Consider the following 56,020-nt stretch of genomic DNA (forward strand, 5'->3'; position numbering starts at 1 on the left):
CCGACCCCGGTCGACCCGGTGGCGATCCAGGCGCTCGCCCCGTCGAGCGCCACCGCGATCAAGGGCGAGGTCGCCGAGATCTACGGCAACAAGTTCGTGGTCCAGGATCCCACCGGCCGGGCCCTGGTCGAGACCGGGCCCGCCGGCGAGGGCGGCACCCTGGTCGCCAAGGGCGAGGCCGTGACCGTGCAGGGCCGGTTCGAGACCGGGTTCCTGCATGCCAGCGTCCTGACCCACGGCGATGGCCGCAAGGTGGTGATCGGGCCGGCGGGCGGGCCTCCGACCGGCAGCCTCGACTGGGCCAAAGACCGGCTGGGCCTCGGGCCGAATCCGGACGTGCCGGCGCTCACCGCCGCCGTCCAGGCCGCCGGCTACGGCGACGTGCGGGTGACCGGACGCGGCCCGCGCCACCTCGAAGTCGCCGCCAAGGACCGGGACGGGCGCGAGCACGCGCTCCATGTCGGTTTCGACGGCCAGGTCCGCGAGCGGCCGGTGCCGGGCGCCCGGCCCTGAGACCGGGCCGCGCCGCATTCGCCTGCCGCCGGACCGCATCGCTGTCCGGCGGCAGGCGCGTCATGCAACCGTTTCCGCCCTGCCGCGTCCTCTCGTCACCGATCCGGACAGGAGGCGCGCCGTGGAACCGATGAAGCCGATGGAACCCATGAAGCCCATGGAACCGATGAAGCCGATGAAGGGCATGGAGCCCTTCTGGCCGAAGGACCTCGGCGAGCCGGCGACCAGCGGCTCCCAGAACGGCATGAAATACGCGTTCTTCCCGGACAAGCATCGGCTCCTGATCGAGCGCGACGGCCAGGTCACGACCTACGATAGCGGCGACCACCGGATCGGCGGCGTCTCGCAATCGGACGGCAGCACCACGTCGCTGACCTTCTCCAGCCAGAACGGCGACGTCGATCTCGGCTCGCTGAAGAAGCTCGACTGAAATCCTTTTAGGCTTCCGCTTCTCCCACCCCCGCCCTCATCCTGAGGCGACGGAGCGAGGCGGAGGCCTCTTTCGAGGCTCGCTGCGCTCGCACCTCAGGATGAGGGGGGGCGGGAAGCCCGTGTTCTCGGGGCACCGGTGAGGATCCGCACCGCCCCTTCCCGCCCCGACCATCTTCCCCTTCGGCACCGAGCCCTCTAAGCCCGGCCCGGCCATGCGAGCCCTTCCGCCGATCCGTCCCGAACCATGCGCGCGTTGATCGACCTCGTTCGGATCATGCGCGCGCGCGATCGGCGGCGCCTCGCCCTGATCGCGCTGGGCCTGGCGATCGCGGCTCTGCTGGAGGTGGTTGGCGTCGCTTCGGTGATCCCGTTCCTGACCCTGGTCGGCGACCCCTCGGCGGCGACCCGGGTGCCCTACCTCGCCCAGGCCCGTGAGACCCTCGGCCTTAGCGACGAGCGCAGCTTCCTGCTGGTCACCGGCGGGGCAGCGCTGCTGGCGATCCTGACCACCGCCGTGGTCAATGCCGGGCTCACCTACGCGCAGCTCCTGTTCACGCATCTGGCCGGCTACGGGTTCAGCCGCCGGCTGCTGTTCCGCTACCTCGACCGGGAGCGGCTGTTCTTCGCCCGGGCCAACAGCGCCGAGCTCGCCAAGAACGTCCTGTCCGAGACCGACCGGCTGGTGGTCGGCGTGCTGACCCCGGCCACCGTGCTGGCCTCCCGGGCGACCTCGGCGCTCGCCGTGATCGTCTTCCTGTTGGCCTACGCGCCCCAGCTCGCTTTGATCCTCGGGGGCGGCTTCGGCGGCCTTTATGTCGGGATCTACCTCATCATGCGGGCCCGGCTCGCCCGGCTCGGCGGCCGCTCGGTGGCCGACAACGAGGCCCGGTTCCGGATCGTGCAGGAGACTTTCGGGGCGCTCACGGAATTGAAGCTCTACGGCCGGGCCGAGGCCTTCGCGGGCCGGTTCGACGCCCCGGCCCGCGCCTACGCGGTCGCCACGGCGGCGAGCCTGCTCACCGGCCAGATGCCGCGCTTCGTCATCGAGGCCCTGGCCTTCGGCGGGGTGATCGTGGTGGTGCTGTTCGCGCTCGCCCAGGGGCTCGACGTCGCCGGGATCCTGCCGCTGCTCGGCCTGTTCGCCTTCGCGGGCTACCGGATGCTGCCGGCCTTCCAGAATATTTTTACCTCGATCGCGCTGATGCGGTTCTACAGCCCGGTGGTGCAGGTGATCGTCGACGAGCTCGCCGATGAACGTCATCCCGCGCCTCGCACCGGTGAGCGCCTCCCCTTTGCGAGAGAAATCCGGCTGGACGGCATCGGGTTCGATTACGGCACCGGCCGGCCGGCGCTCAGCGGGATCGACCTCACCATCCCGGTCAACACCACGATCGGGCTCGCCGGCCGCACCGGCTCGGGCAAATCGACCCTGGCGGGCCTGCTGCTGGGGGTGCTCACCCCGGGAACCGGCCGGATCACCGTGGATGGGCGTGTGCTCGACGCGAGCGCCCTCCCCGCCTGGCAGAACCGCATCGGCTACGTCCCGCAGGACGTGTTTCTCGTGGACGGCACGGTGGCCGAGAACATCGCGCTGGGCCTCGACGTGCCGGACCTCGCCGCGGTCGAGCGCGCGGCCCGGCTCGCGGGCGCCCACGACTTCGTGGCCGCCCTGCCCCGCGGCTACGGCGAGCGCGTCGGCGAGCGCGGGGCGCGGCTGTCGGGCGGCCAGCGCCAGCGGATCGGCATCGCCCGGGCGCTCTATCACGACCCGGACGTGATCGTGTTCGACGAGGCGACCTCGGCACTGGACGACGAGACGCAAGGGGCGGTGATGCGCGCCATGCGGGCGCTCGCGGGCCGGCGCACCCTGATCCTGATCGCCCACCGGCTCTCCACCCTGGAGGGGGCCGACGCGGTCCATGTGCTGGAGGCCGGCCGGCTCGTCGCCTCCGGGCCGCCGGAGACGATCCTGCCGGGGTTGGGAGCCGTGGCGTGAACGAAGGCGGTCAGGCCACCAGAGCCTGCCCGTCCCTGTCGGGTTCCGGGCCGTGCGTGTGCGCGGTGAACGTCGCGATCGCGGCGGGCCGACCCATCAGGTAGCCCTGCGCGGCGTCGCAATTCTCAGTGACCAGGAAACCGAGTTCCGCTTCCGTCTCGACGCCCTCGGCCAGGACCGGAAGGCCCAGGCCACGGCCGAGGCCGAGCATGGACCGGACGATCGCGGCGGCCTGCTCGTTGCCGTCCACCGCCCGGATGAACGAGCCGTCGATCTTGATCCGGTCGAACGGATAGGTCCGCAGGTTCGACAGGGAGGAATAACCGGTCCCGAAATCGTCCATGGCGATGCGCACCCCCAGGGCCTTGAGCTGGCGCAGGGTGGACTGGGCCCGGGCGGGATCGCGGATCAGGGCCGTTTCGGTGATCTCGATCTCCAGGCGCTCGGGCTTCAGCCCGGTCTGGAACAGGACCTCGTGGACCAGCTGCGCGAAGTGCGGCGCGTGGAGCTGCAGGCCCGAGACGTTGACGGCGATGGTGAGCGGGTTCGGCCAGCCGGCGGCCTCGCGGCAGGCTTCCCGCAGCACCCATTCGCCGATCTGCAGGATCGCGCCGCTCTCCTCCGCGATCGGGATGAACAGGCTCGGTGGCACCGCGCCGCGCTGCGGATGCTGCCAGCGCAGCAGCACCTCGAAGCCGAGCACGGACCCGTCCCGCACGTCGGTCTGCGGCTGATAGACGAGGTGCATCTCGCCGCGGGCCACGGCATGCCGCATGTCGTGCTCGAGGAGGCCCCGCTCGCGGACCTGTGCGCCCATGCGCGCCTCGAAGAACCGGTAGGTGCCGCGGCCCTCGGACTTGGCGCGGTAGAGCGCCGTGTCGGCGTAGCTCAGGAGCGAGGCCCGCTCATCCGTGTCGTCGGGGAAGAGCGCGATGCCGACGCTGGTGGCGATCGTGGGGCCGGCCCCGTCGGCACTGTCGCGCAGGGCGTCCAGGATCTGCTCGGCCAGGCGCCCGGCCGCGATCGCTTGATCGCAGGGCATGAGGATCGCGAATTCATCGCCTCCCAGCCGGGCCATCAGCTGGGTCTTGTCGAGAAGCGCGCTCACCGACTTCGCGACGGTGATCAGCATGGCGTCGCCGGCCGCGTGGCCGAACAGGTCGTTAACCTCCTTGAACCGGTCCAGGTCGAGGCAGAGCACCGCCAGCCGCCGGCCCGTCACCTTGGCGACCTTCAGTTCCTGATCCAGGCGCTGGTTGAAGCGCGCCCGGTTGGCGAGGCTGGTGAGGGCATCGTGGTGCGCCAGGAACTCGATCTGTCCCTCGGCCCGGCGCCGGGCGCGCAGATCGCGGACCGCGATGGCGTAATGCGGCTGGTTGCCGTAGGTGACCGGCCGCACGATCAGCTCGACCGGGATCTTGGAGGCGTCTTCGGCGCGCTGCAGCTCCGTCTCCACCGGCTGATCCGCCGGGGTGGCCAGCGCCAGGCGCGTCGCGGCTTCCGGCAGGAACCGCGACAGCGGGATTCCCGACAGGTCGGCGGCGGCGACGCCGACGAGGGCGCCGAAGCTGTCGTTGGCACTGACGATGCGATCGCCGCGGCACACGACCAGTCCTTCGACCGCGGCGTTGGCGAGGCTGTGCAGGCGCTCCCGTTCCAGGACCGCCTGGCGGCGATCGCGGATGTCGAGGGTCAGCGCCGCGCCGGCGAGGAACAGGATGGCCAGGCTCGCCAGGGCGACGCCGACGGCGAGCCAGCGCGCCGGGATGGCGCTCTCCGATATCAGGACGCCCGGATCGGGCACGATCGTGACCGCGCCCATCGCGACGAAATGGTGGCTGCAGATCGCGAGCAGCAGCAGCAGCGCGCCCGTCAGGCGCTCCTTCAGCCGTTCGCCCGAAAGCGCCACCGGCAGGGCGGCGCCGGCCAAGAACGCGCCGAGGACCAGGGACGCCGCCACGAGGGCGCGATCCCAGCGGATGTGCCCGGCGATCTCGAACGCGGCCATGCCGGTATAGTGCATGGCCGCGATGCCGAGCCCGAGGACGGCGCCGCCGAGCGCGGCCGCGAACGGCAGGGCGGGGGTGATCGCGATGGCGAGGCCGAGCCCGGTGATGGTGACGGCGTAGATGAGCGAGAGGCCCGTGAGGCCGACGGCGTAGGCGCTCGGCAGGTTCGGCTCGAAGGCCAGCATGGCGATGAAGTGAGTCGCCCAGATGCCGGATCCCCCGGCCACCGCCGCGACGCAGAGCCAGACCGCCCGGATCCCTGAGGTCGCTTTGCGGGCATGCCGCAGAAGCTCGATGCACGTGGTCGCCGCCAGGGCGCACGTCAGAGCCGCCAGACCGACGAGCCAGACATCATGGGAATCGACGAAGCAGCCAACGACCTTGAGCATCACGTAAAACCGGGGACGGAGATAGCAGTCACTGGCTATAGGGGTCCGCTTTTTAGACCGTTAATCTGGCGTATTGCGCGATCCAAAACGACTGCTTCTAATATAGGTTATAAAATCTCGGGTTGTGGCAGTTATAGACGCGTGGTTGCAGCCGCTGTCGGCTCGCGCTTCTTCGACCGTCGATCCGACGGGTCGACGGCCGCTGTTTCGTCTCGGAACTTTGGCCGCAGGGCGAAGGCGATCCAGCTCGTCACACGTGGACAGACGGTTCCGCTTCTGCGGGCTCCGTACGGAAGCAGACGAACGGCGTTTACGCTCATGCGTGTCTCGGGAGCCGTGCAGGCCTCCGAGCACGATCCCGCGGGTCGGCGGCGAACGGGGGAGGCGGGGTGAACCTCCAAGCCGCCGCGCCTGTCGAGGGCCCGCGCCCCTTGCGTCCCGGCCCGCGTCCGTTACCTCGGCTGTCCGAGGATCGCCCGGGAGGCCCGCTTGAGCACGCGCATCGACCTGACCGCGCCGGATGGAACCACGGCCACGCTCGCCACCCACGGCGCCGAGCCGGTCTCCTGGCGGGTCGGTGGGGCCGAGTATCTGTGGAGCGGCGACCCGGCGCATTGGAATCGGCACGCGCCCTGGCTCTTCCCGGTGGTCGGTGCTTCGACCGGTGGGCAGGTGACGGTCGGGTCCGAGACCTACCCGATGGCGCAGCACGGCTTCGCCCGGGACCTGCCCTTCTCGGTGGTGGAGCGCAGCGCCGACGCGGTGATTCTGCGGCTAGCCGACGGGCCGGAGACCCGGCGGCACTACCCGTTCGCGTTCCGGCTCGATGTCGCCGCCCGGGTGCGTCCCGCCGGCCTCGATCTCGAGGTCACCGTGGCCAACCCCGGCGACGCCCCCCTGCCCTACGCGCTCGGCTTCCACCCGGCCTTCCCGTGGCCCTTCGCGGGCGGCGCGCGGGCCAGGGATGGCGGCTACGCGGTCGAGTTCGAGCAGGCCGAACGCCCATTCGCGCCGCAGGTCGGCCCCGGCGGCCTTCTGCTGCGCGCGGAGCAGCCGATCCCGTTGGTCGGCAGCACGCTGCCGCTGGATCCGGCGATCTTCACCGAAGCCTTCGTGTTCCGGAACGCCAAGAGCCGCCGGATGCGCTTCACCGGGCCCGACAAGGCGATCCGGATGGAGATGGAGGAGTTCCCGCATCTCGCCGTCTGGACAAAGCCGACCGCGCCGTTCCTGTCGCTGGAGTGCTGGACCGGCTACGCCGACTGGGCGGATTTCTCGGGCCCGCTGCAGGAGCGCGATTCGCAGCGCCTGCTCCCGCCGGGCGGGCAGGCGCGCCACGGCGTCCGCCTGACCCTGGAAGGCTAGCGGTTGCGCGTCTGGGTCGCCCGGCCCGAGCCGGGGGCATCCCGGACCGGCGCGGCGCTGGCGGCGCGGGGGCATGCGCCCCTCGTCGCCCCCGTGCTGGCGGTGCGGCCGACCGGCGCGGTGCCGCCCGAGGGACCCTTCGACGGCCTGCTGCTCACCAGCGCCAACGCCGTGCCGGCGCTCCGGGACGCCGCCGCCTTGCGGGGCCTGCCGGTCTTCGCGGTGGGGGCTCGCACCGCCGCCCTGGCGCGCGCGGCCGGGCTCGGGCCGGTGCGGGAGGGTCCGGGCGACGCGGCCGGGCTCGCCGCCCTGGTCGCCGAGAGCCTGCCGCCGGGCGCCCGGCTGCTCCATGCCACCGGGGCGGAGCGCAAGGCCGAGCCCGGTTCGAGCCTGGCGGCGGCCGGATTCGCAGTCGACATCGTCGTCGCCTACGCGGCGGAGCCCGTGCCCGCCCTGCCGGATGCCGTGAACGCCGCGCTGACCGCCGGGGCGCTCGATGCCGCGCTGCATTATTCCCGCCGCAGCGCGGCCGTCGCGCTGGCGCTCGCAGACCAATCGGGACACGGCGGAGCTTTCCGCCGCCTGAGGCATTACTGCCTGTCGGCTGATGTCGCGTTTCCCCTGGAAGCAGCCGGCGTCGCGGTCCATTTCGTCGCGGGACGGCCGCGGGAAACGGACCTGCTCGATGCCCTTGCGCCTCGCCTCGGTGACGGCGCGCGGTGACAGAGCGACAGAGCCGCCGTATCTCGCCCTCGCGCCCGGTGCCGCGGCGGTGCTACGGGGGCGCGGCGACGCCGAAGAGTTGGAGGACTTGCTCGTGACGCCACCACCCAGCGACGCCGACAAGCCCGGAACCGGCGGTCCGAAGCCGGACGAGGTCAAGTCTGGCGATGCCAAGCCTGGCGAAGTGACGCCCGGGGCGAAGTCGCCGACGCCCGCAGTCGGCGGCGCTAAGGCCGCGCAGGCCGCCGCGAATCAGGCACCGAGTGCCACGCCGCCCAAGCCGGCGACCGATCCGGTCACGACCGCCAAGCCGGGCGGCCCCGGTGCGGCCGAGGGCAAACCCGAAGCTGGCAAACCAACCACGCCGGCGGGCGCCGCGGATCTCGCGAAGTCCGGACCGGGGCCGTCCGGCCGTCCGGGGGACGGCAAGGCCCAGGCGTCGCAGCCCGGCGCCACCGGCGCAACCGGTCCCGCGACGGCGGGGGCGAGGGTCGAGCCCGGCAAAGCGGATCCCGGCAAGCCCGGTCAGCCCGGTGCGGGTGCGCAGACGGGCGGCACACCCCGCCCCGGCGCCACCGCGACCGGTGCCGCGTCCGCCGCGGTGACGGCTGGCCCGATCCTCGATCTCAAGGCCAAGCGCATCCCCGATCCGCCGCAGCCCGGCAAGGAGATGCCGAAGGATGGAGCGAAGGACACGCCGAAGGATGCGGGCAAGGAGCCCCCGAAGGGACCGGTCCCGGGCGGGAAGGCCGTGACTGTCCCGAACCCGCAGCCGGGGCGCGCTCGGGCCGGGTTCGGCTCGCTGGCGGCGGCCGGCCTGCTCGGCGGCCTGATCGGCGCGGGCGCGCTGTTCGGCGCCGAACGCGCCGGAATCGGCGGCATGCTGCGCCCGAACGCCGCCGATCCGTCCCTGTCCGGTCAGGTCGCCTCGCTGGACAAGCGCGTGGACGGACTCGCCCCCCGCGACGCCCTCACCGAGCTCGACAAGCGCGTCGCCGCCGCCGAGACCGCGGCCCGGCAGGCGCTGGAGAAGACCCCGGCGCCCGGCGGCACCCCGACGGAGGGGCAGGCCGCCGGGGCAGCGCCGGCCGTGCCGGCCGATCTCGCGGCGCGGCTCGACAGCCTCGATCAGCGGGTCGCCGCGCTTCAGGAGGAGCCCGGCCGGGAGCCCGGTCGCGACCAGCAGGCCGATTCGAAGCTCGGCGCGGCCCAGGCCATCGATCCGAAGCAGGTGGCCGATCTCGATGCGCGGGTAAAGGCGCTCGAATCGGACCAGTCCGCCAAGGGCGAGGTCGCCGAGGCGTCGAAGAAGATCGCCGCCCTGCAGAGCGAGGTCGAGACGCGGACCAAGGCCAGTGCCGAGGCCGACGCCGCCCTCGGGCAGCGCCTCGACGCGCTGCAGCAGGCCCTCGATTCCCGCGTGAAGGCCGCCACCGAGGCGGTCCAGGCGGCGACGCAGGCGAGCCGCACCGCCGTCGAGGCCGGCCAAGCTCAGGCGGCCGAGGCCGCGAAGGCGGTCGATCGCCGGCTGCAGGAGCAGGCCGACAAGATCGCGGCCCTCGACAAGGGCCTGGCCCAGCGCGCCGAGGTCGCCACCGTCCAGGCGGCCCTGCGGGTCGTGGTGGCCGACCGGGTGGCGTCGGCGCTGGCGGCCGGCATGCCCTACGCGGAGCCGCTCGCGACCCTGCGCAAGCTCGATCCCGGTGCCGAATCCCAGGCGGCGGCGCTCGCGCCCTTCGCCGAATCCGGCGCGCCCACGACGGCTCAGCTCGCCAACGACTTCCGGCCCATCGCCGAGCAGATCGCGGCCAAGCGTCGGGCGCAGCGGGCCAAGAGCGCCGCCGAGGCCGGCGATTTCCGCACCAAGCTCCTGAGCATGGCCGACGGCCTCGTGCAGGTCCGCAAGGTCGATGCGGCCTCCGCCACGCCGGAGGCGTCCGACGAGCCCGAGACCAAGGTCCAGGCGGCGCTCGACCGCGGCGACCTTCCGGCGGCCTCTGCGGCCTTCGCGGCCCTGCCGGCCGAGGCGCGGGACCAGGCGGGGGATTTCGCCGCCAAGCTCAAGGCCCGCGCCGCCGCCGAGGAGGCCGTGCGGACGCTGCTCGCCGGCGCCTTCAAGGCCCTGCCGACGGATCCGGCCCCCGGTACCGCTCCGGCGGCGCCATCCGGCCGCTAGGCGTGACGGCGCCGACCCGCGCGCTGCGCGGCTGCATCAAATCCGGGCGGGCCCGCAGCGGCCCCGCCCCTTCCGGACCCAGCGGCGGCCGCCCGGCGGCCATCGACAGGAGACACTGACCCCATGTGGCGCGCCCTCGCCTTCCTGGCCCTGCTCGCACTTGCCGCCTTCGGGGCGGTCTGGATCGCCGACCGGCCCGGCACCGTCACCATCGTCTGGAACGGCTACCAGATCGGCACCAGCCTCGCGGTCGCCCTGGTGGGCGTCATCGCGGCCGCGATCGTCCTCGGCCTGCTCTGGGCGATCGTGCGCGGCGTGATCGGCCTGCCGGAGGCGCTGGTCCGCGGCTCGGCCGAGCGTCGCCGCGCCAAGGGCTTGTCCGCCCTCTCGCGCGGGATGGTGGCGGTGGGCTCGGGCGATCCGCTCGCCGCCCGCCGTTATGCCGGGGATGCCGAGCGGCTGCTCGGGCCCGAGCCGCTGACCCTGCTGCTCAAGGCACAGGCGGCCCAGATCTCGGGCGACCGCGACGCCGCCGAGAGCGCCTTCCAGCGCATGGTCGACGACCCCGAGACCCGGGTTCTCGGCCTGCGCGGCCTGTTCGTGGAGGCCCGCCGCCGCGAGGACGAGACCGCCGCCCGCGCCTACGCGGTGGAGGCCGCCCGCCTCGCCCCGAGCGTCACCTGGGCTAACGAGGCGATGCTCGAGGCGCAATCCGCTGACGGCGACTGGGCCTCGGCCCTGGAGACCATCGAGCGTCGCTCGTCGCTGGGCCTGATCGACAAGCCGACCGCCCGACGCCAGCGCGCCGTGCTGCTGACGGCGATCGCCGGCGAGCGCGAGGCCGGCGAGCCCGAACTCGCCGCGGAGCGGGCGCTGCAGGCGGTCAAGCTCGCCCCCGACCTGGTCCCGGCGGCCTGCATCGCCGGCCGGCTCCTGTCCCGCCGGGGCGACCTGCGCAAGGCCGCCAAGGTCGTCGAGGCGGCCTGGAAGGCCAATCCCCATCCCGACCTCGCCAAGACCTATCTCGGCCTGCGGCCCGGCGATTCGGTCCGGGACCGGCTGGCCCGGGCCGAGGTGCTGGCCAAGCTCTCCGTCTGGCATCCGGAATCCCGGCTCGCTTTGGGGCAGGCCGCCCTCGACGCACGGGATTACAAGCGGGCCCGGGAGGCCGTGAAGCCGCTGCTGGCCGAACGGCCGACAGCGCGCGCCTGCCTGATGATGGCGGCGATCGAGGAGGCCGAGCACGGTGCCGCGTCCGGACAGGCCCGCGAATGGCTGGCCCGGGCAGCCCGGGCGCCGCGCGATCCGGTCTGGATCGCCGACGGGATCGCCTCCGACACCTGGGCGCCGGTCTCGCCGGTCACCGGTCGGCTCGACGCCTTCGTGTGGCGCGAGCCTCCGAACACGCTGGCGGCCGCCGCCCCCGCGATGGAGCCGGAGGAACCCGAGGAGACGCAGCCCGCTCTCGTCCCGGCACATTCGGCTCCGGCGCCGACGGCCCCGCTTCCGACCATCATGCCCGCGAGCAAGACGGCCCCTGCCCCGGCGGCGGATCCGGTCTCGGCCGGCATGGCGGCCGCTGCGGTCCCGGCCGCCGGCGAACATCCGGTCCGGCGGGCCGGATAGTGCGGCGACGGGCCTGACGTTAGTCGGATAACAAAAGAGCTGCGGAGGAATTATCAGTTTTGTGCTGAACTTCTCCTTGGCTCGCGCGGTTACGTTGACGGGGGTTGCTGATACAGCGTATTTTCTTGCTGATTCAGGCAGCCGCCGATGAGGGCCCGACCATCCGTTCGCCGCTTCACCTTCCAGTCCCGCTTCCGACCCGGCGGGGCTCCATGCGGGCTTCGTCCCGCCCGGTACGGCCGTGACCGCCGCCATCGAGGACGTGGCCGAGCCGCGCCGCCAAGTCGGCGTCCTGCCGTTCCAGGTGGGTAGCGACGGTGAGAACCGGATTCTGCTGGTGACCTCGCGGGAGAGCCGGCGCTGGGTGATCCCGAAGGGCTGGCCGATGAAAGGCCGCAAGCCGTTCGAGGCGGCGGCCCGCGAAGCCTACGAGGAGGCCGGCCTGCGCGGTGACGTCGGCAAGCGGCCGCTCGGCTATTATTTCTACCAGAAGCGCCTGAAGAACCTGGATGCCGTCCTGTGCCAGGTGAAGGTCTTCCCGCTCGAGGTGCGCAAGCAGCTCAAGAACTTCCCTGAGGTCCACCAGCGCGAGCTGCGCTGGTTCACCCCGGCGGAGGCGGCCGAGGCCGTGTCCGAGCCGGGTCTCGCGGCGATCATTCGTGCCGCCTGCCGCCAAGTTAAACCAACGGACGCGTAATCCACCGTTGCCAACGCCCCGTCGATCCTTTATGGCCCCTCTCAGCCGGACGGACACGCCCCCAGCGGGGTCGCCACGGCGCTTGCTGCGGTAGCTCAGTGGTAGAGCACTTCATTGGTAATGAAGAGGTCGACAGTTCAATCCTGTCTCGCAGCACCAGACATCTCTCAAACATCCCCAAGTCAGCGTAGTTGGATCACGGTTCTGGCGAACCCGTGCGCTGCGCGTTGAACCCGCGCTGCGGATCGTACGATAACCGGCCGTGATCCGGTGAGGCTTTCGTGCCGCGCAGGACGGCGGACCGATGCATCCGCGTGAGGGATGATGCGGACGTGAACACGACGGCCCTTTTCACCATGGTGGGCATCGTCCTCGGCTGGACCGTTCTGGCGGGGGCCGCGCTATTGTCCGGCCGGTTCGTCACCTTCGCGTTCCTGGTCCTGACGGTGGTGGCGCTCTTCCTCTACGTTCCCTGGGTCAGGCTGCGCGCCAGCGGGATCGAGGGCTCCAGCCGGCCGGTCCGGTTCTGGACGAATGTCGCGATGCTCGGGGTCAGTCTCGCGGCCTGCCTGGCCCTGGTCGTGATGCTGGCCCGGCGGATCGGCTTTCTGTAGCCGGTTCCACCGGGCCTCCGCGGGGCGGGGCCTTCGCCGGGCCTGGACGCTGGAGGCGCCCTCAGTGCTTCATCAGGCTGTCGACGGTCTCGTTCTGCCCGACCGTGTCGGAGAACCGGGCGAGGCGGCTGAGGCTCGGCTCGTTGAGGCCGCCGGAGCTGGCGAAGGTCGCCAGCGCGATGCCGACCAGGAAGCTGGCTTCCTCCGCGGTGACGGCGCGGCCGCTCAGCGTGCTGGCCGCACCGCGCACCGCGAGCACGGCTTGCTGGAATGCGGGGTCGCTCTGCAGCTCCGCCAATCGGGTCATGTGGGCCTTCTCCTCGATCAAGGGTGAATGCGGAAGCCGCACCGGAGTTTCGGGCGTGTCCGGGCGGGGACTTGCCGGGCGCCGCCGCAGGTCCGCCCCGTGTCCGGGCGGATGTCTGCGGCGACCCCTTGGGTCGAAGCCGGGGTATCGACTTTCATAAGCGCGAGGCTAGGCAGCTTTCACATCCTGGATCAAGTTTCCCCCGCGCACGTCCGATACGCCGTGCCGGCCCGGGTCGAGCCCGGTGCGCAGGGAAGCGCGGCTCGCAATCCTCGGCGTCGCGGCCGCGCGGCGTCCCGTATCACCGCGGGCATCGCGTCGCATCGGCTCGCTCGCAGGGTCACGAGCGGTAAACCCTTCGGCGTGAGGATAGCCGGGCTACCAATCAGCCACAGGGTCGTTGTTCCAGCATGTCGTCACGTCTGCTGACTCACGGAACCGTCGTGCTCGGTCTCCTGCTGGTGCCCTGGCTGGCGGAGGCGCGGACGGGCGTCTCCCCCGCGGTGCGCAATTGGCTGTCGGCCCTCGTCACGCGGATCGACGCGGTCGATCGGGCCGACCGGCGCGGGAACACCCGCGGGGCGGCCGGCACGGTGGTGGTGCGCGTTGAGATCGCCGCCGACGGCGCGGTGCGCCAGGCCGAGATCGAGCGCAGCTCGGGCTCGCGCGGCCTCGACCAGCGGGCGCTCCGGGCGGTGCAGGGGGCGAGCCCGTTCAAGGCGCCCCCCGCCGAGCTGCTGGCCGAGACCGGGGTGGCCGACCTCAGCGTTCCGGTGCAGTTCGGGCCCTGAGCCCCCGAGCGACCCGAAGGCGCCCGTCCCGGCGCTCGCGGGCCGCGCGCCGATGCAGCAGCAGCCTGAAACTTTCCCCGGATCCCTTCCGTTCGCGTCTGCAGCGCAGGTCGCGCACGGGAGGCTGATGGTGAAAGACGCATTCGCGAGACTGCGCCGCGAGGCGGGCGAGAAGCCGCCGCTACCAGTCGTCGTGACGTGGCTGACCGTGTCGATCGGGATCTGGGTGGTGATCTATCTCTATACGGGCCGGGTCGTCTGGACCTGGTGAGCGGGTTCACCGATCCCGGTGGAGGCCGGCACCGACATAGGCCCCCACGAGGTAGCCGGATTGATGCGCGGCCAGGTAGGCGAGCAGCACCAGGAGCTTCTCGGCGTCGATCGTGGCGGTGAGCGCCCAGAGCGGCAGGCAGACCAGGGCGATGAGCATCGAGCTCGCCACCACCATCTGGGCCCGGTAGCGCCAGCCTTCCAGCACACCGACCACGAATAGGAGGGCCGCGATAAGCAACAACTGGACCCTGATTGAGGAATAGTAAAATTTACACCACAATCCTATACAATTTGCTATATCGGCGAGCTAAAATTTAGCGTTACCGGTGCAATAATCCTACTTGCGCGCCGGCCGGTCACGGCAGCACGAAGCCCGCGACGCCGTAGACCAGGGCCGCCACCAGAGCCGCAGCCGGCATCGTGACCACCCAGGCGACCACGATGCCCTGGGCGATGTTCCAGCGCACCGCCGAGACGCGCTTGGCCGCGCCGACGCCGATGATCGCCCCGGTGATCGTGTGGGTGGTCGAGACCGGGATCCCGAACGCGGTGGCGGCGAACAGGGTCACGGCCCCGCCGGTCTCGGCGCAGAAGCCCTGCATCGGCGACAGCCGGGTGATCTTCGAGCCCATCGTGTGGACGATGCGCCAGCCGCCCAGCAGCGTGCCGAGCGCCATGGCGGTCTGGCAGGACAGTACCACCCAGAGCGGGACGTGGAACGCGCCGCCCGCCTCCCCGTGGGCGTAGAGCAGCACCGCGATGATCCCCATGGTCTTCTGCGCGTCGTTGCCGCCATGGCCGAGCGAGTAGAGCGAGGCCGAGACGAACTGCATCCCCCGGAACAGCCGGTCCACCGCGTGGGGAGTCGCGCGCACGAAGATCCACGACACTGCCAGCATCAGCAGCAGCCCGAGGCCGAAGCCCAGAGCCGGCGAGAGTACGATCGCGGCGCTGGTGGCGATCACTCCGGGCCAGACGATCGCGCTCAGGCCCGCCTTGGCGATGCCGGCCCCGAGCAGGCCGCCGATCAGGGCGTGCGAGCTCGAGGACGGGATGCCGGCATACCAGGTGATCAGGTTCCAGCTGATCGCACCGCCGAGCGCGCCCAGGATCACCCGGTCAGTCACCATGGTGACGTCGACGATGCCCGATCCCACCGTGCTGGCCACATGCAGGCCGAAGATCAGGAACGCCACGAAGTTGAAGAACGCCGCCCAGATGACGGCGTAGCGGGGTGCGAGCACCCGGGTCGACACGATGGTGGCGATCGAATTGGCCGCGTCGTGCAGCCCATTCAGGAAATCGAAGACCAGGGCGACGGCGATGAGGAGGATCAGGAGGGTCACGCGGTCGGCTCAGACATGCTCGACCACGATGCTGCTGATCTGGTTCGCGACATCCTCGAACCGATCCATCACCTTCTCCAGATGGTCGTAGAGCTCGGACCCGACCACGAAGGCCATGGGATCCTGCCGGGAGGCCTTGAACAGCGCCTTCAGGCCGGCATTGTGCAGGTCGTCCGCCCGGCCTTCGAGCTGGATGACCCGCTCGGTCAGGGTGTTCAGGATCGTGGCGTTCTCGCCCAGCGCCCGCAGCTTCGGCAGCGCCTCGGCGGTGGCGGCGGCGGCCTCCTGGATCACCGCGCCCATCTCGCGCATCGACGGCTCGAAGGCGGTGACCTCGAACAGCTGAACCGTTTTGGCGGTCTTGAGCATCTGGTCGATGGCGTCGTCCAGGGAGCCGACCAGGGCCTGGATGTCGCTCCGGTCGAACGGGGTGATGAAGGTCCGGCGCACCGCCAGCAGGGCCTCGCGGGTGATCACGTCGGCCGCATCCTCATGATCGGCGATCGCCTGGCAGGCCACCGGCACGTCCTGGGTGCCGTCGAGCAGGGCCCGGAGGGCGTCCGCGCCGGCGACCAGGGTGGCCGCATGGCGCTCGAATAGGTCGAAGAACCGGTCTTCCCTCGGCATCAGCGCACGAAACCAGCCCAGCATGTGACGTCCCGGTTCGAGGATCAGTATCCGTGCAAATTCGGCTGACCCGAGAGGCGTAGCATGGCGATTGGCGGGCCGCACCCGTCGGTCGCGATCGAAGGTCTCGGCCGATGCTCCGCCCGATCACGATGCTGGCTCATCATTGACCGGATCGATTTTTAGTATCGATCCGATCTGTTTGGGTCATGACGCAGTGCAACGTAGATACCGCCTCGACACCGGGCCCCTGACCCGGACAGCGAGAGGTATTCCCACCATGACCCTGCGTTCCTTCATCGCCGCCGCCATGGCCACCCTGCCGATGATCGGCTCCGCCCGCGCGGACGAGGCCATCGCCCTGACGCCGCCGCTCTACCGCGAGCAGGCCCGCGCGATCTCGACCGCGCGTCCCGCCGCCGAGCTGGCGACCACGCCGCGTCTCGTCCCGGCCGCCCCGGTCGCGACCCGGGTCGTCACCGCGACCGCGCTGCCGACCCGTTGATGCGGGCCGGCCTGCCTCCGCGAGGCCGCATCCCGGAACCCGCCGGGATGCGGCCGACCGGCCGACACCGACCGCGCCGCGCGCCTACGGCGGTCACTGAATCAGATAGGCTGGGTCGAACTGCGCCAGATGCTTCAGGCGCGTGCGATCGATGATTGTCAGCCGGCCGCCCTTCAGCTGGATGAGCCGTTCGGCGCGCAGGTTCATCAGCACGCGGTTGACGTGCACCGAGGTCAGGCCGAGCGCATCGGCGAGGTCGTGCTGGGTGGTGCGCAAGTCATAGCTGTCGTCCGTCGCCTGTCCGACCTCGGCGAGCCGCCAGCGCAATTCGCACAGCAGATGCGCCGTCCGCTCGATCCCGTCCCGGCGGCCGAGGCTGACGATCCACTCGCGGGCAATGGCCTCGTCGCGGCGCAGGCGCCGTTGCAGCGCCGCCGCCAGGACCGGATCGTGGGTCGCCGCGACGCGCGAGAGCGGGATCTCGCCGAGCGTGCAGCGGGTCAGCGTGCTCACGGCATAGCTGGAGCGCCCGGCCAGGAGCGCCTCCAGGTCGCAGATGTCCCCCGGCACCAGGATGGCGGTGATCTGGCGTCGGCCATCCTGCAGCATGCGGTAGCGGCAGGTATGGCCAGCCAGCAGCAGATGGGCCACATCCGGCGTGGCGCCGGGGACGAGAACCTCGTTCTGCTTCGGAACGAGGCGTTCCCGCACCGGAAAGTCGAAATCGGTCGTGAGGCTCTTGGGCGGGGTCGCGTAGGCCGCCATATCGGCCGGGCGAGCAGTCAGCATCCGTGCGTTCCAGTCCATCTGTCGTGGGTCAGCCGGGTATCCGTTCGATAAAATTCGGCAAATCTCTATATACAAATCGGGTCGATGGATTTGGACCAGATTTCGATCCCAGGATATGGGATCGGTCCGAAAGCGTACATTCGATCTCGCCCTGTCTATTTGTGTGAAATGGTACTATAATATCGTCATTGTTCGCCGAAGTTTTCGGGCGCGGGCGACTGAGAGACCGCGTGCTCTTGCCCTGCTTGGGAGACGCACCGTGACTCAGCTTCGGCAATCCGACATTCGCAACCGCCTGCTCGGCGCCCTCGCCCCGGAGGACTTCGCGGGTCTGGCCTGGGCCCTGGAGCGCGTTCCGCTCCACCTCCAGGATACGCTGATCGGCGTCGATCAACCGCTGTCGCATGCCTATTTCGTCGAGACCGGCCTGGTCTCGCTCGTGGCGACCACCGAGGGCGGCCGGATCGAGATCGGCCTCGTCGGCGCCGAGGGTCTGGCCGGCGTGCCCCTCGTCCTCGGGACTGATCGCGGCCCCTTCCTGGGCATCGTGCAGTGCGGCGGCGAGGCGTTGCGCATCCGGGCGGCCGACCTGCGGGAGGCGTTGCAGGCGAGCCCGGGCCTGCGGGGCGTTCTGGGCCGCTACGTCCTGAGCCTGATGATCCAGACGGGCTACACGGTCTACGCAAGCGCCACGTTGAACGTCGAGGCGCGGCTCGCCCGCTGGATCCTGATGACCCATGATCGGCTCCACATTGAAGAGATGCCGCTCACGCAGGATTTCATGGCGATGATGCTGGGCGTGCGCCGCACCGGCGTGACGGCGGCCCTGTATGTCCTGACCGGCGCCGGCATGGTCCGGGCGAGCGACGGGCGCATCACCCTGCTCGACCGCGACAGGCTCAAGGAACTGGCTGGCGACACCTACGGGCCCGCCGAGGCACAGTATGAGCGCCTGCTCGCCGAAGCCTGAGCGGACTGCGCGGCAGCGCTCTGCGGCGGCGTGCCCAGGCTTGCCGACTCCCGTGATCCGCGGGTAGTCGGAGGGCTGCGCGCCCAAAATTGAGGCGCCAGCCGGGGGGCGGCGGAAGCCTTCCCCTCCCCGCGCGAAGGGACGCCACGCCGCGCTGAAGCCGGTCTCGACGATCCCAGCCCGTGCCGGTTTTCCGACCGCCTAACCCGCGACCAGCACACGCTTTCACAGCGAAGCCCCGGGTCCGCCTGAGCCGCTCTCAGCCTCGGACGCGCCCGAGGCCGCCGAAGGTCTAGGCATATTAACATAGGTGCGGCTGGGACATGCCCGCCACTGTCAATCCCCAATAGGGTATCGTTCGGCGCTAATCTGCATAGATGTGAACCATCTGCGTGATATCTGCCAAGACACCAATCTTGACAGCCAAGCAACCACGTAAGTATTGTTTTCACAGCGTTAAAAATAGGAAAATACAGCTGGGCAGGTCGGCCGCTCGCGGCGTCCTGTAATCACGTAGGCAAGCTTTCTTGTGCTGCGATCGCAGAATCGCGCCTTGTCGAAAGTCTGGGGGAATAGTCATGGTCGATCTGACCGGTTACAAGTTGACCTTCGACGAAGAATTCAACACGCGCAGTATCTCGCAGACCGGCGCCGGCACGACCTGGGCCGATATCCGCGCGCAGGATCGCGGCGACGCCAACGCCGATGTCGGATTCGGCCATTCCTCCTTCGTGGACAAAGGCTCGGGCTACGACCCCTTCCAGGTCCAGAACGGTGCCCTGTCGATCACGGCGGTGCCGGACAGGACGACGTCGGGCGTGCCCGGCAGCTGGGAATCCGGCCTGCTGACCACGCAGGGCAATTTCTCCCAGACCTACGGGTATTTCGAGGTCCGGGCCGACTTCTCCGAGCAGGTCGGCGCCTGGGACGCATTCTGGCTGCTGCCGAACCAGCAGAAGCCCGACCCGCACAATGCCGGGCAGCATCAGGAACTCGACGTCGTCGAGCGCTACGGTGACGGGCCCAGCAGCGTCTACAGCACGATCCACACCACGGACCAGACGCCGAACATCCCCTGGCAGCAGAACCGCCAGGTCACCAGTGTGATGCCGAACCAGAACGGCTATCACACCTACGGCATGGACTGGCAGGCCGACCGGATCAGCTTCTACGTCGACGGCCAGATGACCGGCTCGCAGGCCACCCCGTCGGACCTGCACAGCCCGATGTACATGCTGGTCGATCTGGCCACACAGGGCGGCGGCAGCAACAACGCCGACATCGCCCGCACGGCGATCACCTCGAAGATCGACTACGTCCGCGCCTACTCGAAGGATTCGTCCGCCGTCGCCGTGAGGCAGGACACGGTGTCGAGCCCGGACGGCATGGATCCGGGCCTGTACGGCGCCACCTCGGCGGCCGTATCGACCCCCTCGACCGCCGCCAATCCGACGTCGAGCGCGACGACCCCGAGCGCAGCCCCCTCGGGCAGCGCGACCGGCGCGGCGAGCGCAACGCCCTCCCCCGCATCGTCCCAGGGCGTGAGCAGCCCGACCACCGCCTCGGCCACGACCGCCGGCGCGACAGCGACCAAGCCGGCGACCGGCTCAACGACCGGCCCCGCATCGGGAACCGGCACCGCGACGGCCAACACCGCCGGATCGACGACGGGATCCGGGAGCACGAAGGACGCGACCCCGAGTTCCCCCGCCTCGACCGCCCCGGCCAGCGCCGCGCCGAGCGCGACGGGTTCGAGCACCGACAGCGCAGCGCCTCAGGCCACAGCCTCGTCGACCAGCCCGGCCAAGAGCGAGACCGTCGCGCAGGCTCCGGCCAGCGCTGCCCCAAGCCCAGTCGGCACGGCAGCTGCGACGACCGGCAGCACGCCCCCGGTGACCGCCAGCGCCGCGCCGCAGACCACAACCGTGACGCCCAATGCGGCAGCGGCGCCAAGCCCGACCGCGAGCGGCGCCGTCGCGCCTGCCGCCCATACGGGTTCGGCCAGCACGGGCACGAATGTGGGGACGCACGCGGCGACCCCCGCCGGCGCGACACCGGTCCCTGCCGCAGTCCCGGCAACGAGTTCCGCGGGCGACACGACCCCGACCGCGAGCGCCACCACGCCGACCGCACAGGCCAGCGTCGCCGCGAATCCGGCCGCGCCCATCCGTGCGACGTCGTCCGCCTCCGGCGCGACGCCCCCGGTCGCCTCGCCGCCCGCCAATGGCATGGCCAACACCGCGCCCGCGGGATCGAACAGCGCCGGGTCCGCCGGCACGACGGCCTCGGACTCAGCATCGGCGGGGATCTCCCCCGTCACGACCGCGCCTGTCACGGCAGCCCCGACCCCGGCACCCAGCCCGACGAGCCCGTCCTCGACGGCCACGACGCCCGCGAGCGGCCTCGCCACCACCCCGGCTGCGAGCCCCGCGCCGACAAGCCCGGTGCAGCCGACCACCGTCGTTCCGATCAGCCCGACGGCTAATCCGACCAACGTCACGGCCAACACGGCGCAGCCCGCCCTCGCCAGCGCCGCGGGTGCGAGCCGCTCACCGGCACCGAGCCTGCAAGCCCCGAGCAGCGCTTCACCCGCTTCGGCGCCGACCACCACGAGCCCGATCAGCGCGACGAGCGCGTCCGCGCCGACGAGCGCGAGCGGTGCCGGCGCCCAGGTCTCCGCCGGAGCCCCTGCGGCGGCCAAGACCGCCAATTATCAGACGTTCTCCATCTCCGAGAGCCAGCGAAAAGCCGCCCTCTCTATGATGCAGAAGCTCAGCCACGCCGAGCCCAACCAAACGCCATCGACCAACTGGTTCAGCAAGCTTTCCAATATCCTGATGCATCTGTGGTAGGCCGAGGCCGCCTTCGCTCGAAGGCTTATGCAGCGCCGGACCCTGATGCGATCGAGCGTCTTGTGTCGACGCTTCTCGGGCTTTCAGAAGGGCTGCTTGCCAGCAGTCCAGCCCAGCAGGCTGGGCGGCCCTGCACCTCGGTGACGTGGGTTCAGGCCGCCCGCACAGTCGCGAGGAAGCGTCCGACTTCAGTCGCGAGATGCTCGGACTGGCGCAACAGCCCTGACGCTGCGCCCAGAACCTGGCTCGCGGCCGCTCCGGTTTCTTCGGCCGCTCCGGCCACGCCCGCGATGTTGCTGGTCACCTCGCCGGCCCCCGTGGCGGCTCGGCCGACGTTTCTCACGATCTACTGGGTGGCCGCACCCTGTTCCTAGTGCGCTGACGCATTCAGAAGGTTCATATTAGGCGTGAGACATGCGGGTCTGAGGCATGGCTCAGACTGTCTGCGTGATCCTCACCGAGGTTGAGAAGGCACGGCTGCGCGCGATCAGCGAGGATCGCGCTCACCCCCTCAAGCACATCCAGCGCGCCCGCATCATCCTGCTCTCGGCCGAACGCCTGTCCGTTCTTGAGATCGCCCATCAGGCCGGCGTCAGCCGACCCGCCGTCTGGCGCTGGCAGCAGCGCTTCGCCGAGGAGGGGTCGACGGCTTACGGCACGACAAGACCCGCCCGGCAAGCCGCCTCATTCCACCAGCACCGTCAGTGAGGTCCTGGCTCTCACTTGTTCCGAGCCGCCCGGCGAGGTCACCCACTGGACCGGTCGCGCTGTCGCTGCCGCGACCGGCATCTCGCTGCGCTCGGTCCAGCGCATCTGGCAGGCACACCGCCTGCAGCCGCACCGGGTGCGCACGTTCAAGCGCTCTGCCGACCCGGCCTTTGCCGAGAAGGTGGAGGATATCGTGGGCCTCTACCTGGATCCGCCCCGTCATGCGGTGGTGCTTTCCATGGACGAGAAGAGCCAAATCCAGGCCCTGGAACGCACCCGCCCCGATCGACCGCTCGCACCAGGACGGCCGGCCACGCGTACTCACGACTACGTTCGTCACGGCACCACGACGTTGTTTGCCGCGCTCAACGTGCTGGAGGGGACCGTGATCGGCCGCTGCATGCAGCGCCACCGGCACGCGGAGTTCCTGCGCTTGCCGGGACACCGTCGCGGCGATGGTGCCAGCCGGCAAGGTCGTCCACGTGGTGCTCGACACCTATCGCACCCACACCCACGCGAAGGTGCGAGCCTGGCTGTTACGCCATCCGCGCTGGGTGTCCCCCTTCACCCCGACCTCCGCCTCCTGGCTCAACGCCGTCGCGGGCTTCTTCTCGGCGCTCTCACGTCGGCGGCGGCGCGGAACGTTCACTGGCGTGGTCGATCTGCAGGCGACCATCAAGCGCTACATCGCCGAGCACAACCAACGGCCCAAGCCCTTCGTCTGGACCAAACCCGCAGCCGCCATCCTCAACAGCCAGGCTGCACCATTCGTCTGAGCCCGTGCACTAGCTTTGCCTCGCACCGAGAAATGCCTTTCGGCCCTTCGGATCATGGAGGCGATGGGGTCACGCGCGAGTGGTGTAAACGGCGAAAACACCCTTCAGGCCCAGTCTTTACGTTGATCCGTGTGGGGCTGACTCTTTCTCCGAGCCTGTTGGGGTGCCAGCGGATCGGGCTGCGACGCCGGAGCGGGCCGAGGCACTGCCGGTTGTAGGTTTCAACTATGGCCAGCGGTCGAGCCGCCCCTGGCTTGGCGAGGCAGACGTTGCATTGAGTGGCCGGTACGCTGGCGAGACCAGAGTCCAATTCGGCCGAGCTACTGCAAGCGAACGGGACCGTCCATCAGGCCCAGGCGCAGGGCCAGCGCCATTGGATCGCCGCTGGTGATCCACTTGCCGTCGACTTGGCATAGCTCGAACTCGGCATCGGGCTCGACGGTACGGCCGCTGGCGCGCAGCGCCTCGACGGCTTCAACGATCGGATCGTGGCTTTCAGGCATTCCTGCACCGGCCGCGTCAGCGGATTCGCGGTGCGTACCATACCGTGTCTCCGGGGCGACTTGATGCCTTTGGCGTTCTGGCGTCCGTTCAAATCCTCCGGGCCACATTAGGCGGCCTGCCACGCGTTCTTGCGGCGAGGCCTCGTTCGTAGAGGCAGCAGGTGTTGCGTCAGCAGCGGCGTCGATCTCAGGATCCGAATTGGCAGCTGTACGAGGTTCGGAACCGGCCTGTTGGCCGGCCTTCACAAACTGTGCCGACTCTTGTGCGCCGGAAAAACACCTTCTGTTCCGGGGTGTCCGTTATATCCCAGACCTAAGGACTTTGATTTCCTTCAGGAATTTGGCTGGGGCGCCAGGACACTGAGCCCGCCGCTGATCGCCAAAATAGCCTAGTCTTCTCAGTTGCTTGCCCCGTCAGGCGCCAGGGGATGTGTAGCAGTATCGTGGGCTATATGACAATCGCCCGAATGCGCCTGGCGCCTTTGGGTTTGTGCCGAGCAAAGGCTGAGCGCAGGCGGACGCACAACAGCGTTTAGGCCGTCAGAATCTCGTTGATGGATTTCTGCCAAGTCCCACTTGGTGGCGCGAGCGGACCTCGTGAACTGAGACGGTTTCGCTTGATAGGCGAACTGCGAACTCACTAGTCGCCCTTCGGAGCGCTCAGAACTGCACGCCCCGCGTGAGGGCGCCGTCGACTACGAGGTTGGTGCCGGTGATGAAGCTCGCCGCCGGGCTCGCCAGGAAGACGGCTGCCCGGGCCACCTCCTCGGGGCGGGCCATTCGGCCGGTCGGATTGAGCCGCAGCGCCTCGGCGAAAAGCGCCGGATTGCCCTCCTCGATCTGGTGCCAGACGCCGCCCGCGAAGTAAGTGTTGCCGGGCGAGACCGAGTTCGCGCGGATGTTCCTAGGCGCCAGCTGGTAGGCCAGACCTTGCGCGTAGTGGATCAACGCCGCCTTGAGGGCACCGTAGGGACCGGCCGCGAAGTCGATCTCGCGCCCGGAGACGCTGGAGATGACGACGATCGCGCCGGCCTCGGAGTGTTCGAGGAACGGCATCGCGGCCTCGACGGCTGCCACGGTCCCCATGATGTCGACCGAGAAGCCACTGCGCCACGCCATCTCGTCGGCGCCGACCGCGAGGGCGCTCACGTTCGGTATCAATATGTCGATGCCGCCGAGGTCCTCCGCGGCCTCCGCGATCCAGCCGCGCAAGGTGGCTGAGTCGGCGACATCGACGGCACGCCCGGTCGCAGCCACGCCCTTCGCGCGCAGGGCGTCGACCTTGGCGGCGACCTCCGCGGCGTTGCGGGCGCAAAGGGCGACGGACGCCCCCTCGTCAGCCAGGAGGTCGACGATCGCCCCGCCGATCCCCTTGGTGCCGCCGGTCACCAGCGCCCGGCGGCCTCTGAGCCCGAGATCCATGCCATTCTCCTCCGTCGCCGATCAGGCGTGGGCGATCGCTTTTGTGATCGAGGCGCCGAGCGTGTATTTCGGGTCGACCATGTTGCCGAGCCGCACGCGCCCACACTGCGTGAGCAGCATGTAGGCGTCGATCTCGTCGAAGCCGAAATCGGCCGCGAGCCAGCGGATCAGCTCCCGGTAGGCGATGCGCGCCGCATCCTCCATCGGGCGGGACGAGCCGATCGTCATGTAGAAGTCTTCAGTCTCGAGCCGCGGCCAGCGGAAGGTCCAGCCCTTGATCAGGTCGATCTGCACCGTCGTGTGGGTCGGGTGCTCTACCGCAACGCCGCACAGTTCGCCGTCGCCCTGCGCGGCGTGGCAGTCGCCGAGGTAGAGGAGCGCGCCCTTGGCATTCACCGGCAGGTAGATCACCGCGCCGACGCCCACGTCCGGCAGGTCCATGTTGCCGCCGTAATAGTCCGGCTGCAGCGAGGAGATCGCCTCGATCTCCGGCGAGGTGCCGATCGTGCCGATGAACGGCTGGTAGGGCAGCGTGATCCGGTCGTTCCAGCGCACGCCGGTCTCGGCCGTGACCTCGAGCTTGCGCACCCGTTCCGGGAGCGGCGGATTGAGGAGCGCGGTGTCGCCGGTTGCGACGAGGCCGCCGAATTCCGGCATGATCAGCGTCGTGCCGCAGGGCTGCGGGCCACGCGGCCGGATCGAGCGGATCGCCACCGCGAGGCAGTCGCCCTTCTCGGCGCCGTTGACGTAGATCGGCCCGTTCTGCGGGTTGAGGTAGGGGAAGTTCAGGATCTGCGTCGGGCTGTCGGTCTCGTGGCGGATCTTGCCCTCGAAGGCGTCGTGGGTCTCGACGGTGACGACGGCGCCGGGATCGACGGTCAGCACCGGCTCGGCGAAGGGGCCGTAGACGTAGTGGTAGCGGCCCTGCTCGGCCTCGGTGATCGTGTGCTCCCGGCCGGGCTTACCGCCGGCGACACCCTTGCGGGCCATGATGGACTGGTCGAGCCACTGCATGGTCGTCTCTCCCTTGGTTGTCTGTTGGGTCGTCAGACGGCGAGGTGGCGCCGCACCAGGTCGCGGTCGTCGAGGTCCCGGGCCGTCAGCTCCGCGACGATCCGGCCCTTGTCCATGACGTAGCTGCGCTGAGCCATGGCGCGGATCAGGTCGAGGTTCTGCTCCACGAACACGATCGTCACCCCAGTGCGGCGGTTGAGATCGACCAGGGTACGGCCGATCTGCTGCACCACCGAGGGTTGGATGCCCTCGGAGGGCTCGTCGAGCAGGATCAGGGCGGGGCCGCCGACTAGGACGCGGCCGATGGCGAGCTGCTGCTGCTGGCCGCCCGAGAGCGTCCCGGCCCGCTGCCCGCGCCGCTCCCGCAGGATCGGGAACGGCTCGAAGGCGCGCTCGTAATCCGGCCGTTCGCCCTTCGGCAGCAGGGAGGCGCCGACCGTCAGGTTGTCGGCGACGCTCATGCGCGGGAAGACGTCGCGGCCCTGGGGAACGTAGCCGATGCCCAGGCGGGCACGCCGGTGGGCGGCGAGCCCCTCGACCGCCGCGCCCCGGAACGCGACGCCGCCCGCGGAGGCAGGCAGCAGCCCGACGAGGCTGCGCATCAGCGTCGATTTGCCGACGCCGTTGCGGCCGATCACCGCCACGATCTCTCCGGGCTGGACTGCGAGGTCGACGCCCTGCAGTACGGGCTTGCCGCCGTAGCCGGCGCGCAGGCCGGTCGTCGCGAGGAGCGGCTCAGGCATCGGCGACGCTCCGCAGCGGCGGCGCGTCCGCCTCCCCGAGATAGATCGCGGCGACCCGCTCGTCCGCGATGATCGCGTCGGTGGTGCCCTGGGCGAAGATGCGCCCGACATGGAGAACGGTCACCCGCTGGGCGATCTGCCGGACGAAGGCCATGTCGTGCTCGATGGCCAGCACCGCGACGCCGTCGCGGTTGAGTGCCTGCACCATCGCGCCAGTGGCGAAGGTCTCGTCAGGCGACATCCCGGCAGTAGGCTCGTCGAGGAGGAGCAGGCGCGGCTTGAGGCTGATCGCCATGCCGATCTCCAGCCACTGCTTCTGCCCGTGGCTGAGGTTGCCGGCGCGGTCGGAGGCCGCCGCGGTGAGGTTGAGGAAGGCGAGCAGCCGGCGGATCTCGGCACCGAGCGAGGCGCCCTCGAGATGGTGCTGTAGCGCAATCTCCAGATTGTGGGCGACCGACAGGCTCGGGAAGATGCCCGGCACCTGGAACTTGACGCTCATACCCCGGCGGATCCGCGCGAACGGCTTGAGCGCAGTGATGTTCTCGCCGCCGTAGAGGATCTGCCCCCGCTCCGGCGTGTACTCGCCGAGCAGCAGGCGGAAGAAGGTGCTCTTGCCGGCACCGTTCGGCCCGATCAGGCAGTGGATCTCCCCCGTCGCGAGGGCGAAGTTCACGTCGTTGGTGACGTGCAGCCCGCCGAAATGCTTGCTGAGATCGCGGGTTTCAAGGAGCGGAATCATCGGCCCGCCTCCCGCCGGCGCAGGCGGCCGAGCCCGCGCAGGCCCGCCACCACGAGGCCGTCGGGGGCCGCCAGCACCACCACGACGAGGAGCAGGCCCATCACCACCAGGGCGTACTGGCTGCCGTAGATCGTCAGCGCCTGGAAGCCGCCGAGGACCAAGAGCGTGCCGATGAGCGTGGCCGTCAGGTCGCCGCGGCCGCCGACCGCAACCCAGATCACCGGCAGCGCGGCGGCGGTGAGCCCCATGCTGGAGGGCGTGATGTACTGGCCCCAGGCCGTGTAGAGGGTGCCGCTCAGACCCGCGAGGGCCGAGCCGATCACGAAGGCGGCGAGCTGGTAGCGCCGCACGTCGTAGCCCAGCATCTCGGCCCGTTCCGGGTTTTCGCGGATCGCCACCAGCACGTTGCCGAACCGGGCGTTCACCAGGATGCGCAGCGCGAGGTAGACGACGATCAGGAGGCCCAGAAGCCCGTAGTAGAGGGCGACGTCGGGAAACAGCACAACGTCGCCGTCGAACCATGGCACGGTCAGGGGCGGCATACCGCTCATGCCGTTGTAGCCGTTGAGGCGTGCCGCCCCGATCTTCCATTCCGGGCCGGCGGTCTGCGCCATGAAGCGCTCCAGGGCGAGCGTCACCGACAGGGTGATGATGCCGAGGAAGACGCCGCCGATCCGGCCGAAGAACAGGAAGTAGCCGAGGAGCGCCGCCATGACCGCCGAGAGCGCCACGGCCAGTACCAGCGCCGCTAGGGTGAAGCCGTAGGCAGCGCCGACATTGAGGGTCAGCACCCCGTAAGCGTAGCCGGACAGGCCGAAGAAGGCAGTCTGGCCGAAGCTGAGAGCGCCGCCGTAGCCCCAGATCAGGCACAGGCCGAGCGCCATAAAGACCCAGCAGAAGAAGTAGGCGGTGTTGCCGACCGTGTAGCCGTCCGCGAACCACGGGTAGGCGATGGCGGCAGCGACCACGAGGGCGAAGGCGGTCCAGAAGGCAGGCCCACGTCCCAGGGTCTGCGGGCCTTCGAGGCGCCGGAGGAGGGTCAACGCCATGGCCTCAGGCCCGCTCGCGCAGGATCAGGCCCGAGATGCCCCGCGGCAGCACCCGGATCACCAGGATCACCGCGACGAGGAGGCCGATCTGCCCGAAGAGCTGGCCCTGCCACGTCGTAAGTAGCGCCCGCACCGTGCCGAGCACGAGGGCCGCGGGCGCCGTGCCGAGGAAGATGTCGGCGCCCCCGACCACCACCGTGACGAAGGCCTCCATGATGAAGGTCGTCCCCATGGTCGGCACGATGGTCATGGTCGGCGCGTAGAGCCCGCCCGCGAGGCCCGCCAGCGCCGCGCCGAGGCCGAAGGTCAGGGCGTAGACGGTGCGCGTGTCGACCCCGAGGGCCTCGGCCATGTGCGGCACCTGGATGGTGGCGCGGGCGAGCGTCCCGAAGCGGGTGGCGTTGAAGGCGAGGTAGAGCCCGGCCAGCACCGCGACGGCGGCGACCATCAGCACCACGCGGTAGGTCGAGTAGGAGTAGCCGCCGACCGTGAAGCTGCCGAGCGGCGTGCCGATTCCCGGCATGCTGGAGCCCAGCAGGATCAAAGTGCCCTGCGTCGCCGCGAGGCTGATGCCCCAGGTCGCCACGATCGTGTCGAGAGGTCGCCCGTAGAGGTGGCGGATGACGAGGCGCTCCATCACCATACCGACGGCCCCGGCGGCGAGCGCGCCGGCCAGGATGCCGAGGGGCAACGGCAGCCCGGCCCGCGTGGTCGCCGCCGTGACGTAGGCGCCGCACATGATCAACTCGCCGTGCGCGAGGTTGATCACGCCCATCATGCCGAACACCACCGCGAGGCCGCAGGCAGAGAGCACCAGGAACGAGAACGCGTCGCCGATCTGGTAGAGGAACGTGAAGGCGTAGGTCAGTAGATCCATTTGGAGGCCCGATCGTGACGGAGGGGGCCGGGACATAGCCCCCGGCGGTGTCGCCTTAGTCTTCGGCTCGAGGCCGCGGCGCGCAGCCGTCCGGCAGCGACGCGCTTCCCGAGGCCGCGCCGCCCCGGTTCACGCCGCCGCGCCCGCGCGGGCGGAGAGCGCGGCGATCCATCCCGGCGCCTCAGGGCTTGGGCGGGTTGCTCGGTGTGTACTGCGCCATCGGATCCTTCTGGGTCAGGTCGCAGCCGGCCTTCCCAAGCCAGTAAGGCTGGATGCCGTCCCAGGTCTTCGGGAAGGAGATTGCGTGCTTCTCGTCGACCTTCGCAAGGTAGATCGTGTGGGACGCGTGCTGGCTCTTCGGGTCGATGCAGACCTTGCCTTCCGGCGCGTCCACGCAGACGTCGCCCGCCGCGATGACCTTGCGCAGGTCGGCGCGCTTGGTCGAGCCGTTCGCCCGCTCGACCATCTGCTTGTAGAGGTAGACCGCGAGGTAGGAGTTCTCGGCCTCCTGGTTGACGTAGGGCTCGTTCGGGAACTTCGCCTTCCACTTGGCGAGGAAGGCCTTGCTCGACGGGCTGTCGACCTCCTCGATGTAGTTCGTGGTCACGTACATATTGGCGAGGCTCGGGGGCTGGAAGCGCTTGTGCTCGTAGCCCTGGCCGATATTGACTGAGGAGCCCATCGGCACCTTCAGGTTCGCGGCCGCCGCCTGCTCATAGTAGGAAGCTTGCGCGGTCCCGACGAGCAGAGTCATCAGGATGTCGGGCTTGGCCTTCTGGATGTTCTGGATCGTCTGCGAGAACTGCGACACGCCGAGGGGGATGAACTCTTCCCCGACCATCTCGCCGCCGTTCTCCTTGACGATGTTTCGTACCCACTCGGCCGAGATCTGACCGAAATTGTAGTCGGCCGCGATCGTGTAGACCCGCTTGCCGTACTTCTCCATCATCCACGGGATCAGCGTCGAGAACTGCTGTTCGGGCACTGCGCCGGTGACGATCATGTGGCCGTCGCAGACGCCGCCCTCGTACTGGTTGTTGTAGAAGGCGAAGCCGTCGAGCTGGTCGACGATCGGCCGGTAGGCCTCGCGGGAGGCGCTGGAGAAGCCCGCGAAGACGGCGTTGACCTTGTCGCGCTGGAGCACCCGGCGCATGAATTCTTGATAGCGCGTGTTGTCGGACTGCGTGTCGTAGATCACGAGTTCCAGCTTGCGCCCGGCGATGCCGCCCGCGGCATTGATCTCGTCCGTGGCGAGCTGGATGCCGTGGACCTTGCCGATCGTGGCGAGCGCGAAGTCGCCGGATTGATCCTCGAGGACGCCGAGCTTGATCGGGTCGGCGGCTCGAGCCGCAGGGGCGGCCAGAACCAGGGCTGCCGCGAGAGCGGAGAGGCAAGATCCGCGGTGAGTTCTCGGCATCGGAGGAACCTCATTTCGGTAGGTTGCGGGAAGGCGTTCAGAACCGGGCGCGCCGTGCGGCTGCTGCGGGGACAAGGATTGCCGGACGGGCCTGGATCAGGGCCTCGCAATAGGCTTCGAGCGGTTGCCGGGCGCGCATCGCGTCGCGGCGCAAAACCTCGAAGGCCGCGTCGTCGTCGAGCCCGTGCTCCTGCATGGTCCGCAGGATCGCCTTCACGACGTAGCGCCGACCGCGCCGCCGCTCGTCGTGGCGCGCTAGGCGCTCCTCTAACAGGCGCCGTCGGTTGTGTTCGTTCACAGCGAGGAATAGCGCGGCGTAAACTGAAGCGCCGTGGACCGGCTTGCGCAGGAGCCCCGTGGCGCCAAGCTGGAGCAGGCCCTTGAGGCGACTCGGCGCTTCGACGCCAACTAGACCGAGCACCGGGACCGGCGGAAGGTCGGAGACGCTGCTCGCGGAGAGGCCCGGTAACGGTAAATCGCCGTCGACGATAACGATGTGCCGCTCCGGATCGAGACCTCCGAGATCGAGGTAAGGCGCCTCGCCGTTCGGAAGAACTGAGGCGACCGTCAGTCCTAGCTTCAATAGCGTGGCAGCGAGGACCTCGGTTGCGGTGCTCGGCGGCGTGATCACCAGCGCCTGCGAGCCGCTGAAGTTCTGGATCAGACGGGGATTGGTCATGGCACCACCCGCAGGCGCGGTCGCCGGCTCACTGGGACTACCCGGGGAGCGCTGCGCACCAAATAGGGGTCCGGCGCGACCGGCCTACCCGCCTCCGCTGCGATGGTGAAGCCAGCCGCAGCGGTCGAGACGCCGATGCGCGGCGTGAGGTAGGCGTGCAGCGTCGTCTCGTCGAGCCTAACGGGCCCTTGCGGCGCCTCGAAATCGACCATGCAAGCGGCCCGGCGGATCGTCGCGACGTCTTCAGTGCCTGCGAGCGCCAGCGCCCGCGCCAGAAGATGGACGGCGATGTAGGACGACTCTGTGTCTGCCGAAGGTGTCGGTCCCTCGGGGAAGCGTGCCGCGTAGGCTGCCGTGAACGCTCGGTTGCGTGGGCTGTCGATCGACGCGAAGTAGACGCTGGAGGAGAGGTGACCGTCGACCGCGTTCGGGCCGATCGCCTCGAGTTCCGGTTCCGCGAGGCTGCAACTCGCAACCGGCATTGTTCGCGGCTGGTCGATGCCGCGCGCGCGGCAGGCGCTTCGGAACGCGCGGAAAAAGTGATAGGCCGAGGTGCCAATTAGAGTGTTGAAGACGAAGTCCGGTCGCGCCGCCAGGATCGCATCGACGACCTGCGCGAACGCAGTCTCGCCTACTGCGAAGTAACGCTCTCCCGTAACCTGCCCGCCCGCGAGGGCCAGGGCCTCGCGAAGGATGCGGTTGTTCTCCCAGGCCCAGATGTAATTGGCCCCGACGCAGAAGGCAGTTCGGCCGCCTCGATCTAGGAGATGCCGCACCAGCGGCACGATGTGCTGGTTCGGCGTAGCGCCCGTGTAGACGACGTTTCCGGAGGTCTCGAAACCCTCGTAATGTGATGGGTACCAAAGGAGCGCGTCGCGCTTCTCAAAGATCGGGATAATTTCCTTACGGCTCGACGATGTGTAGCAGCCGACGATGTGTTGAATGCCGCAATCGAGGAGACGCTCAGCCCCGGCCCCGTAACCCGCGAGCGCACCCTCCGGATCGACGATCTTCGGTTCGAGGGTGATGAGACCGCTCGCGTTGACCTCCTCGGCCGCCAGAAGCGCACCGTTCAGCATTGCCCGCCCGACGAGTCCATAGGGGCCGGCCGTGGAGAACAAGATGCCGATGTGGTGGTAGCGCTGGCTCATGCAGTCCTTTTGAACGCAAAAAGCCCGCCAGTGCTTAGAGCACTGCGGGCTGCTTTGCCTTGTGTATACGAACGAAGTGGCGCGAAAGCGGGCAGCTTTGCCCTGCGCCTGAAATCTAGGCTCTTCGGTTAAGGCCGCGATGTCAAGTCCATTCTAGAAGGTCGAGCGATTGCCGTCGGTTCAGCGGACAAATTCTCGCTCTGCGCCTGAACGTACTCTTCCGGCAATCCTGGCTGCAGGGTTGTCAGGTGGTCGGCGGCGCGGGAGGCCTGGGTGGCGGCGGTCGAGAGCGCGCGTGGGTCCGCGCGTAAGAGCAGCGCCCAGGACGCGCAGTAGGCCGCATGGTTCGGGTGGGGCGTGCGCGCGATGCCCAGATCCGCCAGCACGAACGCGGCGCCGAGCTCGGCCACGAGTTCTTCCGCAGCGTAGGCGCGGGCGCCGAACCGGCCGGTGAGATCACGGGCGAGGCGGTTAGGGGCGCCGGTCCAATGGATAAGTTCGTGGACCAGCGTGCCAACGTAGCCTGTGGACGTGTGGAAGGCGGTGCGGGGCGGCAGGTGGATCATGTCGGTGGCCGGGACGTAACAGGCGCGGGTGCCGCCGTGGCAGATCGCGGCGCTGGTGGTGGTCACGAAAGCATCAAAGGCGGGTAGCGGCTCCGGCGGCGTGGCATTGCTGGGTAAGGCTGCGTCGGGGGATGGTTGAGCGGTGTCCACCTGGGCGGTGTTGAAGACGTATGCGGCGCGAGCGACGAAGAGAGCACCGTCGTTCACTTCAGCTTCACCGGCAACGGCGCCTCGGGGCAACTCCTTGTAGAACATCACGAGGGTGCCGCGCTCTGCCCGGCGGACTTGAGCGCCGAGTGCAGCCCATTGACGGTAAGTGGTCCAGCGCGCGTCGCTGTAGCCGTGGGTCTGCGCCGCACACCACAACGCCAGCACGTTGATCCCACGATAACGTCGGTGCGTGAGGGCGTTGCGCGGCATTGGGTCGGCGCCGTGCCAGGGTGGCGACCACGAAGCGTAGTCGGCGGTCTCAAGCTGGGCAAGAATGGCCGCGGCGAGGCGGGCGTGCAGCTCGTTGGTGGGCATGAAGGGTGAAGCTCCAGAGCAGCCGTAAGGATGGCGGCGTCGGGGCTGGATTCCCGTAGGTGCTTCGGCTGTTCACTGTAGCTTCCGGTCAGAGCAACGGCGGTCGGCCGGAGCGCTGTGTTCTCTGCCCTGCCCCGGATCCTGGTGGACGTTTGAGGGAGGCCGGCTTGCTGAAGGCAAGGCTTTGCCGTTGAGCGGCAAAGCCACGCTCCACCGAGGAGGTCCGGATCCCGGAGCCACGCCGTCGGTCGACCGGCGGATCGAGGTGTAACCTTGCTACAGGTAGGCCGGGGCTGTGCGGTCGGCCTTTACACACCGCTTCCCGTCAGCTTGGACGGCCAGCGCGAACGGACCCGTCCGCTCGATCCGCGGGGCGTCGGGGTCGTCCTGGAGGTCTGGGGCAACCCGTTCCCTCCATCCTGCAGTCCGCCCAGTAAAGCACGCGGACCGCTTTTCGCCGATGCCCTTCGGCTTGCGACCCGGCGATCCCCATCCCGCATGGTTGGCGGTGGAGGCTCGGGGCTCATAGGGAGCTGGCTCTTTTCTTTCGGCGGGTAAGAGCTTGTCTCTACCGCGTGCAGGTGGCCGATCGATTCAGCTCGTTGAACGAACACAGGGTGGATGACTAGCGGTTGCCTGGCTGTGGCGCTTCACCCTGACGGAGACGAGCTGGAGGGGCGAAAGAGAGATGCGAGAGAAGATTGTCGCTGTTTGTAGCGATTTGAAATGAAGAGCTCGGATGTTGAGGAGCAACCTATTTCCTGATCGGGGTGAAGCGCAGCTGATACACTGTATCAGATATATTTATATAAATTTTATCTTGTCAAGATCAACAGGCCGCCTTCGAAGCGATTGCGTCTGTCCTTTATTGATGTGAGTTGCCCGGGGCGCTGTCTGAAATTATGTATCTAGATGCAAACTCACGATCGGCTGGAATCTGGCAGGGATGTAGAGTTTGGCATGCCAGAGCAAGGTAGCGCTGCCGTAACCCGGAAGCGGACGTTCCGTTTTGCGCCCAACCCGGTCATTCAGCAGTTTCTTCTGATTTCTCCAAAGCAGACAAACTCCGGGACGCGGTTCGTCCGCGAAAGGTGCGGTCCGCCAACTCGAGGGCGCGACACCTCGCCCGCCGTCGGTCCAAGGATAAGGCGGTCTCGACGCCGTCGAGGGATCATTGACTGCTACGAATCTTCGCAAAGCCCTATCGATTGTGACATGTGGACGATCTGGTCCACACTACCCATCGGCCGCACAGGACCAGGAGGACATCCTGACGGCCAAACTTTCAAACTTCGAGGCACGCCGCATTGACCCGACCGCACAAGGTTTCGATGCACGGTCGCAATCTCTCGATGTGGACGCCGCACGGATGCGCCGGCGACCGCGTTCATTTCGAGTGGATCGTGACGAGCGGCCTAGGTCCGGCTCATCTCCCACCGACTTCGGACGGCGTTCATCATCCTCGCTAACGTTCCGGGGCGGAAATGTGGACCGGCGATAGGCTCTGGTTCCAACTCTGAGCTTGAACGAAGCCCTTCACGCTCGGGCTCATGGCGCGTGGGTTGACGTCATGGACGACCATGACAAACAGCGCGTCGTCGACGAACTTCTCGTGGATCCTCCTCAGCACCTTGGCCTGCTCGACCGGATCGAAGGTGTTGCGCACGTCGTCGAACAGCATGTCCATCGCCGGGTCGCAGTAGTACCCCCAGTTGGTCCCGGCGGGAGCCGTTAGATCGCACTTGAGATGGCGGATGAGCGCGCTGTAGGGATCCTGCAGCGAGTAGCTGTAGTTGATGCCGGTCACGCCGCGTGAGATGTCGGCTTTAGCGCCCGCGCGCCACATGTTGATGAGCGTGTTCCACTCGACCACCTCGTAGTCGATCTGAACGCCGACCTCGGCGAGGTTCTGCTGGATGAACTCGTTCATCGACAGGGGCTGCATCTGACCGGAGCCGGAGGCCGAGATCGCGATCTTCGTTTTCAGGGGCTTGTCCGGGCCGTAGCCGGCTTCGGCAAGAAGCTTCCGGGCTGCTTCGGGATCGTACTTCACCTGGAACGATGGCTTGCCGAACCACGGGTCGTCGGGCGGCAGGAACCCGGTGGCCGGCACGGCCAGCCCGCCGAGCAGCTCCTTCAGGCCCTCGCGATCGATGGCGAGATTGACCGCCTTGCGCACCCGGACGTCGTTCCAGGGCGAGCCCTCGACGCGCGACAGATGCCACGTCCAATTGTGCGGATACGTGTTGGTGGTGATGGCGAAGCCCGCCTTACGCAGGGACGCGACCGCGTCGGGCGACGGTGCCTCGATCCAGTCGACCTGACCGGACCTTAGGGCGGCGACGCGGGCGTTCGCATCGGGAAGCGGCACCAGCACCAGCTTGTCGAGTTTCGGCACACGCGCCGTGTCCCAGTAGGCCGTGTTGGGCGCCATCTCGGCGCGCTCGCGCGGCGCGAACAGCGTCAGCTTCCACGGGCCCGTGCCAGACGGCTGCTTCGCGAAGGCGTCCCAGGACCGGCCGACCTTCTCCCATTGTGCCGGTGAGGACATGGCGATGTAGACGAGCTGGTAGGGCAGTGTCGCATCGGGCGCCTTGGTCACGATCTCCAGCGTCGTCGGATTGATCGCCCGATAGCTCGCCACCGCCGGGATGCGTACCTTGCCCTGCGCGGCTTGGCGTGGGTCATATTGAGGAGCATCGGGCCTCAACAGCTTGTCGAAATTCCAAACGGCTGCGTCGGCGTTGAAGTCGGATCCATCGTGGAATTTGACGCCGGGTCGGATCCTGAACGTCCTTCTGTTCCTATCGACCGGATCCACCGTCCAGCTTGTCGCGAGACCGGGGATCAGGTCGGCGGGCTTGTCAGAGCGGGTAAGGTCCCAGGCGATCAACGCGTCGTAGATCGTCTGCCCGACGAAGCGGATCCCCTCGCCGCCGTTGTCCGCCTGTCCCGTGGTCAGCGGGATGTCGGAGGCGGTCATGCCGATCCGCAGCACGCCCTGGGCCAAGGAGGCGTGGTGCATGCCCAGCAGCAAGGCAAGGGACAGGATCGCGGAGCGCCAGGGTGGCAACGTCGACATGTCGGGACCTCGGTCTCGTGCCGACGTGGGATGGCCGGCGGCTGATGTCTGTCCCGCAAATCTTCAGCCAAGCTGTCTGCGAGGGTTGCATGCGGGTTCGTGCAGTCGCCGGATCCGGAGCTAGGCAACGACTTTGCGCCGGCAGGAGGGTGCGCAGTTTCAGGGCGTTCGGTCCGACCGTGACCTGTCCAGGAAGGCGAGCTCCCCATGGGAGCGCCGCAACTTCCTCAAGGCCAAACGCAATGTGTCCGGTTAAATGGACGTTGCTCTAGACCCCACGGATGAGCCCGCCGTCGATCCTAATCTTCGAGCCGGAAACGTAACTGGCCCGCTCGCTCGCTAAGAACGCCACCACGTCCGCGAACTCCTGCGGATCTCCGTAGCGGGCGGCCGGTATCGCGCCTATGGATGCCTTGGCGACGTCGCCCCTGGTCGAGCCTGTCCTCCGCGCCGCGGCCTCGTCGAGCTGGTCGACGCGCTCCGTGTGGATGCGGCCCGGCAGCACCACATTGACCGTCACGCCATCCGCGGCCACCTCGGCGGCGAGGGTCTTGGACCAGCCCACGACCGCCGCCCGAACGCCGTTCGACAGGGCGAGCCTCGGGATCGGCTGCTCGACCCCAGAGGAGGCGATCGCGACTACTCTGCCCCACCTGCGATCCAGCATGGGGGGCAGCAATCCCTGCACGAGGTGGAAGATGTTGGCCGCCATCGCTTCGAATTGGGCGATCCAGTCTTCCCGCTTGGCCTCGCGCGCCTCCCCGGGCGGCGGCCCGCCAGAGTTGGCGATCACGATGTCCACGCCCCCGTCGGCGAGGAGCACGCCGACAAGCGCGTTCACGGAGGCCAGATCGGACAGGTCGAGCGATGCCGGGACGATCCGCGCGCGGGCGTCGTCCGCCATCCCGGAAACCCATACGCGGATCGCCTCCTGATCGCGCGCTGCAGCCACGACGGTGGCCCCTTCCGCGGCCAGCGTGCGGGCTATCGCGGCGCCGAGCCCACGGCTCGCCCCAAGCACTAGAGCACGCTTGTTCCCAAGCCCCAGTTCCATCACGCGATCTCCCGCAGTCTGCGTTCCTGGCGCCGGACCAACAATTCGATGTCGACCACATCCGCCTTCGACAGCTTGGCTCCCGGCCGGCGCAATGCGGCGGACCCGATGACGCCTCGCCTCGCCAGAAGATATTTCCGTATGGCCAAGCCAGGCCCCGGCTGCTGCTCGTAGCGCGCCAGCGGCAGATACGCATCGAACAGATCGTGCGCCCTCTCCACGTCGCCGGAAGCGTGCGCACGCCAGACTTCGACCATCATTTCAGGATAGGCGAACCCGGTCATCGCACCGTCGGCGCCGCGAGTCAGTTCCTCGGGGATGAAAAGACCCCCGTTGCCGACCAGGATCGCGATGCGGCGTGCGCCGTCGCGCTCAGCGTCGCGCAGTGCCGAAAGCTTGGCCAGCCCCGGCCAGTCCTCGTGCTTGAGCATGACGAGATTCGGGTGGTCGCGGACAAGGCGCAGGATCACGGACGGGGCGATCTGCACCCCGGTCGCGAGCGGGAAGTCCTGCAGCACAAAGGGCGTGTCGCTCCCGAGGGTCTCCGCCACCATGCCGTAGTGCACCAGGATCTGGTCGTCCGTCCCAACGGTGGGTGGCGGCGCGACCATTACCCCTGCGGCACCGTCGTCCATTACCGCGGCGCTGAGGTCCTTCATCGCCGCCAGACCTGGCGACGTCACGCCCACCACGACCGGCACGCGTCCGCCGACCCGGGCCAGGACATGCCGGACGAAAATCCGTGACTCGGCAGCGGTGAGCTTAGGCGCTTCACCCATCATGCCGAGCACTGTCAGGCCGGTCGCACCCTTCTCGAGGTAGAAGTCGACGAGAGAGTCGGTGCTTTGTAAGTCGAGCCCGCCGTCTTCGGTGAACGGTGTTACGGCGATTACATATACGCCGTCGGCCTGCTCCGAGATCATTGGCATCTCATACCTCCTTGTTCAGCAGTCGGCCAGAAGCTTTCCCGGATTGAAGATACGCCGTGGATCCAAAGTGGCTTTCAGAGCTTGCATGAGCTCCAGATCCAGCGATGGCTTGCACCTGACGAGTTCCGCGGCTCGCAACTGTCCGACGCCGTGCTCGGCGCTGATCGAACCGCGCCGCACGGTGGTCTCATCATGGACCAGCCGGCTTAGGCCGGCGCACCGTGCAGCGAAGTCCTCTTTCGACATTCCAAGCGGGGCTAGCAGGTTGTAGTGAAGGTTGCCGTCGCCAAGATGGCCGAATACGATCGGCCTGACACCGGGGCAAGCACACGAGACGGCCACATCCGCCGCACCGACGAAATCGGCCATGGCCGCCACGGGCAGCGAGACATCGTGCTTTGCGGCCCCCCCCTCCCGGACCAAGGCCTCCGATATGCCCTCGCGCAGGCGCCAGAACGCCTTCGCCTGCGAACGGTCCTGTGCGACTACGGCATCCAGCACCAGCCCTGCCTCGATGGCGGCGGCGAGCGAGTCCTCCAGCCGAGACGTTAGTCCGGGCTCGGAGTCGATGTCGGACAGCTCAATGAGGACTACCGCCGTTTGAGCGGCATCGAAGGGCATGCGGGCGTCAGCTACGTGTCGGCGGACGAGATCGACGCATTCACTCGTCATGAACTCGAACGCGGTCAGCCGATCGCCGCATGAGGATCTGACTGCGGAGAGAAGGGACAAAGCCTCCTTCGGTCCGGAGACCGAGGCGAATGCCGTCGCCCGGGCTGCGGGACTGGGGAACAGCTTTAGGACGGCCCCGGTGATGATGCCGAGAGTTCCTTCCGATCCGATGAACAGGTCCCGTAACGAGTAACCTGTGTTGTCCTTTTGCAGCGCAGTCATCCCATCCCACACTCGCCCATCGGCGAGGACGACCTCGAGACCGAGCGTTAACTCGCGCATCGTCCCGTAGCGGAGGACCGCGACCCCACCGGCGTTCGCGGACAGGTTGCCGCCGATCGTGCAGCTGCCTTCCGCGCCAAGGCTCATCGGGAAATAGCGACCTGCCGCCGCGGCCGCGGCTTGGACGTTCGAAAGGATGGTCCCGGCATCCACGGCGATCGTGTTGCCCACGGGATCCACGGATCGCACCTTGTTCAGCCGCGCCAGGGACAGGACAATCGCTTCGCCGGACCGGTCTGGAGTGGCGCCGCCCGAAAGGCTGGTGTTGCCGCCTTGCGGGACTATTGGGATGCTCCGCGACGAACACTGTTCAACGATACTGGCCACTTCCGCGGTGTCGGCGGGCCTCACGACGGCTCGGGCGTCACCCCGGTACTTGCCTAGCCAATCGATCAGGAACGGATCCTTATCCGACCCCCGGAGGACGTTCTCTGGTCCCACTATGCTTTCAAGCGCCGCAAACAGATCTTCCATCTATCCCTCCTCCTGTCGAGGGAGCCGAAATATGACGGGCGGACTGCCTGCCATCCTCTGTTGCCGGTCATCTGCCACGTGATCCGATCGGGCGGATCTAGGGTGCAATCGACGGGTGAAATCTTAGATCATCTGTCGTCGAGTGTTTCCAACCCATCGGATCACGCCAGACGGGCCTTCCAAGACGGCATGCGCGCAGAAACTAGTGCTTTTGCTGCTTCCTTATGCTCGCTTCATGAAGGGGCTGTCATATACGTTTTTCTTATCATTCGATATGACGCGACGGCCGACCGTGCTATTGCGGCCCTAGAATTCGGGTGCGTTAAATGCAGCCTGAGATCAGTTGGGCGCATGTCGCACAACCGCACGAAACAGTGGGCCTCAGACATGTCCCTCGGCATCCGTTTCGCAGTGGGGATCGTGGCAATAACTGCCGCACTACTGACTGTCGCGATAGCTCAAGAACCTTTGCGTACGGCGGTCGACGGCACCTTCGCGCCGCACGCCATGCCTCGCATGGATGGAGGCGTGGAGGGCTTCAACGTCGACCTCGCCAACGCGATTGGGGCCCGGTTGGGACGAAAGGTCGACATCAAGGCCGCCCAATTCTCCGGTCTCATCCCCGGTCTTCAGGCTGGGACGTACGACTTCCTTGCGGCACCGACCACGGTCAACGAGGAGCGGGCGAACAACCTGCTGTTCAGCGAGGGCTTCATGGACACGAACTTCGCGTTCGTGGTGCGCAAGGCCGACGCTGCGGCCTACAAGAACCTCGACGACTTCCGGGGCAAGACCATCGCGGTCAACCGCGGCTCGGCCTACGACATGTACCTGAAGTCCAAAGCGGACGAGTACAAGTGGAAGATTGAGAGCTACGGGACGAACACCGACGCGGTCGCGGCCGTACTGGCTCGGCGGGCGGACGCGGCGCTCGCCGGCAACACCGTCTCGGCTTGGGCGGTCAAGCAGACGCCGGGGCTTGCTCTTTCCTACGAGATCAAGACCGGCTTGGTCTGGGCACTGCCCCTCCGCAAGGACAACGCCGCGCTTCGGGATCGGATCGACCGGGCGCTCGAATGCCTCAAGCTCGACGGTACCATGGCGCGGCTCTCGGAGAAGTGGTTCGGGGTCAAGCCGGAGTCCGGTACGACGATCGTCACGCCTACGCCGGGCTATGGCGTCCCCGGCATGGCCGGCTTCGTGCCCGACGACCACAAGCCGTCCTGCGACAACCTTTCGCTCTGAGTTGGTCAACTAGATGGTTCCGGCAATCGAGATCGTCGCCCTCGCCAAGAGCTACGGGACCGTCGAAGTCCTCAAACAAATCAATCTCTCAGTGGCGCCGAGCGAGCTGGTTTGCCTGATCGGTCCGAGCGGGTCCGGCAAGAGTACGCTCCTGCGGTGCTGCAACAGGCTAGAGGAGCCGAGTGACGGCAAGATCTACGTCCAAGGTGCCGAGATCTGTTCAAGTTCGAAGCGTGAGATACAGCGCATGCGAGCGAAGACCGGAATGGTCTTCCAGAGCTTCAATCTGTACCCGCACCTCGACGTCCTGCGGAACGTGACACTGGCTCAGCGCAAGGTGCTGGGCCGCGACTGGCAAACCGCCGAGGCCAAGGCGCAGGAGATGCTTGCCCTGGTCGGGCTAGCCGAGAAGGCCGCGTCCTACCCGGCCGAGCTTTCGGGCGGGCAGCAGCAGCGCGTGGCGATCGCCCGAGCTCTGGCGCTCGACCCCACCGTCATGCTGTTCGACGAGCCGACCTCCGCCCTCGATCCGGAGTTGGTCGGCTCCGTGCTTGCGGTGATGCGCACGCTCAAGGACAAGGGCATGACGATGCTCGTCGTCACCCACGAGATGGCCTTCGCTCGAGACGTGGCGGACCGAGTCGTTTTTATGGACGGAGGCCGGATCGTCGAGGAGGGGCCGCCCGATCGGGTGTTCGGCGCTCCGAAGGCCGAGCGCACGCGGGCGTTCCTGAGCCGATTCGGCAGCGCAGCGGCCTGAGCATGTCCGGCTTCCTTGCGACGTTCTTCGACCCGACGACCATCGCGACCTATGCCCCTGCAATAGGGAGCGGCGTGCTGATCACGCTGCTCTTGGCGACGGAGATCATATGCGCGGGCGTGCTGCTAGGACTCGGGCTGGCCCTGGTGCGCGCGTTCGGGTTGCGCCCTATCAACTTCGTTCTGATCGCGTTCGTCGACGTGTGTCGCGCGATCCCCCCGCTTGTCCTGATCATCCTGATTTATTTCGGGTTCCCGAACATTGGCATCAGCCTGAGCGGATTCGTGGTCGTATTCATCGTGCTGACGGCTGTGCTTGCGGCGTTCGCGGAGGAGGCGTTCTGGGCCGGCCTGACGGCGCTGCCCCGCGGGCAGTGGGAAGCCGGCCTAGCCACCGGCCTGAGCTTTTCCGTCACCCTCGTCTTCATCGCCCTGCCGCAGGCCCTGCGCATCGCGCTGCCGCCGCTGATGAACCGGGTTCTGGCCATCGCGAAGATGACCGCGCTCGCCTCGGTCGTCGGCGTCGAGGAGATCCTGGGAGCGGCCAACTCCGCCCAGAGCCAGTCGGGCAGCGCGACGCCGCTCGCCATGGCCGCGATCGCCTACCTGATCGTCTTCTTCCCCGTGGCCGTGGCGGCGCGGCTGCTCGAGAGCCGGTTCCACTGGAAGACTTAGCGGGTGGGGTGAATCGTGGACGATATCGTCGCGCAGTTCTTTAACATCGAGGTCGTCGCAAAGGCCGCCCCGCTGCTACTGCAGGGCCTCGCTATGACGGCACAGCTCTGCGCAGCTGTGATCGGGCTCGGCTTGGTGGCCGGCATCGCGGTCGCCGTGGCCAGCCTGAGCCACAACCGTCTGGTGCGTTACGCGACGGTGTTCTACGTCGACGTATTCCGGGCCCTGCCGCCGCTGGTGCTGCTTGTCTTCATCTACTCCGGTCTGCCTTTCGCCGGGCTAGCCCTATCGCCGTTCCAAGCGGTGGTAATCGCCTTCGTGCTCAATAACGCGGCCTATTACGGCGAGATCTACCGGGCCGGCCTGCTGTCCGTACCCAGGGGCCAGCGAGAGGCCGGCTTGGCCACCGGCCTGTCCCCCACCCAGATCTTGGTTTCCGTACTGCTTCCGCAAGCAGTCCGTAACGTCCTGCCCGATCTGATCTCGAACACGATCGAGGTCGTGAAGCTCACCTCTATTGCTTCCGTCGTATCGCTCGGCGAGTTGCTCTACGACGCTAACATGGCCCGATCGCTGACCTACAACGCCTCGCCCCTGGTGGCAGCCGCCCTGATCTACCTGATGGTGCTCTGGCCGCTCGTGCGGTTGGTGAGCCGCTACCAGCGCAAGTTGGCGATCTGAGGTCGCCGCCGCTTCTACCGTTTGCGAGCACCGCCTCGGCGGCGAATGCATCGCAACTGCATTCGCGCAGCCCGAATTTGGAAGGACCGGTACATGGCAGATTTCGTCGTCGGTGGTGCCCAGATGGGCCCGATCCAGCGGGCCGACACCCGCGAGGACGTGGTTGCGCGCATGATCGCGCTATTGGAGCGAGCGGCCGTGGCCGGCGTCGAGATGCTGGTCTTCCCGGAACTGGCGCTGACCACCTTCTTCCCGCGCTGGTACGCCGAGGACCGCGCGGAGTTCGACAAATACTTCGAACGGGAGATGCCGAACGCGGTCACGCAGCCTTTGTTCGATCGTGCGCGGGAACTGGAAATTGCCATCACCTTCGGCTACGCCGAGCTGACCCCGGAGGGGCGGCACTTCAACACGTCGATCCTCACCGACCGGGCGGGCCGGATCGTGGGCAAGTACCGCAAGGTCCACCTGCCAGGACACGTGGAGCACGACCCCGAGCGCAGCTTCCAGCACCTGGAGAAGCGCTACTTCGAACCAGGCGACCTCGGCTTTCCGGTCTGGCGCAACGCGGGCGTCGTAATGGGTATGGCGATCTGCAACGACCGGCGCTGGCCCGAGGTGTACCGCTGCATGGGCCTGCAGGGGGTGGAGCTCGTCACGCTCGGCTACAACACGCCCTCGGTGAACAGTCAGAAGGGCGAGGAAGGCTTGGAGAGGCGCCTATTTCACTCGGACCTGTCGATGCAGGCGGGCGCCTACCAGAACGCGACCTACGTGGTCGGGGTCGCCAAGGCCGGCGTCGAGGACGGGCACCATCTGATGGCCGGGTCGATCATCGTCGATCCGAACGGCGTCATTATCGCTCGTGCGAAAACCGAAGGGGACGAGCTGATCAGCGCCGCGTGCGACTTCGCCGCCTGCCGTTTCGGCAAGGAGACGATGTTCGACTTCGCCCGCCACCGCCGCCCGGAGCATTACGGGCGCATCACATCGCAATCCGGGGTCGTCCTAGAGGTTTGAGGTCCGCCATGGCCGAATTCGACACCGTCATCTACGGCGGGACCATCGTCACTGCCACCGAGACTTTTCGCGGCGACCTCGGCATCAAGGCCGGCAAGGTCGAGGCGCTTGCTGGGCGGATCCCCGGCGGCGAGCGCCGTATCGACGCGGGCGGGCGCCTCGTCGTCCCTGGTGGAATCGAGGCGCACTGCCACATCGCCCAGGAGAGTTCGGCCGGCCTGATGACGGCGGACGACTACTACACCGGATCGGTCTCGGCGGCGTTCGGGGGCAATTCGTGCATCGTGCCGTTTGCGGCCCAGCACCGCGGGCAGTCGATTCCCGAGGTGCTGGCCACCTACGACGGCCGCGCCGCACCGAACGCCGTGCTCGACTACTCCTACCACCTCATCGTCTCCGATCCGACGCCGGAGGTGATCGAACGGGGGCTGCCCGATGCGTTCGCGCGGGGCGTGACCTCGTTCAAGGTCTTCATGACCTACGACCTGATGAACGTCGGCGACGCAGGGCTGCTCGAAGTCCTCTCGGTCGCCAAGGCGCATGGCGCGCTGACCATGGTCCACGCCGAGAACCATGCCATGGTCGGGTGGATGAACGCGCGGCTCGCCGCCGCCGGCGCACGCGAGGCCCGCTTCCACGCGGTCAGCCGTCCGGAGCTGGCCGAGGAGGAGGCAATCAACCGTGCGGTCAGCCTCGCCAAGCTCGTGGACGCGCCGCTGTTCGTCGTGCACGTCTCGACTCAGGGAGGTGCCGAGATCGTCCGGCGCGAGAAGGCCGCTGGCACGCGCCTTTTCGCCGAGACCTGCCCTCAATACCTCGCGTTCACGCGCGCCGACCTCGACCGTCCGGAGGCCGAGGGGGCCAAGTTCATCTGTTCGCCGCCCTTGCGCGACGGGCAGACCCAGGACGCGCTCTGGCGCCACGTCGCCACGGGCACCTTCGACAGCGTCTCCTCCGACCACGCGCCCTACCGCTTTGACGACACCGGAAAGTTCAGCGCCGGTCCCGATGCGCCCTACGGCAAGATCGCCAACGGCATGCCCGGCATCGCGGCGCGCTTGCCGTTCCTGTTCTCGGAAGGCGTCGTCGCCGGGCGGATCAGCCTAGCTCAGTTCGTCGCCCTGTCCTCGGCCAACGCCGCCCGCACCTTCGGGCTCGTCACCAAGGGCAGCCTCATGCCGGGCTTCGACGCCGACGTGGCAATCTGGGACCCAGAGCGGACGCGGACCGTCACACTGGAGGACCAGCACGACGCGATGAACTACACGCCATTCGAGGGTCGGCGCCTGACCGGGGTGCCCACGACCGTGCTAAGCCGCGGCCGGGTCGTGATCGACGAGGGCCGCCTCGTCGGTGTGCGCGGTGGGGGGCGCTTCGTCGCGCGCGCGCCCTCCGGCGCCGGATTGGCGCCGGGACACCGGATCCCGGAATACGCCGTCTCCGCCGCGTACGGGAGGCCGATCGCGCCATGATCGCCAGGACCACCGCCCCCATCGTGGTCGTCAACCCCAACAGTGACGCCACCGTCACGACGGCCCTGTCCGTCGCGGCCGAGCCGTTCCGGATGCCGGGCGCCCCATCGATCGAATGCGTGACCTTCGACGACGGCCCACCTGGCATCCTTACTGAGCTGCACGTCCACGAGGCTGCTCTGCGCTTCGGGCAGTATGCCGCCGAACGGCGGGACGCAGGAGCGTTCATCTGCGCCTGCTACTCCCAGCCCGGCGTCGACCTCGCACGCTCGCTCACGACGGTGCCGGTGTTCGGGATCCAGGACGCGGGGGTGCTCGCCGCGTTGGCGCGGGCCGACCGGTTCGGGGTGATCGCTGTGGCGCAGGGCTCGATCCCGCGCCACCTGCGGCACCTGCGCCGGATGGGCGTGGAGCACCGGCTGGCCGCGGAGGTGGCGCTCGCCGAGCCAATCAGCGTGGCCGAGAGCGGCCGGGGTGAGCGCAGTCTTGCGCTCCTGATGCGGGCCGGGGCCGAGTTGGTCGAAGCCGGTGCGGGGGCGATCGTCCTGGGTTGCGCGGGCATGTCTGGCCATAAGGACAGGCTCGCGGCGGAACTGGGCCTGCCAGTCATTGACCCTGTCCAGGCCGCCATTGGCCTGGCGCTCAGTTCCCTGTTGACAACACCTTGATGAACAGATCGCAGATCGCATGACGGACGATCCGCCGGCCGGCATGAACGGGCGGGAGCGGCTGTCGTTGCGCCTGCTGTCCATCTTCAGCGCTCTCATGGGTGGTGCGACAACCAAGGAAGCTGCCGAAGGCCTCGGTATCTCGCAGCCCGCCGTTTCCAACGGCATCAAGCAGTTGGAGACAATGCTGGGTGTCAATCTGTTCGAGCGTCTGCACCGCCGTCTCGAACCGACGGAGGAAGCATTCCAGCTCTATGCGGAGATCCAACCGGTCTTCTCGATCGTCAGAGGGTTCGAGGCGCGCGCCAAGGCCATGCGTCTCGGCGTATCCGGACGTCTCCGCATTCTGTCCACGCCCCCGTTGGGTCACTCCGTCGCCGCCAAAGCTCTGAGCGCCTTCCTCCAGAGTAGGCCGGACGTGACCGTGTCCTACGACGTCAGACGTCTGGAGAGCGTCGTCGACGCAGTGCACAACGGGACGGTCGACGTCGGCCTGGGGCTGGGTTTCGACGCGCATCAGACGCTGAACATCGAGGTGTTGGCCTGGGTCGACCTGGTCTGCCTCGTGCCGGCCGATCACCCCCTCGCCGAAGCGGAGGCTATTTCGGTGCAGGATCTCAAGGACCACGACCATATCGGCCTGGATGCCGAATCCCCCTTAGGGAATACGATAAGGACCATCTTCATACGCGAAAGGGTCGACTATGCGCCGCGCGTCGAGGTGCGATACTGCGCCACCGCGGCCGTTCTGTCGGAAGCCGTCGGCGTGGCCACGATCGTTGATCCTTTTACTGCCCTCGGCATCCCTCCGTCGCAGGTGGCTCGCCCCTTGATCCCGGCCTGCACAATTCCCGTGGCGCTCATGTATCGCGCCGGAGTACCTCGCCCGGCACTCGTCTCCGCCTACGTGAATGAAGTCCGAAAAATGCTGCGGGGCATGGGGCGGGATCCGCTCGACATGTCCGGCTGAGCTATGCTTCGCAGGGGAGCATCCTCCTCCACCGTTGGGATGGAACGGCGTCGGGGCGATCGGGAAGACGCCGTTCGCGCTCGAGAGGGGCGACATGGTCTCCCCTGTTTGGGAGTGCACGCCAGCCGTCGGTTCCGCGTCGGCTGTTCCGGGATTCAGATTTCGCTGAGGCGGCGGATGATGCTCTGCTTCAGGTTCTCGATATGCGCCTCGATGGCATCGGCCGCGGCCGCGGCGTCCCCGGCGTGAAGGGCGGCGACGATCGCCAGGTGTTCGCGGTGTACCGGCTCGAACCGCTCAGGCAGCCGGCTGAGATTAAACATCTGCGTCTTGATCCGGAGATCCTTGATCGTCTTCGCGAGGATGGCGTTGTTGCTGCTGTCGGCAATCAGCTCGTGGAACCGTCGATCGAGCTCCCAATTGCCTGGCGCGAGCGGATCGCCCGCGGAGAGCAGAGCCTCGATATCCGAACGGAGGCGGTCCAGCTCCGCCTGAGGGATGCGACCCGTGGCGAGCCGCACGCTCTCGCGCTCCAGGAGGCGTCGGACGTGCAGGATCTCGATGAGCTCCCGCAGGGAGAACTCCTTGACCACGAGCATCCCGCCGGGCTGCCGCTCGACCAGCCCCTCCGTCTCCAGGCGGGACATCGCCTCGCGGGTCGGTGTACGCGAGATATCGAGCATCTCGGCGAGTCGGCGCTCGTGGAGCGCCGTACCCGCCGGGATTTCACGCCGGACGAGCATGTCGAGCAGGCGGTCGTAGGCCATCAGGCCGAGGCTCTGGCCACGCCGCGCGCCCAACTCGCTGGCATAAGCCGCCGCGTCGATGGCCTTCATCCCGTCTCCTCCTCGAACGCCCCGGGAGCGCCTTACTGCGCTGCCGTGTGGATAGGCTCCTTCGGGGCCGGGCTGAACCCGATGAGCGGCGTCGTCAGCTTCGCGTAGGTGCCGTCGGCCACCATGTCGGCCAGCGCCTTGTTGACGGCCGCCTGGAGGTTCGGCTTCCCCTTCTTGATCGCCAATCCCTTCTGAATGGTGCTGAGCGGCGCGTCGAGCATCACCAGCGGCAGCTTCCGGTCCTTGATCGCGTAGGTGCCCGCGACTGCGTCGTTGACGACCGCGTCGAGATTGCCCGTCATGAGATCCTGCATCGCGTCGGCCGCCGACTTGTAGCTCTTCAGGTTCGCGCCGTTCTCCTCGGCTAGCTTGCCGAAGGTCGAGGCGGCGACGGCACCGACGTTGCGGCCCTTGAGGTCGGCCGCCGAGGCGATGCCGCTGTCCTTACGGGTGATGATCCGCGCTCCGGACTGGAGCCACCCGTCCGCGAACGCGACCTGCTTCTGGCGGGCCGGCGTGATGTCCATGGAGGCGCTGGTCATATCGTACTGATCCGCCATGAGGCCGATCAGCAGCGCGTCGAACTTGATGATCACCGGGACGTATTCCAGACCCAGGCGCCGGGCGATCTCCCGACTGACGCGGATCTCCAGGCCGTCGAGTTCGCCGTTGGGCATGCGCATGCTGAACGGGGCGAAGGTACCCTCGGTCGCGACCTGCAGCTTGCCGGGCTGGATCAGCTCGAGGTCGCCCGCGCGGGCGCCGGAGGGCGCTAGCGGCTGACCTAGGAACCCGGCGCAGAGAGCGGCGAGCGCGAGAAGACGTCTGCGGTTCATGATGGATCTCCGGATGTGTGGACGGCCGGGACGGGGCGAACTTCGACGCGGCCCGGCCCGCGGCGGAGCGGAACGGCTAGGACAGGCGGGCGTAGCGCCGCTCGAAGTAGGCCGAGAGCTGCGATAGCACGGACGTGATGACGAGGTAGATCAGTGCCGCCGCGATGTAGAAATCGAACGGCCGGAAGGTCGTGGCGATCATGAGCTGCGCGTAGAGTGTCAGTTCCACCACGGTGATCGTCGACAGGAGCGAGGTGTTCTTGACCGCCGAGATCGCCTCGTTGGTCAGGGACGGCAGGATCATGCGGAAGACCTGCGGCAGGACGATCCGCACCATCATGATCCGTGGGCTCATGCCCAAGGCCAGAGCCGACTCCATCTGGCCTCGATGTATCGCCGCCAAGCCCGCGCGGATCGTCTCGGCCACGTAGGCGCCGCTGCTGACGCCCAGCGCGATGATGCCGGCGGTCACGGGCGAGAGCTTCACGCCGATCTGCGGCATGCCGAAATACACGATGAAGACCTGCACCAGGGTCGGCGTGCCCCGGATGAACCAGACGTAGAAGCTCGCCAGCGCCCTGAACGGCGTGAAGGACGAGCGCTTGCCCAGCGCCCCGAGCAGTCCGCAGACCCAGCTTACCAAAATGCTCGCGACCGTTACCCCTAGCACCACCAGGGTCGCCGTCAGAAAGCCTGGTCCGTAGCTTGTGATCTCGTCCCACCAGACGAGCCACATGTCCTGCAGCGACGCGATGCTCATGGTCGATCTCCCTGTCCGCCGCTAGGCCCGCCGTTCATGTCGTGGCGCCGAGTTGGGCCGGCTCATGCAGCACGCGTCGCAGGAACTGCCGCAGACGGTCGCTCTTGGGCGCGCCGATCACGTCGGCGGGCGGCCCATCCTCGGCGATCACGCCGCCGTCGAAGAACAGGGTGCGGGTGCCGACGTCCCGGGCGAAGGCCATCTCGTGGGTGACGAGCAGCATCGTCATGCCGTCAGCCGCGAGGGAGCCCATCAGCGCCAGAACCTCGCCCACCAGCTCCGGGTCGAGGGCCGAGGTCACCTCGTCGAACAGCATCACCTTGGGCGCCATCGCAAGCGCCCGAACGATCGCCACGCGCTGCTGCTGCCCGCCGGAGAGCTTCGACGGGTAGGCGTGCCGCTTCTCGTAGAGGCCGATGCGCTGGAGCAGCGCCTCGGCCTCCGCGACCGCCTGCCGCCGCGGCATCCGCCGCACCCGGATCGGCGCCTCGATGACGTTCTCCAGCACGGTCATGTGCGGCCAGAGATTGTAGCTCTGGAAGACCATGCCGATCCGCGCGCGCAGCTCGCAGAGCTGCTGCGGCGTCGGCTGGCGGCGGGCGCCCTGCTCGTAGTCGAAGGCGAAGTGCTCGAAATCCATGAAGCCGGAGGTCGGCGTCTCCATGAGGTTCAGGCAGCGCAGGAACGTGCTCTTGCCCGAGCCGCTCGCGCCGATGATCGACACGACCTCGCCCTCATGAACGTTCAGAGAGATACCCTTCAGTACCTCGAGCGAGCCGTAGCTTTTCCGTAGATCCTTGATCTGCAGAAGAGGTTTAGCGCCGGAAGTAGGCTGCGGGCATGTCATGATGGCCTCAGATCGCTTTCCGTTGCGATAGAAATCGCCTCAGATCAATGGGAATACGTCATCGTCTTGGAGAGCAGTTTTGTATGCTGCGATCCATCTGGCATTTCAGGTTGCCGGTACTGTTTGCGCTGCAAAAATCGGTTGTCATCTCTTTCCGGCAGGCTTAGATAGAGCGGTATACCAGCGGCACACAAGCGGCATTTTCGGACAGGGTTGCACAATCCGTGAGCAAAGATTGCTGTTTGATCGTCCAGCCGATCCATTCTGCGGGTCTCGACAGGCTGCGCGATGCCGGGATCGAGCCGCGCTCGGCCAGGGAAACGGATGCCCGCACCCTTGGCCGTGAAGTCGCGGACTGCGTGGCCGTCATCACCCGCGACACTGGTCTTCCCGCCGTCGTGATCGCGGCGGCACCGCGCCTACGGGTGATCGGTGTGCACGGCACCGGCACCGACCACGTCGCCATTCCCGCGGCGACGGAGGGCGGAGTCGTGGTGGTCAACACGCCCGGTACCAACGCAGCCTCCGTAGCCGAGCACGCGCTGGCGCTGATCTTCGGCTTGGCCAAGGCCTTGCCCGGGGCCGACCGTTCGGTGCGGGCTGGCGACGACGGTTTCAGATACACCGCCCGCCTCGTCGAACTCGCCGGCCTGACGCTCGGCCTGGTCGGCTTCGGCGCGATCGGCCAAGCGACTGCCCGACTTGGCTCCTCACTCGGTCTGCGAGTGCTGGCCTACGGGCCGAGTCGCCCGGATGCGGATTTCGCCGACGTCGGCGCTCTGCGGGCGACCTCGGTCGACGCGCTCCTCGGCGAAGCCGACATCGTCTCGCTGCACCTGCCGCTGACCCCGGACACACGCGGCCTGATCGGACGGCCTCAGCTCGCTCGGATGAAGCGGAGCGCCTTCCTCATCAATACCAGTCGCGGCGGACTGATCGACGAGGCGGCACTGGTGCAGGCGCTGGAGGACGGCTCGATCGCGGGCGCCGGCCTCGACGTCTTCGCGCGGGAGCCGCTGCCCGCCGACCATCCCCTGACCCGTCAGGAGCGGGTGATCCTCACGCCCCATATCGGCGGCTCCACCGAAGCGGCCCTGATCCGCACCGCCGAGACCGTGGCGGGGCGGGTGGTCGACGTGCTCGCCGGCCGGCGGCCGGGCGGGCTGGTCAATCCCGACGTCTGGCTGCACCGGCGCGCATCGTGAAGCCGAACATGTGGCCATCCGACATGAGCGAGCGAGACGTGCATAGGATCGAGGCGGACCATGACCTGTGCGAGCGTCTGTTCGCCGAGCTCCTGCACTTCAGTCGGGACGAGCCCGGCGTCACCCGTGCCGCCTACGGCGAGGGCGAGGAGCGTGCCCATGGCCTGATGCGCGATGCCGGGCTGGCACTCGGGATGAAGGCGGAGGTCGATGCGGCCGGCAACCTGTTCCTGACGATGGCGGGACGGCAGCCCGAGCTGCCGTCCTGGATGATCGGCTCGCATGTCGACACGGTACCGCACGGTGGCAACTTCGACGGCGCGGCTGGAGTGATCGGCGGTCTTGCCGCGGTCGCGGGCCTGCGTCGGGCCGGCATCGTGCCGCCGCGGCCGGTCGTCGTTGCCGTGTTCCGAGCCGAGGAGAGCGTGTGGTTTCCGGCCTCCTATGTGGGAAGCAAAGCCGCCCTCGGGCTTCTACCGCCCGACGTCCTCGACCTGCCGCGCGCCGACAGCGGCCGCAGCCTCCGGTCGCACATGGTCGAACTAGGCCTGCGGCCGGATGCCGTGGAGCGGGGCGAGACCCTGCTGCGGCCTGAGCGCATACACGGCTTCGTGGAGATGCATATCGAGCAGGGACCGATCCTCGAGGCGGCCGGGATACCTGTGGGCTTCGTCACCGCCATCAGCGGCAGTTTTCGCCATAGGAAGGCAGTCTGCCTCGGCCGCTACGGCCATTCCGGTGCGGTCGCACGCGGGGAGCGGAGCGATGCGGTCTTCGCCATGGCAGACCTGATCACCGGCTTGGACGCCCTCTGGGCCGAACTGGATGCCGAGGGGCAGCCGGCCACGATCACGGTCGGTGAGTTCTCGACCGATCCGATCGTCCACGCCTTCGCCAAGATCCCGGGCGAGGTGCGCTTCTGCCTCGATGTGCGCAGTACCGAGCCCGACGTCCTGGAGCGGATCGAGCAGGCGCTGGCTGCCCTGGTCTCGCGGATCGAAGCCGCCCGGGGTGTGCGCTTCGAACTCGGCGAGCGCACCGGTAGTACGCCCGCCCGCATGAGCGCAGCCCTGGTCACATCCCTGCGCGATCACGCTGGCCGGCTCGGTATCGCCTGCCGGACGATGGCGAGCGGGGCCGGTCACGACACGGCGGTGCTGGCCGGACAGGGCGTGCCGAGCACCATGGTGTTCATCCGCAACCAGAATGGCAGCCACAACCCGCACGAAGCCATGCGGATCGAGGACCTCTGCGCGGCCGCCACCGTCGTGGCGCACCTCGTCGCCGAGGCGTGAACCCGTCCCACCAACGAGAGAGGATGTCCCGATGATCGTCGATCTGAACTGCGACATGGGCGAAGGCTTCGGCGTCTACAGCCTGGGCGACGATGCCGAGATGCTGACCATTGCCACCTCGGCCAACATCGCCTGTGGCTTCCACGCGGGCGACCCGCTGGTCATGCACGAGACCCTGCGGCTGGCCGCGGCGAACGGCGTCCAGGCGGGGGCACATCCGGGCTTCCTCGACCTCTGGGGCTTCGGCCGGCGCCCGATCCACGGCGAGCGGCCGGCGGATATCGAGAAGGCGGTCCTCTACCAAGTCGGCGCCCTCCTGGCGCTCGCGCAGGATGCCGGCTGCCCGGTGCGCCACGTGAAGACTCACGGGGCGCTGGGCAACATCGCCGCTGAGGACGCGGACCTCGCCCTTGCGGTGGCTCGGGCTATCCGGACGTTGGACCGGGACCTGATCTTCGTAGTGATGCCGGGGCTTGAGACCGAGCGGGCCGGCGAGCGGCTCGGCCTGCCCCTAGTCCGCGAGATCTATGCGGACCGAGCCTATGAGGACAACGGCAATCTCGTCTCGCGCAAGCTCGAGGGGGCAGTGCTGCACGAGCCCGACGCCGTGGCCGAGCGGATCGTGCGAATGCTCGGCGACGGGGCCATCATCTGCCGGTCCGGAACGCGCATCCCGACCCGGATCGACAGCATCTGCGTCCATGGCGATACGCCGGGCGCCGTGGCGATGGCCGCTAGGGTGCGCGATGCGCTGTCCGCCCAGGGCATCGCGCTCAAGCCCATGGCCGAGGTCATCGATGGCTGAGTCGGAGCCGGGATACCGGCTACTCGATTGCGGCGACCGTGCCCTGACGATCGAGCTCGGCAGCGAAGTCGACGAGGTGGTCAACGCGCGCGTGCTCGCCCTCGACGATGCCCTGTGCGCGGCCGGGCTCGCCGGCCTTCTCGAAACGGTGCCGACCTACCGCTCGCTGCTCGTCCTGTACGACCCGGACGTGCTGCCGCGGGCGTCCCTTGCGGCCTGGGTGGCCGAGCACTGGCCACCGCCCGACACGGACGTAGGCCGACGGCGCCGGTGGCGCGTGCCCGTCCACTACGGCGGAGAGTACGGGGCCGATCTCGAGTCTCTCGCCGAAGGCGCAGGTCTCGAACCGGCGGAGGTGGTGGCCCTGCATGCCGGGCGCGACTATCGGATCTACATGATCGGCTTCGCGCCGGGGTTCGCCTATCTCGGTGGACTCGACCGGCGGCTGCACGCGAGCCGCAGGACGGATCCGCGGCCGAAGACACCGGCCGGCAGCGTCTCGATCGGAGGCAACCAGACCGGTATCTCGCCGCCTCTCGAACTTCCGAGCGGTTGGCAGCTCATCGGCCGTACCCCGGCACGCTCCTACGACCCGGGAAGGCCGGAGCCCTTCCTGTTCGCGGCCGGCGATGTGGTCCGGTTCGACCCGATCGACCTCGCCACGTTCGATGAACTGACTGCGGCGGCGCGGGCGGGCGACTTGGTCGCGACCATGGAGGTTCTCGATGGCTGACGGCCTCCTCGTCGTGTCGCCCGGCGTCGCGACGACCATCCAGGATGGAGGTCGCCAGGGCTACATGCGCTTCGGCATCTCCGGATCGGGGGCCATGGATCCCGATCTTCTCGCCCTCGCCAACGGCCTCGTCGGCAATCCAACCGGCATGGCGGCGATCGAGATGGCGATGGTCGGTCCTACCCTGGTCTGCGAGGTGGAAAGCTGCCGCATCGCCCTCGCCGGTGCGCCGTTCGCCATGGGGCTGAACGGGCATGGCCTCGACGCGTACACCGCCTACGACCTGAAACGGGGCGACCGTCTGAACTTCGGCGCGCCGCGATCGGGTCTGCGCGCCTACCTTGCGGTGGCGGGAGGGCTCGCGATCGAGCCGATGCTCGGCAGCATGTCGACCCACACGCGCACTCGGCTCGGCGGCCTCGGCGGCAATCCGTTGGCGGCGGGCGACCTGCTGCCGCTGCGAGGCGCCGCCCTGCCCAGCCGCCCGATGACTCTCCCGAACGCGCAACGGCCGGGCTTTGGAGGGCCGATCCGCGTGGTGCTCGGTCCGCAGGATGACCGCTTCACCGAAGAGGGCATCCGAACCTTCCTGTCCGAGGGGTACACCCTAACGGCGCGGGCGGATCGAATGGGTTGCCATCTCGATGGGCCCGCGATCACCCATGCGGCCGGCTTCAACATCGTCTCGGATGGGATCGTGAACGGCAGCATCCAGGTGCCCGGCCACGGCCGACCGCTCATCCTGCTGGCGGACCGCCACACGACCGGTGGCTATCCGAAGATCGCCACCGTGATCTCGGCCGATCTCGGCCGCCTTGCGCAGGTGCGTCCCGGCGAGACGATCCGCTTCGCAGCGGTCGGCGTCGACGAGGCGCAGGACGCCGCTCGCGATGCCCGCTCAATCCTGTCCCAGCGCCTCGCCGCGCTGATGCCGGCGGGCGGTGGAAGCTTCGACAGCGCCTTCCTGCTGGCCTGCAACTTGATCGACGGAGTCGTCTCGGCGGATCCGTACGAACCCGAGCCCTGACGACGGCTCGGTCGCCACAAACTTAGAAGTCAGACGAAGAGAGACAGACGACCGTGCTTACCCCCTTCCATCTCGCCTACCACGTCACCGATCTGGACGCCGCACGCCGCTTCTACGGCGATGTCCTCGGCTGCGCCGAGGGACGCAGCACGGAGACCTGGGTCGATTTCGACTTCTTCGGCCACCAGATCTCGTTGCATCTCGGCACGCCCTTCCAGACGACGCGGACGGGCAAGGTCGGCGACCACATGGTGATGATGCCGCATCTGGGCATCGTCCTGCCGCTGGACGCCTGGGAGGCCCTGGCCTCGCGTATCGAAGCCGCCGGGATCGTCTTCGACATCCCGCCGGTGATCCGTTTCGCCGGGGAGCCGGGCGAGCAGCGCACGATGTTTTTCTTCGATCCCAGCGGCAACCCGATCGAGGTCAAGGGCTTCCGCGATTCAGCTGGGATCTTCGCCCACTGAAGCCCTGCCATCTTTCGAGTGAAGTTTGACAGGGTGCTTCTTTTATCTCGTCCGATT

The 56,020-nt window shown here is 68.1% G+C and carries 53 protein-coding genes, 1 tRNA gene and 2 pseudogenes (1 of these 56 cut by a window edge); 30 read left to right on the forward strand and 26 right to left on the reverse strand.

All coding sequences use genetic code 11. The features are described 5' to 3' along the window. From AKJ13_RS00255 to AKJ13_RS00265, 3 genes are all read left to right on the forward strand, one after another. A protein-coding gene (locus AKJ13_RS00255) for a hypothetical protein (protein WP_050731603.1) crosses the window boundary here: on the forward strand, positions 1-513 show its 3' portion. It extends 168 nt beyond the left edge of the window; the window shows 513 of its 681 coding nt (coding positions 169-681); its start codon lies off the left edge, out of view; the stop codon is at positions 511-513. Positions 514-661: 148 nt separating this feature from the next. Beyond that, a complete protein-coding gene (locus tag AKJ13_RS00260; protein ID WP_348270925.1) occupies positions 662-943 on the forward strand; it encodes a hypothetical protein in 282 nt (93 codons plus the stop codon). Positions 944-1,189: 246 nt separating this feature from the next. After that, the gene (locus AKJ13_RS00265) at positions 1,190-2,941 is read left to right on the forward strand and encodes an ABC transporter ATP-binding protein (RefSeq protein ID WP_050731605.1); all 1,752 of its coding nucleotides are present in this window, start codon (positions 1,190-1,192) and stop codon (positions 2,939-2,941) included. A gap of 10 nt (positions 2,942-2,951) precedes the next feature. Here AKJ13_RS00265 and AKJ13_RS00270 read toward each other — a convergent pair whose 3' ends face one another. After that, entirely contained in the window at positions 2,952-5,339 is a 2,388-nt protein-coding gene (locus tag AKJ13_RS00270; RefSeq protein ID WP_050731606.1) for an EAL domain-containing protein, read from the reverse strand. A gap of 489 nt (positions 5,340-5,828) precedes the next feature. On the opposite strand from AKJ13_RS00270, the gene AKJ13_RS00275 reads away from it, so the two are divergent. From AKJ13_RS00275 to AKJ13_RS00305, 7 genes are all read left to right on the forward strand, one after another. Further along, a complete protein-coding gene (locus tag AKJ13_RS00275) occupies positions 5,829-6,704 on the forward strand; it encodes an aldose 1-epimerase family protein (protein ID WP_050731607.1) in 876 nt (291 codons plus the stop codon). 3 nt (positions 6,705-6,707) lie between these two features. Beyond that, positions 6,708-7,427, forward strand: coding sequence for a uroporphyrinogen-III synthase (locus tag AKJ13_RS00280; RefSeq protein ID WP_050731608.1), 720 nt, complete (start codon positions 6,708-6,710; stop codon positions 7,425-7,427). Further along, positions 7,390-9,603: a translation initiation factor 2 gene (locus AKJ13_RS00285; protein ID WP_050731609.1), complete on the forward strand. Its 2,214-nt coding sequence runs from the start codon at positions 7,390-7,392 to the stop codon at positions 9,601-9,603. Before AKJ13_RS00280 ends, AKJ13_RS00285 begins: the two co-directional genes overlap by 38 nt. Positions 9,604-9,726: 123 nt before the next feature. Beyond that, the gene (locus AKJ13_RS00290) at positions 9,727-11,229 is read left to right on the forward strand and encodes a heme biosynthesis HemY N-terminal domain-containing protein (protein WP_050731610.1); all 1,503 of its coding nucleotides are present in this window, start codon (positions 9,727-9,729) and stop codon (positions 11,227-11,229) included. 241 nt (positions 11,230-11,470) lie between these two features. Then, entirely contained in the window at positions 11,471-11,926 is a 456-nt protein-coding gene (locus AKJ13_RS00295; protein WP_050731611.1) for an NUDIX hydrolase, read from the forward strand. An 84-nt stretch (positions 11,927-12,010) separates the two neighbouring features. Next, positions 12,011-12,085: transfer RNA gene (locus AKJ13_RS00300), tRNA-Thr, on the forward strand. Between the two features lie 173 nt (positions 12,086-12,258). Continuing rightward, complete coding sequence (locus AKJ13_RS00305) at positions 12,259-12,540, forward strand: hypothetical protein (protein ID WP_050731612.1); 282 nt, start codon at positions 12,259-12,261, stop codon at positions 12,538-12,540. 61 nt (positions 12,541-12,601) lie between these two features. Here AKJ13_RS00305 and AKJ13_RS00310 read toward each other — a convergent pair whose 3' ends face one another. Beyond that, positions 12,602-12,847, reverse strand: a complete 246-nt coding sequence (locus tag AKJ13_RS00310) for a hypothetical protein (protein WP_007560783.1) — start codon at positions 12,845-12,847, stop codon at positions 12,602-12,604. Positions 12,848-13,257: 410 nt separating this feature from the next. Between AKJ13_RS00310 and AKJ13_RS00315 the strand changes: the two genes are divergently transcribed. Further along, a complete protein-coding gene (locus AKJ13_RS00315) occupies positions 13,258-13,638 on the forward strand; it encodes an energy transducer TonB (RefSeq protein ID WP_050731613.1) in 381 nt (126 codons plus the stop codon). A gap of 127 nt (positions 13,639-13,765) precedes the next feature. Beyond that, entirely contained in the window at positions 13,766-13,909 is a 144-nt protein-coding gene (locus AKJ13_RS31820) for a hypothetical protein (RefSeq protein ID WP_160320587.1), read from the forward strand. A 6-nt stretch (positions 13,910-13,915) separates the two neighbouring features. Here the strand turns inward: AKJ13_RS31820 and AKJ13_RS00320 are convergent, their stop codons facing one another. From AKJ13_RS00320 to AKJ13_RS00330, 3 genes are all read right to left on the reverse strand, one after another. Then, positions 13,916-14,149, reverse strand: a complete 234-nt coding sequence (locus AKJ13_RS00320; protein WP_039902477.1) for a hypothetical protein — start codon at positions 14,147-14,149, stop codon at positions 13,916-13,918. 118 nt (positions 14,150-14,267) lie between these two features. Further along, positions 14,268-15,257 (reverse strand): inorganic phosphate transporter, encoded by a 990-nt coding sequence (locus AKJ13_RS00325; protein WP_050731614.1) that lies wholly within the window; start codon positions 15,255-15,257, stop codon positions 14,268-14,270. 9 nt (positions 15,258-15,266) lie between these two features. After that, entirely contained in the window at positions 15,267-15,908 is a 642-nt protein-coding gene (locus tag AKJ13_RS00330) for a DUF47 family protein (RefSeq protein ID WP_050731615.1), read from the reverse strand. A gap of 256 nt (positions 15,909-16,164) precedes the next feature. Between AKJ13_RS00330 and AKJ13_RS00335 the strand changes: the two genes are divergently transcribed. After that, on the forward strand, positions 16,165-16,389 hold the full coding sequence (locus AKJ13_RS00335) for a hypothetical protein (RefSeq protein ID WP_082316812.1): 225 nt from the start codon (positions 16,165-16,167) through the stop codon (positions 16,387-16,389). 93 nt (positions 16,390-16,482) lie between these two features. Here AKJ13_RS00335 and AKJ13_RS00340 read toward each other — a convergent pair whose 3' ends face one another. Then, positions 16,483-17,178: a Crp/Fnr family transcriptional regulator gene (locus tag AKJ13_RS00340; protein ID WP_050731833.1), complete on the reverse strand. Its 696-nt coding sequence runs from the start codon at positions 17,176-17,178 to the stop codon at positions 16,483-16,485. A gap of 259 nt (positions 17,179-17,437) precedes the next feature. On the opposite strand from AKJ13_RS00340, the gene AKJ13_RS00345 reads away from it, so the two are divergent. Both AKJ13_RS00345 and AKJ13_RS32090 read left to right on the forward strand, forming a co-directional pair. After that, complete coding sequence (locus AKJ13_RS00345; protein WP_050731616.1) at positions 17,438-18,148, forward strand: Crp/Fnr family transcriptional regulator; 711 nt, start codon at positions 17,438-17,440, stop codon at positions 18,146-18,148. A 578-nt stretch (positions 18,149-18,726) separates the two neighbouring features. Then, positions 18,727-21,000, forward strand: a complete 2,274-nt coding sequence (locus tag AKJ13_RS32090; RefSeq protein ID WP_050731617.1) for a glycoside hydrolase family 16 protein — start codon at positions 18,727-18,729, stop codon at positions 20,998-21,000. Between the two features lie 151 nt (positions 21,001-21,151). On the opposite strand, the pseudogene AKJ13_RS30070 reads toward AKJ13_RS32090, so the two are convergent. Continuing rightward, a pseudogene (locus AKJ13_RS30070) lies at positions 21,152-21,385 on the reverse strand (methyl-accepting chemotaxis protein); the annotation flags it as partial. A gap of 44 nt (positions 21,386-21,429) precedes the next feature. Between AKJ13_RS30070 and AKJ13_RS00355 the strand changes: the two are divergent. Then, positions 21,430-22,484: pseudogene (locus AKJ13_RS00355) on the forward strand (IS630 family transposase). Between the two features lie 320 nt (positions 22,485-22,804). On the opposite strand, the gene AKJ13_RS00360 reads toward AKJ13_RS00355, so the two are convergent. The 15 genes from AKJ13_RS00360 to AKJ13_RS00430 all read right to left on the reverse strand — a co-directional run bounded on the left by AKJ13_RS00360 (position 22,805) and on the right by AKJ13_RS00430 (position 39,662). Further along, the gene (locus tag AKJ13_RS00360) at positions 22,805-22,987 is read right to left on the reverse strand and encodes a hypothetical protein (RefSeq protein WP_050731618.1); all 183 of its coding nucleotides are present in this window, start codon (positions 22,985-22,987) and stop codon (positions 22,805-22,807) included. A gap of 660 nt (positions 22,988-23,647) precedes the next feature. After that, entirely contained in the window at positions 23,648-24,409 is a 762-nt protein-coding gene (locus AKJ13_RS00365; RefSeq protein WP_050731619.1) for an SDR family NAD(P)-dependent oxidoreductase, read from the reverse strand. Positions 24,410-24,430: 21 nt separating this feature from the next. Continuing rightward, a complete protein-coding gene (locus AKJ13_RS00370; protein WP_050731620.1) occupies positions 24,431-25,423 on the reverse strand; it encodes an acetamidase/formamidase family protein in 993 nt (330 codons plus the stop codon). Positions 25,424-25,455: 32 nt separating this feature from the next. Then, positions 25,456-26,166: an ABC transporter ATP-binding protein gene (locus AKJ13_RS00375; RefSeq protein ID WP_050731621.1), complete on the reverse strand. Its 711-nt coding sequence runs from the start codon at positions 26,164-26,166 to the stop codon at positions 25,456-25,458. Beyond that, the gene (locus tag AKJ13_RS00380) at positions 26,159-26,902 is read right to left on the reverse strand and encodes an ABC transporter ATP-binding protein (RefSeq protein WP_050731834.1); all 744 of its coding nucleotides are present in this window, start codon (positions 26,900-26,902) and stop codon (positions 26,159-26,161) included. The genes AKJ13_RS00375 and AKJ13_RS00380 overlap by 8 nt, the downstream gene beginning before the upstream one ends. Further along, on the reverse strand, positions 26,902-27,954 hold the full coding sequence (locus tag AKJ13_RS00385) for a branched-chain amino acid ABC transporter permease (protein ID WP_050731622.1): 1,053 nt from the start codon (positions 27,952-27,954) through the stop codon (positions 26,902-26,904). The genes AKJ13_RS00380 and AKJ13_RS00385 overlap by 1 nt, the downstream gene beginning before the upstream one ends. Before the next feature lie 4 nt (positions 27,955-27,958). Continuing rightward, positions 27,959-28,831: a branched-chain amino acid ABC transporter permease gene (locus tag AKJ13_RS00390; protein WP_050731623.1), complete on the reverse strand. Its 873-nt coding sequence runs from the start codon at positions 28,829-28,831 to the stop codon at positions 27,959-27,961. Positions 28,832-29,012: 181 nt separating this feature from the next. Continuing rightward, entirely contained in the window at positions 29,013-30,248 is a 1,236-nt protein-coding gene (locus AKJ13_RS00395) for an urea ABC transporter substrate-binding protein (protein ID WP_050731624.1), read from the reverse strand. Positions 30,249-30,285: 37 nt separating this feature from the next. Further along, positions 30,286-30,927 carry an ANTAR domain-containing protein gene (locus tag AKJ13_RS00400; RefSeq protein WP_050731625.1) on the reverse strand — a complete coding sequence of 214 codons (642 nt, stop codon included), beginning with the start codon at positions 30,925-30,927 and terminating at the stop codon, positions 30,286-30,288. Next, a complete protein-coding gene (locus tag AKJ13_RS00405; RefSeq protein WP_050731626.1) occupies positions 30,924-32,078 on the reverse strand; it encodes a transporter substrate-binding domain-containing protein in 1,155 nt (384 codons plus the stop codon). The genes AKJ13_RS00400 and AKJ13_RS00405 overlap by 4 nt, the downstream gene beginning before the upstream one ends. 128 nt (positions 32,079-32,206) lie before the next feature. Continuing rightward, a complete protein-coding gene (locus AKJ13_RS00410; RefSeq protein ID WP_082316813.1) occupies positions 32,207-33,169 on the reverse strand; it encodes a zincin-like metallopeptidase domain-containing protein in 963 nt (320 codons plus the stop codon). A gap of 1,465 nt (positions 33,170-34,634) precedes the next feature. Then, positions 34,635-36,194 carry an ABC transporter substrate-binding protein gene (locus AKJ13_RS00415; RefSeq protein WP_244471480.1) on the reverse strand — a complete coding sequence of 520 codons (1,560 nt, stop codon included), beginning with the start codon at positions 36,192-36,194 and terminating at the stop codon, positions 34,635-34,637. 325 nt (positions 36,195-36,519) lie between these two features. Then, positions 36,520-37,305 carry an SDR family oxidoreductase gene (locus AKJ13_RS00420; RefSeq protein ID WP_050731628.1) on the reverse strand — a complete coding sequence of 262 codons (786 nt, stop codon included), beginning with the start codon at positions 37,303-37,305 and terminating at the stop codon, positions 36,520-36,522. Beyond that, positions 37,305-38,234: a dihydrodipicolinate synthase family protein gene (locus tag AKJ13_RS00425; RefSeq protein WP_050731629.1), complete on the reverse strand. Its 930-nt coding sequence runs from the start codon at positions 38,232-38,234 to the stop codon at positions 37,305-37,307. Before AKJ13_RS00425 ends, AKJ13_RS00420 begins: the two co-directional genes overlap by 1 nt. Before the next feature lie 15 nt (positions 38,235-38,249). Beyond that, positions 38,250-39,662 carry an FAD-binding oxidoreductase gene (locus AKJ13_RS00430; RefSeq protein WP_050731630.1) on the reverse strand — a complete coding sequence of 471 codons (1,413 nt, stop codon included), beginning with the start codon at positions 39,660-39,662 and terminating at the stop codon, positions 38,250-38,252. 387 nt (positions 39,663-40,049) lie between these two features. Here AKJ13_RS00430 and AKJ13_RS00435 point away from each other — a divergent pair, with 387 nt between their 5' ends. From AKJ13_RS00435 to AKJ13_RS00470, 8 genes are all read left to right on the forward strand, one after another. Beyond that, positions 40,050-40,907: a transporter substrate-binding domain-containing protein gene (locus AKJ13_RS00435; RefSeq protein ID WP_050731631.1), complete on the forward strand. Its 858-nt coding sequence runs from the start codon at positions 40,050-40,052 to the stop codon at positions 40,905-40,907. Positions 40,908-40,920: 13 nt separating this feature from the next. Further along, positions 40,921-41,667 (forward strand): amino acid ABC transporter ATP-binding protein, encoded by a 747-nt coding sequence (locus AKJ13_RS00440; protein ID WP_050731632.1) that lies wholly within the window; start codon positions 40,921-40,923, stop codon positions 41,665-41,667. A gap of 2 nt (positions 41,668-41,669) precedes the next feature. Further along, complete coding sequence (locus AKJ13_RS00445) at positions 41,670-42,341, forward strand: ABC transporter permease subunit (RefSeq protein ID WP_050731633.1); 672 nt, start codon at positions 41,670-41,672, stop codon at positions 42,339-42,341. Between the two features lie 15 nt (positions 42,342-42,356). Next, a complete protein-coding gene (locus tag AKJ13_RS00450) occupies positions 42,357-43,022 on the forward strand; it encodes an amino acid ABC transporter permease (RefSeq protein WP_050731634.1) in 666 nt (221 codons plus the stop codon). A gap of 93 nt (positions 43,023-43,115) precedes the next feature. Then, complete coding sequence (locus AKJ13_RS00455; RefSeq protein WP_050731635.1) at positions 43,116-44,042, forward strand: N-carbamoyl-D-amino-acid hydrolase; 927 nt, start codon at positions 43,116-43,118, stop codon at positions 44,040-44,042. Between the two features lie 8 nt (positions 44,043-44,050). Continuing rightward, positions 44,051-45,514, forward strand: coding sequence for a dihydropyrimidinase (hydA, locus tag AKJ13_RS00460; protein WP_050731636.1), 1,464 nt, complete (start codon positions 44,051-44,053; stop codon positions 45,512-45,514). Then, on the forward strand, positions 45,511-46,182 hold the full coding sequence (locus AKJ13_RS00465) for an aspartate/glutamate racemase family protein (protein WP_050731637.1): 672 nt from the start codon (positions 45,511-45,513) through the stop codon (positions 46,180-46,182). Before hydA ends, AKJ13_RS00465 begins: the two co-directional genes overlap by 4 nt. 19 nt (positions 46,183-46,201) lie before the next feature. Continuing rightward, positions 46,202-47,152 carry a LysR family transcriptional regulator gene (locus tag AKJ13_RS00470; RefSeq protein ID WP_144426144.1) on the forward strand — a complete coding sequence of 317 codons (951 nt, stop codon included), beginning with the start codon at positions 46,202-46,204 and terminating at the stop codon, positions 47,150-47,152. A 155-nt stretch (positions 47,153-47,307) separates the two neighbouring features. Here AKJ13_RS00470 and AKJ13_RS00475 read toward each other — a convergent pair whose 3' ends face one another. The 4 genes from AKJ13_RS00475 to AKJ13_RS00490 form a co-directional block, all read right to left on the reverse strand. After that, positions 47,308-47,988, reverse strand: coding sequence for a GntR family transcriptional regulator (locus tag AKJ13_RS00475; protein ID WP_082316815.1), 681 nt, complete (start codon positions 47,986-47,988; stop codon positions 47,308-47,310). A gap of 32 nt (positions 47,989-48,020) precedes the next feature. After that, positions 48,021-48,824, reverse strand: a complete 804-nt coding sequence (locus AKJ13_RS00480; RefSeq protein WP_050731638.1) for a transporter substrate-binding domain-containing protein — start codon at positions 48,822-48,824, stop codon at positions 48,021-48,023. A gap of 76 nt (positions 48,825-48,900) precedes the next feature. After that, a complete protein-coding gene (locus AKJ13_RS00485; RefSeq protein WP_050731639.1) occupies positions 48,901-49,584 on the reverse strand; it encodes an amino acid ABC transporter permease in 684 nt (227 codons plus the stop codon). Positions 49,585-49,618: 34 nt separating this feature from the next. Continuing rightward, positions 49,619-50,431 (reverse strand): amino acid ABC transporter ATP-binding protein, encoded by an 813-nt coding sequence (locus tag AKJ13_RS00490; protein ID WP_050731640.1) that lies wholly within the window; start codon positions 50,429-50,431, stop codon positions 49,619-49,621. Positions 50,432-50,673: 242 nt separating this feature from the next. Here AKJ13_RS00490 and AKJ13_RS00495 point away from each other — a divergent pair, with 242 nt between their 5' ends. The 6 genes from AKJ13_RS00495 to AKJ13_RS00520 are packed head-to-tail and all read left to right on the forward strand — an operon-like array spanning position 50,674 to position 55,963. Then, complete coding sequence (locus AKJ13_RS00495; RefSeq protein WP_244471464.1) at positions 50,674-51,636, forward strand: hydroxyacid dehydrogenase; 963 nt, start codon at positions 50,674-50,676, stop codon at positions 51,634-51,636. A gap of 23 nt (positions 51,637-51,659) precedes the next feature. Continuing rightward, on the forward strand, positions 51,660-52,931 hold the full coding sequence (locus tag AKJ13_RS00500) for a Zn-dependent hydrolase (RefSeq protein WP_082316816.1): 1,272 nt from the start codon (positions 51,660-51,662) through the stop codon (positions 52,929-52,931). Positions 52,932-52,962: 31 nt separating this feature from the next. Next, entirely contained in the window at positions 52,963-53,736 is a 774-nt protein-coding gene (locus AKJ13_RS00505) for a 5-oxoprolinase subunit PxpA (RefSeq protein ID WP_050731642.1), read from the forward strand. After that, entirely contained in the window at positions 53,729-54,469 is a 741-nt protein-coding gene (gene pxpB / locus AKJ13_RS00510; RefSeq protein WP_050731643.1) for a 5-oxoprolinase subunit PxpB, read from the forward strand. Before AKJ13_RS00505 ends, pxpB begins: the two co-directional genes overlap by 8 nt. Beyond that, complete coding sequence (locus tag AKJ13_RS00515) at positions 54,462-55,496, forward strand: biotin-dependent carboxyltransferase family protein (protein WP_050731644.1); 1,035 nt, start codon at positions 54,462-54,464, stop codon at positions 55,494-55,496. The genes pxpB and AKJ13_RS00515 overlap by 8 nt, the downstream gene beginning before the upstream one ends. A gap of 53 nt (positions 55,497-55,549) precedes the next feature. After that, positions 55,550-55,963 (forward strand): VOC family protein, encoded by a 414-nt coding sequence (locus AKJ13_RS00520; protein ID WP_050731645.1) that lies wholly within the window; start codon positions 55,550-55,552, stop codon positions 55,961-55,963. Positions 55,964-56,020: the final 57 nt, after the last annotated feature.

Origin of the sequence: Methylobacterium sp. ARG-1 (assembly GCF_001262595.1) — a bacterium.
GTDB lineage: Bacteria > Pseudomonadota > Alphaproteobacteria > Rhizobiales > Beijerinckiaceae > Methylobacterium > Methylobacterium brachiatum.

Excerpts from the sequence above, each read along its gene's own strand:
- AKJ13_RS00260 (WP_348270925.1), top strand. The coding sequence starts at position 662 with ATGAAGCCCATGGAACCGATGAAGCCGATGAAGGGCATGGAGCCCTTC.
- AKJ13_RS00265 (WP_050731605.1), top strand. The coding sequence starts at position 1,190 with ATGCGCGCGTTGATCGACCTCGTTCGGATCATGCGCGCGCGCGATCGG.
- AKJ13_RS00270 (WP_050731606.1), bottom strand. The coding sequence starts at position 5,339 with ATGCTCAAGGTCGTTGGCTGCTTCGTCGATTCCCATGATGTCTGGCTC.
- AKJ13_RS00285 (WP_050731609.1), top strand. The coding sequence starts at position 7,390 with ATGCCCTTGCGCCTCGCCTCGGTGACGGCGCGCGGTGACAGAGCGACA.
- AKJ13_RS00290 (WP_050731610.1), top strand. The coding sequence starts at position 9,727 with ATGTGGCGCGCCCTCGCCTTCCTGGCCCTGCTCGCACTTGCCGCCTTC.
- AKJ13_RS00310 (WP_007560783.1), bottom strand. The coding sequence starts at position 12,847 with ATGACCCGATTGGCGGAGCTGCAGAGCGACCCCGCATTCCAGCAAGCC.
- AKJ13_RS00315 (WP_050731613.1), top strand. The coding sequence starts at position 13,258 with ATGTCGTCACGTCTGCTGACTCACGGAACCGTCGTGCTCGGTCTCCTG.
- AKJ13_RS31820 (WP_160320587.1), top strand. The coding sequence starts at position 13,766 with ATGGTGAAAGACGCATTCGCGAGACTGCGCCGCGAGGCGGGCGAGAAG.
- AKJ13_RS00330 (WP_050731615.1), bottom strand. The coding sequence starts at position 15,908 with ATGCTGGGCTGGTTTCGTGCGCTGATGCCGAGGGAAGACCGGTTCTTC.
- AKJ13_RS00335 (WP_082316812.1), top strand. The coding sequence starts at position 16,165 with ATGACCCTGCGTTCCTTCATCGCCGCCGCCATGGCCACCCTGCCGATG.
- AKJ13_RS00340 (WP_050731833.1), bottom strand. The coding sequence starts at position 17,178 with ATGCTGACTGCTCGCCCGGCCGATATGGCGGCCTACGCGACCCCGCCC.
- AKJ13_RS32090 (WP_050731617.1), top strand. The coding sequence starts at position 18,727 with ATGGTCGATCTGACCGGTTACAAGTTGACCTTCGACGAAGAATTCAAC.
- AKJ13_RS00360 (WP_050731618.1), bottom strand. The coding sequence starts at position 22,987 with ATGCCTGAAAGCCACGATCCGATCGTTGAAGCCGTCGAGGCGCTGCGC.
- AKJ13_RS00365 (WP_050731619.1), bottom strand. The coding sequence starts at position 24,409 with ATGGATCTCGGGCTCAGAGGCCGCCGGGCGCTGGTGACCGGCGGCACC.
- AKJ13_RS00370 (WP_050731620.1), bottom strand. The coding sequence starts at position 25,423 with ATGCAGTGGCTCGACCAGTCCATCATGGCCCGCAAGGGTGTCGCCGGC.
- AKJ13_RS00375 (WP_050731621.1), bottom strand. The coding sequence starts at position 26,166 with ATGCCTGAGCCGCTCCTCGCGACGACCGGCCTGCGCGCCGGCTACGGC.
- AKJ13_RS00385 (WP_050731622.1), bottom strand. The coding sequence starts at position 27,954 with ATGGCGTTGACCCTCCTCCGGCGCCTCGAAGGCCCGCAGACCCTGGGA.
- AKJ13_RS00390 (WP_050731623.1), bottom strand. The coding sequence starts at position 28,831 with ATGGATCTACTGACCTACGCCTTCACGTTCCTCTACCAGATCGGCGAC.
- AKJ13_RS00395 (WP_050731624.1), bottom strand. The coding sequence starts at position 30,248 with ATGCCGAGAACTCACCGCGGATCTTGCCTCTCCGCTCTCGCGGCAGCC.
- AKJ13_RS00400 (WP_050731625.1), bottom strand. The coding sequence starts at position 30,927 with ATGACCAATCCCCGTCTGATCCAGAACTTCAGCGGCTCGCAGGCGCTG.
- AKJ13_RS00405 (WP_050731626.1), bottom strand. The coding sequence starts at position 32,078 with ATGAGCCAGCGCTACCACCACATCGGCATCTTGTTCTCCACGGCCGGC.
- AKJ13_RS00410 (WP_082316813.1), bottom strand. The coding sequence starts at position 33,169 with ATGCCCACCAACGAGCTGCACGCCCGCCTCGCCGCGGCCATTCTTGCC.
- AKJ13_RS00415 (WP_244471480.1), bottom strand. The coding sequence starts at position 36,194 with ATGCACCACGCCTCCTTGGCCCAGGGCGTGCTGCGGATCGGCATGACC.
- AKJ13_RS00420 (WP_050731628.1), bottom strand. The coding sequence starts at position 37,305 with ATGGAACTGGGGCTTGGGAACAAGCGTGCTCTAGTGCTTGGGGCGAGC.
- AKJ13_RS00425 (WP_050731629.1), bottom strand. The coding sequence starts at position 38,234 with ATGCCAATGATCTCGGAGCAGGCCGACGGCGTATATGTAATCGCCGTA.
- AKJ13_RS00430 (WP_050731630.1), bottom strand. The coding sequence starts at position 39,662 with ATGGAAGATCTGTTTGCGGCGCTTGAAAGCATAGTGGGACCAGAGAAC.
- AKJ13_RS00435 (WP_050731631.1), top strand. The coding sequence starts at position 40,050 with ATGTCCCTCGGCATCCGTTTCGCAGTGGGGATCGTGGCAATAACTGCC.
- AKJ13_RS00440 (WP_050731632.1), top strand. The coding sequence starts at position 40,921 with ATGGTTCCGGCAATCGAGATCGTCGCCCTCGCCAAGAGCTACGGGACC.
- AKJ13_RS00445 (WP_050731633.1), top strand. The coding sequence starts at position 41,670 with ATGTCCGGCTTCCTTGCGACGTTCTTCGACCCGACGACCATCGCGACC.
- AKJ13_RS00455 (WP_050731635.1), top strand. The coding sequence starts at position 43,116 with ATGGCAGATTTCGTCGTCGGTGGTGCCCAGATGGGCCCGATCCAGCGG.
- hydA (WP_050731636.1), top strand. The coding sequence starts at position 44,051 with ATGGCCGAATTCGACACCGTCATCTACGGCGGGACCATCGTCACTGCC.
- AKJ13_RS00465 (WP_050731637.1), top strand. The coding sequence starts at position 45,511 with ATGATCGCCAGGACCACCGCCCCCATCGTGGTCGTCAACCCCAACAGT.
- AKJ13_RS00470 (WP_144426144.1), top strand. The coding sequence starts at position 46,202 with ATGACGGACGATCCGCCGGCCGGCATGAACGGGCGGGAGCGGCTGTCG.
- AKJ13_RS00475 (WP_082316815.1), bottom strand. The coding sequence starts at position 47,988 with ATGAAGGCCATCGACGCGGCGGCTTATGCCAGCGAGTTGGGCGCGCGG.
- AKJ13_RS00480 (WP_050731638.1), bottom strand. The coding sequence starts at position 48,824 with ATGAACCGCAGACGTCTTCTCGCGCTCGCCGCTCTCTGCGCCGGGTTC.
- AKJ13_RS00485 (WP_050731639.1), bottom strand. The coding sequence starts at position 49,584 with ATGAGCATCGCGTCGCTGCAGGACATGTGGCTCGTCTGGTGGGACGAG.
- AKJ13_RS00490 (WP_050731640.1), bottom strand. The coding sequence starts at position 50,431 with ATGACATGCCCGCAGCCTACTTCCGGCGCTAAACCTCTTCTGCAGATC.
- AKJ13_RS00500 (WP_082316816.1), top strand. The coding sequence starts at position 51,660 with ATGAGCGAGCGAGACGTGCATAGGATCGAGGCGGACCATGACCTGTGC.
- AKJ13_RS00505 (WP_050731642.1), top strand. The coding sequence starts at position 52,963 with ATGATCGTCGATCTGAACTGCGACATGGGCGAAGGCTTCGGCGTCTAC.
- pxpB (WP_050731643.1), top strand. The coding sequence starts at position 53,729 with ATGGCTGAGTCGGAGCCGGGATACCGGCTACTCGATTGCGGCGACCGT.
- AKJ13_RS00515 (WP_050731644.1), top strand. The coding sequence starts at position 54,462 with ATGGCTGACGGCCTCCTCGTCGTGTCGCCCGGCGTCGCGACGACCATC.